We start from the raw sequence: 55,189 nt of genomic DNA on the forward strand, positions 1-55,189 counted from the left end.
TCACGGCGACCACCACTTCCGATATGCAAGCCGAAGCCTGGGAGTCCATCGACGTGATCCACAACACCAAGGGTGAGCCACACGTCCTCCAGCAGAAAGTGACGGTGTACACTGCAGGCGTCACCGAGGAATCGTCAGGCTATACGAAGCCAACGATGGAGCACCGGCTCGTCCCGTTGGCCGACATCACGCAGTAAGCACCGGCTCTCTTCGCGGGAACGAGCCGACGAGCCGTCGGCTACCCGGTTGATAGTGTATTAGGAGAATCGCGAGTCGCGTCGAAAGCCTTACTGGCGGACGACGTTGGTCGCGCGGGGGCCCTTCTCGGCCTGTTCGATGTCGAATTCGACTTCCTGTCCTTCTTCGAGGTCCGGGCCGCCGACGTCTTCCATGTGGAAGAATACGTCTTCGTCCGCATCCTCAGTCTCGATGAAACCGTAACCGCCAGTGTCGTTGAAGAAATCGACCGTACCAGTTGCCATTGCGAATCTACTGAGGGGAGTGGGATGTATAAGGCTTCCGAGAGATGGCGTACCACGGGGACGCGAAACACGCCCCATGAGTGTATCTATCGCCCGGCATACGGACTCTCTTCACGTATCGCTGTCTCGCAACGTTTCGTGGATGCCAATCACTAGCCCTGGCACGACGATCATGAACAGGTGCTCTTCGAGCGGAATGGCGAGCAGGTCGATCCCAGTCCGTAACTCGATGGCGAAGATGCCCACTTCGAGCGTGTACCAGTCCCAGACGTACGCCAGCGGATAGAGGACGACGATACTTCGGGCTGCACTCGCGATGGCCTCGCCTCGCCACAACAGCGCCAGGGCGAGCGCGCCAAAGACCACCTCCGTCGCGAGGTAGGTGTACGGACCGAAGACTCCGATATCGATCGGGAGCGGCCCAGCCATTGGCCGATACCACAGTGCGATCAACAGGAGCGCGAGAAACACGTACGCCCCACGGACCAGCAACATCGTCGCCAGCCGCGGGTCGGCCCGGCGCGCGATCGCCGCGACGCCGCCGAACGCGAACACTGCGAGTATCGTCCCCGTCGGGAACACGCCGGTTGCGGCCAGGCCGGCCACGCCGAGCAATCCGGCGGCCAGACACCCTTCGGCCGTTTGGCGTGCTCGCGACCGCCCGAGGACGACGGCGACCGTTCGCTTCTCGATCGACCGGTCGTAGGCGTAATCCTGGGCGTCGTCGATCACCTTGATCCCCAGTAGCACCGCGAGCAACACGCCCGCCAGGCCCAGGACAGCTGGCGTCAGCGAGCCGTGGCCGGCGACGAACGACCCCAGTAGCGCAAGCGCGATCCCGGCTGGATACCCACCGGTCGCCGTGACGGGATTCGTATCGAGTTGCGGGGCGTGGAAGTATCCCAGCGCCCACGTCGGCGCGGTCAGGGCGGCACCACCCAGCCCAGCCGTCAGGAAAACCCCGGTCAGCGCGGCCAGGAAAACCACCCCGGCCGCGACCAGCCCGACCCGACAGCCAGTGGCCGACAGCGGGTGATCGTCGTCCTCGCCGCGGACGAAGAAGTCGACGTAGCCATCCTTGAGGTGGGCGGTGTAGACGGCTGTGAAGATGGCCGTCGCGTGCAGCGCAGCGATCGTCGGCCCGAACGAGCCTGTCTCCCGGGCGGCAAGTAGCGATCCCGTCAGTGAGACGGCCACCGGGGGCAACATGAACACGGGGTGGATCTGGGACGCCAGCGCTCGGGCCGCCGGTAGCGTGCCGGACTGACGCCGGGCGATCGCCATACGTGCTTCTCGGTATCTATCCGCATAGTCGTGTCGGCACACTCAAATGTTGCTGGCGAACCGGCGAGTCAACCCCGCCGTCCAAGTGACTACAGCCCCCACTTCCTCCTATGTCAGAGACGGCTGTCGTCTGGCTGCGGCGTGACCTGCGAGTGTACGACAATCCGACACTCGCCGACGCGTGTTCGGCCGATCGCGTTCTGCCGGTCTACTGTTTCGACCCACGGCGGTACGGCCCGCGGCAGTTCGGCGGCCCCGCGTCTTTCGAGTACGACGGCATCGGTGCCGGTCGGGCACAGTTCGAGCGCGAGGCAGTTGCGGACCTGCGCGAACAGCTTCGCGATGCAGGCGGGGACTTGCTCGTCCGCCACGGGCGTCCCGACGAGGTGGTGCCCGATATCGTCGAGCACGTCGACGCCGACCGCCTGCACTGCCAGACGCTTGCGCTCCCCGAAGAGCGGACGCGCGAACACCAGCTTCGAGCGGCGGTACCGGACGACCTCGCGGTAACGCGACACTGGACGCACACGCTCCATCACGTCGAGGATCTGCCCACGCCGTACGACGAGATGCCGGATACGTTCACCCCGTGGCGCAAGGCGGTCGAGAACGAGAGCCACGTCCGGGATCCGCTCGACGCGCCTGCTGTTCCACCGCTGCCGGCGGACACGCCCGAGGCCGGATCGATCCCCGACCCCGACACCTTGGAGGTCCTCGGCGACGTGCCCGATGATGACCGAATGGCCCTGGAGTTCGCGGGCGGGGAAACCGCCGCTCAGGATCGTCTCGAGGAGTACGTCTGGGAGAGTGACTCCCTCCGGGAGTACAAACAGACCCGCAACGGGCTGGTCGGCCGGGACTATTCCTCGAAGTTCTCGGCGTGGCTGAACGTCGGGTGTCTGTCGCCCCGCAACGTCTATCAAACCGTCCAGGCCTACGAGCGCGAACGCGTCGCCAACGATTCGACGTACTGGCTCCGCTTCGAGTTGCGCTGGCGGGACTTCTTCCAGTTCCAGTTCGCCAAGTACGGCGGGCAGTTCTTCAGGCCGGGTGGGATCCGTGAGCGGACCGACATCCACTGGCGTCGCGACGAGGCTGCCTTCCAACGCTGGCAGGAAGGACGAACGGGGGTGCCGTTCGTGGACGCCGCTATGCGGGAACTCGCGGCGACAGGCTACGTCAGCAATCGCGCTCGCCAGAACGCCGCCTCCTTCCTGGTCCACGACCTGAATATCGACTGGCGGTGGGGTGGGGCCCACTACGAGCACCACCTGCTCGATTACGACCCGGCCTCGAACTACGGCAACTGGGCGTACATCGCGAAGGTCGGCAACGACAGTCGCGAAGGCGGGTTCGATGTCCTTTCCCAGGCCGAGCGGTACGATCCTGGCGCGGAGTACATCACCCAGTGGTGTCCGGCACTCGACGGGTTGATCGCCGAGTACGCCCGCGAGCCCTGGCGGATGAACGACCGCGAGCAACGCGACCGTGGCGTCGTCCTCGGCGAGGACTATCCCGAGCCGATGGTCGATCCCGACCGACTGTGAGAGTAAACTCCTCGCCTGCTAGCTGACCAAAGCAACTGACGCCCCGTTCGTCGAATACGATCAGAAACAGGCCAGATTGTTCTTCCGTCGCTACGATACCGTCCAGAACATCGCCGTCTGCTCGTCGTGGATTAGCAGCCAGTGCACGAGTTGGCGGGTACACTCGGGACACTGCTCACTATCTCGCTATCTGCTTATTGACAGAAAACCCGCTCGACTTGTGTACTGGACACGTCACGAAATGGCACTCACAGACATATCCACAGTGGACTGCTGTCCGTATCGTAGTCACTTCAGGCCCGTTGGCACCATTCGACCGCTTCCTCAGCCGAATCAAACGATTCTGTTTCGACGTCGGTCTCCGTCTTCATTTTCACAGTCGTCGACATCATTCCCTCAGCGACGTACGCGAGCCGATCTATGTTCACGTCGTCGGCCAATTTTGACCACTCTTCGTTGATGTGGTCGAGTGAATCTTGGATGGCACTTCCCAGCGACTCTGCATTTTCAATGACGATGACTGTGCCATCCATGCTGTCTTTCCCTGCTTCCTCCCGATAGTGGTCTTGTCCGTGCTCTATTTCGCCGGAGTCAAAATACGCGGCGAAGTCAGTAATTCTCCACACCCCGACACTACCGGATCGTTCGTACTCGACGTGACTGAGATCGTCTATTGACACCATGTCACATTGTACGACCGGGCAGGACATTAAAACATAACCTCGAATATTCAGTATTGAGAATTGGTCGATAGAGTGAGACTCGCTCTACGACCCACGCAAGCAGGTTCGGGACAACGATCCGGGCGGCGGGTTTATCACGCAATACGTTCCCGAATTGCGATCGTTCCCGACAGCATACCTCGACCGGCCAAAACGAGCGCCACAATCCGTCCAGCAGGAGTGTGGCGTTATCATCGGCGAGGACTATCCCGCCCCGATCGTCGACTTCGAGGCGCGCCGCGAGGCGGCTCTCGATCGGTGGGCAGCCCTTTCGGATCGTGCCCGGGAAGCGCTGTCCGATCCGGCAGTGGCCCGGCGAGCATCGCTGTCGCGCTCTCGCGATAGGCAGGGAAGCCGGACCGACGACGGTGTCTGCCCTCGGCCGGACGAGCAGGCCGGTCTCGATGACTTCGTGTGCACGGGAGGCGATCGACACCAGCAAAAGCGCTTACTGCCGGGTCTTCGAAGACCGAACCATGACCGCGACTTTCCCAGCGAACCGCAAGCATAACCTGGCGATCGAGTTCTCGCGGTACGCCGCCTTCGGTGTCGGCGACGTGCTCGAAACCGACGAGGGCACAGCGGTAACTGTCGAGGATTTCGCCTTTCGGTTCGAAACCGACACGTTCGTCTACTGGTTCGAGCAACTCGATGGCTCCTATACAGAGCCCGAACTCGCCGACTGGGCGCTGATCGAGGAAGCCGACCGCGAGGAGTACGTCGACCCCGGCTTCGACGGCCAGCAGATTCCAGACCCGGACGCCGCCGGTGAGTGACCGGGCGGACGCTTTTTGCGCGTTGGGCCCCGAACAGCACGTATGACGAGCGAGCCCTGCGACGGCTGCGGTGCGGCAGTTCGGATCGCCGGCGGTATCGGTGACATGTGGAGTGTGGATCAGTCAGCGACCGGCGGGATGACGCTGGAACTGGCCGATGGGACCGAACACTTTCTGTGTCACGACTGCATCGAAACACTCCCGGACGACCGTGAGGTCCGTGCCGAAGACGTGGCCACACTTGGCGAGTGAGCGGTGTGATCGGTCCCCCGCCGTCACTGTCCGCTGTCCAGACGTGGTGACTACTATTTTGCCTCTGTAGTGCTCAATATTGCTCTCTGGTCAACGTGGGGCCGTTTCATCTGCTTTGTCGCCGACGTCAGACACGCCTCCCTGTGGGACATTTCCACACGAACAGAAGGGGTTCTGTGGCGCAACTCCAGTGTCGCCGCTTGCCCGTTTCGGCCGTCACTGGAAACGAGAGCGCTTTCGACGAGCGGTGTCTGCTCACTCGACGACAGCGACGTCCGTGATCTCGAACCGTGCACCGCCGTTTTCCCCCTCTGCCACGGTGATGTCCCAGCCGTGAGCGACGACGAGTTGCCGAACGCTCGCGAGACCGAATCCACTCCCCTCCGTGGCCGTCGAATAGCCGGCCTCGAAGATTCGCTCACGGTCTGGGGCTGGCACGCCCGGGCCATCGTCTTCGATGTACCAGCCGTCTCGAAATCGGCCGACAGTCACCGTCACGTTCGCGCCCGCGTGTTCGAGGGCGTTCTTGAACAGGTTCTCGAACAGGCGCTCCAGTGCGCGCTGGTCTGCCTGGATCGTCACGTCGTCTTCGCACTGGAGAGTTGCACAACCAGGGGCCAGCGACTCCCACACTGGCTGTGCCACTTCGAGCAGACTGGTTGGGTGTACTTCGGAGACGAACTCTCCTTCCCGCATTACTTTCGAGAGGTCCCCCAGGAGAGTCTCCATGCGTTCGAGGGCGCGTTCGGCCGCCTCGAAGTGTCTCTCTTCGCCAGTTTCGGCGGCGAGTTCGAGCCGTCCCCTGGCCGTCTGCAGCGGCGTCCGGAGGTCGTGAGAGACGACGCTCCCGAAGTGCTCGAACTGTTCGAGCTGCCGCTTTAGCTGCCGTTCGCGTCGCTTGCGTTCGCTAATGTCCCGTCCGACGCCGGCGACGTAGACGTTGCCCTCTTGGTCGGCCAGGCGGCGTTTCCGGAATTCGAACGGAATCGTCTGGCCGTCTTTCCGGACGAGTTCAGCCTCGATCGTCGAGGCTCCATCGAGGAACGCCGCTTCGATATCCGCCCGGATTCTAGCCCGGTCCGTGTCAGCGAACAACTCGAGGGCGTCCATCGATAGCAGCTCTGCCCGCTCGTAGCCGGTCTTTTCGACTGCCTGCTCGGTCACACGAACGATTTCGCCGTCTTCGTTTAGGACGTAAACAACGTCTTCGAGGACGTCGAGTGCGTCTTCCAGAAACGTTCGGTCGTGTTCCCGCGAGCGCCCGGCGTCACGCTGGTCGGAGATATCTCGCATCACTTGCAAGAACCCTTCGTGGGTGCCTTCCGCGTCGAAGACCGCGCTCGTCGTCACGTCCGCCCAGAACGTCGACCCGTCCGACCGCACGCGCCAGCCCCCATCCTCGACGGTTCCTTCTGTGCGTGCTTCGTCCAGTCTCTGTTCGGGGACGGCCGCCTCACGTTTATCTTCGGGGTACAACGCCGAGACGTGTTCACCCAGAATGGCCCGGCTATCGTAGCCAAGGAGCCCCTCGGCCCCGTCGTTCCAGCTCGTGACGAACCCTTCCGGGTCGAGGCTGACGATCGCGTATCCCTCGACGGCGTCGACGAACCGCTCGAATCGCTGGCGCTCGCGCCGTAACGTCTGCTCGCGGTGTTTCTGTTCGGTAATATCGTCGACCAGACACAGCAGCGTTCCGGCGTCGGTCATCGCCAACGCGTGGTCGACGATTACCCGGTTGCCGTCCGCACAGACGTGGACGCTCTCGCCCGACCAGGAACCCGCCGCCGGGATCGCCGGCAGGATCTCTTCGTAGACCTGTTCGACGTGCTCGTCGGGATAGAGTTTCTCCCAGTGCTCGCCTTCTAGGTCGGCCGGCTCGTAGCCGAACGTCTCGGCGTACGCGTCGTTGACGTACAAGAAAGTCCCCGCTTGGTCGATAAACGAGATACCTTCCCGGGCCGTTTCGATCGCTTTGAACGTGTGCTCGACTTCCAGTTCCGCGTAGTACTGTCTCGTCGCGTCTTCGATTCGCTTCGCCAAGACCGTGTACTGGTCAGTACCGCTCTTCTTGGGGGTGTAGTCGGTGACACCAGCCGAGATCGCCTCGCTTGCGATCCCTTCGTCGCCCTTGCCGGTGAACAGAATAAAGGGGAGATCGGGCCGCTGCTCCCGGATGGCATCGAGCAACTCCAGACCGGTCGCCCCTCCCATATCGTAGTCGCTGACGACGCAATCGACGTGTTCGTTTTCGATCGTTTCGAGGGCCTGTGAGACGCTCTCGGCACGCAGCACCTCGATCGTGTCGCCCTCACGCTCGAGGTAGACCGCGACCATCTCCGCGTAGGCCTGGTCGTCGTCGACGTGGAGGACGGTGATCCGATCGGAGTCCCGAAGTAACCCGGCCCCAGCCCGCGAATCGGGCGGATCGGAGTCTGTCGTCGCCATGTTCACACTAGGGTCAGGCTCCGGAAATGCGTTTGGCCAGTCACTCACGGCTCCCGGTCGCGATGGGTTCGCGGCACCCTTTTGCTATCGCTCCTCGAAGGCCCGGCTATGCGTGCCGACGAGATGCATCCCCAGGCCCGTGCCATCGTCGATCGACAGCGACGACTCGGCCTGCCACCGATTTCCCGGTACGATCGACGACTGATCCGGGCGCTCGAACGCATCGGGACGTGGATTGGGGGCCGAGGCTCGCCCGCTGTCGGAGCGACGACCGACGGGACTATTTCCGGTCCCGACGACGATATTCCGGTTCGTGTCTACCAACCGGACCAACCGGGACCGTATCCGACACTCGTGTACTTCCACGGTGGGGGCTTCGTCTTTGGCAGTATCGCGACCCACGATACGGTCTGCCGGCGGCTCGCCAGAGAGACTGGCGCGGTCGTCGTCTCCGTCGCGTACCGACTCGCGCCCGAGCACCCGTTCCCAGCGGCCGTCGAAGATGCCTTCGCCGCCACTCGCTGGGCGGCGACCAATCCGGACCGTCTCGACTCGGACGGCCATCTGGCCGTAGCTGGCGACAGCGCGGGTGGGACACTGGCCGCCGTGAGTGCCCTGTTGGCCCGGGACCGTGACGGCCCGGCGATCGACTACCAGATCCTGCTGTACCCCGGAATCGGTATCCGGGACGACCAGCACTCGGTGGCCCAAAACGACGGGATCGCCCTCGCTGCTGAGGATCTCGAGTGGTTCCAGGAGTGCTACTACGAGAGCGAACTCGACAGCCACAACCCCTACGCCGATCCGATCCATGCCCGTGATCTGGCCGGCGTCGCGCCGGCGACGGTCGTCACTGCCGGGTTCGATCCGCTCCGGGACGGCGGCCTCGCGTACGCACAGCGACTCGAGTCCGATGGCGTTGCCGTCACCCACCGCCACGAAGACGACATGATCCATGGCTTCCTGACTGCAGACATCGATCGCGCGGAAACGATCGTCTGCGACGTGGCGACCGATATGCACGCCGCGATCGGGATGCGGTGACCCGATTTGAGTGCCAGGCAGTGGGAAACACGGATCGGTGGTACCGTTATCGTTTCCGCACCCGCGGTGACCGAACAGTTTTCCGAATGCTGGCCCCACTCCACATATGCTTCGGCTGGCGGTCTCGACGCAAGCGGAGACCTACGAGCGACTGTCTGATCCTCTCGCCGACCGCGGGATCGAAGTCGTCCCGATTCGAACCGACGAGCGGACCGTCCCACTCGGAACTGATCCATTCCCTGCTGTCGACGTGGGCTATGTTTTCCCGCCACGACTGATGGAAGGTGACGTTGCGTCACTCGCCCTCGATGTGCCGTGGATCAACGACCGCGCGTGTGTGCTACGCTCGCGCAACAAAGCAGGGGCCCTCCAGCGCCTCGAAGCTGACGGCCTCCCGATTCCAAAGACGACGCTCGTCTCCAATCCCGTCGATCGCGAGACACTCCAGTCCGTCTTCGAACAGTTCGACCCACCTGTGGTGGTCAAACCCAATTCGACGACCCGCGGGAACGGGGTCACACTGGCTCACGATATAGATTCCTTCCTGGGCATTTGTGATTATCTCGACCTCGTCCACGACTACCGGGCAACTGGTGACCGGTCGTTTCTCGTCCAAGAATTCCTCCCGGACGCAACTGACTATCGTGTGATGGTCCTCGATGGTGAGTACGTCGGCGCCGTCGAACGCCGCCTGGCCGAAAACGATGTCGGGGGCCACTGGAAACACAACGTCCACCGCGGCGCAACCGCCCAGCCTGTCGATCTTGCCGAGCATCACCGTCGTCTCGCCGAACGGGCCGCCTCCGCGATGGACGTCCCCATCGTCGGTATCGACTTGCTCGTGACCGCCGACGGCGCCGTCGTTACCGAGACGAACGCACGGCCAACGATCGACGACGCCGAGAAATACATCGCCGGCTTCTGGGATCACGTCGCTGATCTCGTGCGCCGAACCGCGAAATGACCCTCTGGTTGTGAACGCGATTGCCGCTACTGGTATCCTCGTTCTCCTCGTTCAAATTCCTTCGTAGGAAGCATACTACTTCTGTCGTATATCTTCCCCGGCCAGTATCAACCGATAGATTGCAAGTTCCTCCCTGTGCAACTGTTGTCCAGCAGTATAGACAGGTATCGTTTAGTCACAAAAACATTATTATAGACTGTGTAAAATTAGTTGATGCTATGTCAGCGGTAGAATTGCATCAGTGCCCGGAGTGTGGGAGCGACGAGAAACAGAAAGTGGGCCAGGATTCGGTCCCGGGAGGAACCGATTGGCGTCACTACGCGTGTCTGTCCTGTGGCTACGAGTGGCGCGTTTGAAATCCTGCTGTCCCAACTTTGAGGTCCTGGGGAAAGATCGAACAGTGTCAGGAGAGGTCGATTGCCGCCGAGTCCTCGCCCGTCTCGAAGGTCACTTCTAGGATACCGTTGTTGTAACTCGCTTCGGCCGTGTGTTCGTCGACGCGGGTCGGGAGCTGCACCCGCTCGTGGTATTCCCGTTGATCGCCGGCCGCATCGATCGTGAGTCGTTCACCATCGCACTTGAGATCGATCGCGTCCTTCGAGACGCCCGGCAAGTCGGCGACGACACGTAGTCGTTCGTCCTCTTCGTAGACATCCAGATGAACGTTGTTCGTCGTCGCTGACTCGCCCTCGCGGCGTTCGACGTGCATGTCGAATTCACCACTGGTCATGTCGTTCATCATCCGCTCAAGCTCACGAAAGAAGTCGTTGAACGGGTCGTCGCGGTCGTCTCTTCGCATGCTCGCTAGTAGGGTCGAACGCATCAAAAGCCTTCTGAACGGCGAAATTCCCCCAGCCGTTGTCTCCCTCGAATTCGATTGCACGTATGTCTGTCCGTGCGTGAATATAGTGATATATACCGCCTTCACGAGTATCGATCGTGAGATACTCGCCTTTCACTTCGCCATATCGAAAAACATTTACTCAATGTTGCCGCTACCTTCATACGGAGCTATACTACTATGAGTGCAAGCGATCCGGTCCGCATCGGGATCAACGGCTACGGTCGAATCGGCCGCTGTACCCTCCGTGCTGCCCTCGAGAACGACGACGTCCAGATCGTCGGTATCAACGACGTGATGGACTTCGAGAAGATGGAATATCTCACGAAGTACGACAGTGCCCTTGGCAACCTGCCGTACGACGTCGAACGAGACGGTGACACGCTCACTGTCGACGGCAACGACATCGACTTGCTGAACATCCAGAGCCCCGAGGAACTGCCGTGGGACTCCCTGGACGTAGATGTCGCCATCGAGTCGACGGGCATTTTCCGCACCAAAGACGAGGCGAGCGCACACCTCGACGCCGGTGCCGAGAAGGCCCTGATCTCCGCGCCGCCGAAAGGCGACAAGCCCGTCCCGCAGTTCGTCTACGGCGTCAACGACGACGAATACGACGGTGAGGACGTCGTTTCGGCTGCTTCCTGTACCACCAACAGTGTCTCGCCGCCGATGTACGTCCTGCTCGAGGAGTTCGGCGTCGACGCTGCCGAGATGACGACGATCCACGCCTACACTGGCAGTCAGGCAATCGTCGACGGTCCCAAATCGAAGACCCGTCGTGGTCGGGCGGCCGCCGAGAACATCGTCCCGACGACGACCGGCGCCTCGACCGCGACGCCGAACATCCTGCCCGAACTGCAGGGCAAGTTCGAGGCCATGGCGATCCGCGTCCCGGTCCCGACCGGCTCGATCACCGAGATCGTCGTCGACCTGCCCGGCAACCCGGACGTCGAAGAGATCAACGCCGCCTTCGAGAAATACGCCAACGGCGAACTCGAAGGCTCGATGGGCGTCACCGACGACCCGATCGTCTCCCGTGACATCGTCGGCTGGGAGTACGGCTCCTGTGTCGACTTGCAGAAGACCTCGACCGTCCAGGGTGGCAAGCTCGCGAAGATATTCGCCTGGTACGACAACGAGATGGGCTACACCGCCCAGATGATGCGGCTGGCCGAAGACATCGTCTAATCGGTCCGATCCCATTCCGTAGTGTACAGGGACGCAATTTCTTTCAGAACACGAAACCCACCAATCATGGCTGCATTCAACACGCTCGATGACCTCGCAGATGGACAGCGTGTCCTGGTCCGCGTCGACCTCAACTCCCCAGTCGAGGACGGCGTCGTCCAGGACAACCACCGCTTTGACCGCTATGCGGAGACGGTCCGCGAACTCGCCGATCGGGACAACAAAGTCGTCCTGATGGCCCACCAGGGCCGGCCCGGCCGCGACGACTTCGTTTCGCTGGACCAGCACGCCGAAATTCTCGAAGAATACGTCGGTAAGCCGATCACCTTCATCGAGGATACCGTCGGCGACGACGCTATCGACGCCATCGAGGCGCTCGAAGCCGGAGAGATCCTGCTGCTCGAGAACACCCGGATGGTCGACGACGAACTGCCCGAGAAGGCCCCGAGGAACACGCCGACAGCGACTTCGTGAAGACGCTCTCGCCGTACTTCGACGCCTTCGTCAACGATGCGTACTCGGCGGCCCACCGCGCCCACGCCTCGACGGTCGGGTTCGCACTGGCACTGCCGGCCTATGCGGGCCGCGTCATGGAAGCCGAATACGAGTACAACACGGGCGTCGCCGAGCGCGCCCGCGAGACCGAGGGCCAGGTCACGATGGTCCTGGGTGGCAACAAGTCCGAAGACGTCATCAGCGTCGTCAACAATCTGGGCGACGCCATCGACACGTTCCTCATCGGCGGCCTGCCGGGCGAACTGTTCCTCCGCGCGGAGGGCAAGTCTGTCGGCTACGACGTCGGTGGGATGGACCTGCTTGACGACCAGTGGGACGAGACCAAAGACACGCTCGAAGACCTCGTTGCCAACCGTCGTGAGGAGTTCGAACTCCCCGTCGACTTCGCCTACGAGGACGCTGAGGGCGAACGCGCAGAGATCGCGCTGGCGGACATCGAGGAGAAAGAGACCGGCTACCTCGACATCGGCCACGACACCATCGAGGAGTACGTGCCGATCATCGAGGACAGCGAGGCCGTCTTCGTGAAGGGCGCGGTCGGCGTCTTCGAAGACGAGCGTTTCGCCGATGGGACAGTCGAACTCATCGATGCGATCGGTCGGACAGAGTGCTTCTCGGTCGTCGGTGGCGGTGACACCGCCCGGACGCTGTCGATGTACGGACTCGACGAGGACGACTACGATCACATCTCCATCGCCGGCGGCGCGTACCTCAACGCCCTCACCGGCCAGGAACTCGAAGCTGCCGAAGTGCTGATCGAGCAGGCCGACTGACGCTCGCCGATCTTCACGGTCCGGCCACTTCGCGTGGCTTTTTGACACTTTTCGGTAGTCATCCAGTTTTGTCTTAGATCTGACCTTTTGGTCCTGCAGATGTCCAACGACCACCGACAGAGACGTCGCTGCAGGGATATCGCTTCGAGGCTTGGCTCTACACAAATTGCGCGTCGGTCGTCGCGCCTCCGGTTTCAGGGCGTTTCGATCATTTCTCGTTGCGCGTACAGTCACAGCCGCCCTGTTCGAGGAAGGTGTCGACGTCGTACTGTGTTCCACACTCTTGGCACAACACCTGGACGCTGGCGAACACCTCGAAGTCGTCGACGTCGATGCGGTCGGTTTCGCCCAGGTTCTCGATCCGGGTTTCAGTGATCGCTTCTAGTCGTGTTTGTAGACGTTGGATCGACTCCTGGTCTTTTTCGATCTTCTCTTCGGCTGCTGGCTGCTCGTATTCGGCACCACGCCACTCTTTGAGGTACGAGCGGATCGCTTGGTAGGTAACGAAGTCTCGGTCGAGTTGCTCGAGATCGACACCGTTTCGCTGGAGCCGTTCACGGGTATCGGTTCGGACGCCTGCGCTGACGTCCGTGTCAGTGAGGTTCCGATAGATCGCGTCGACATCGTTTTCGAGCGTACTCATGCCCGCCTCAACCAGTGTCTGTGCCAGCAGTCGCTTGTTGAATAGCTCCGCAAGGTCCCGCAGGCTCAACCGTCGGTCTCCATCGGCCGTCCAGCGCGATTCGAGTTCCGCCCCGAGGTCGCCCAGATCGTAGCGGTCGATCAACCGTGCTACCTTGCTCGACGGCTTGTCTGTCTGCTCGTTGGCCATGGATCTATTTTCGTTTATCGAGCGCGAAACGCGACGGCTCGGGCATCATATTGAGGTCAATCGCCGGTAGTCGTCGTCGACAGCCTGGGCGTCTTCGGGCAGTAGCGCCACGACCAGATACTCCGCATACTCCGCGAAGTAGTCGATCAGTCTGGCGATCCGCTCTGCGTCGATCGCCTCCAGTGAGTCCAGCAACATGAAGGGGACGTCTTCGTGGAGGTCGTGGACGAGGTAGCCGGCGAGAGCGAAGACCAGGCCCGTAACCTTCCGCTCACTCTCACTGAGGTGGTCGATCGTATCGTCGTAGGCCACGTCGTTGTCCGTCGTGCGGACGACGTGGAGTTCGAACACCGTCCGATCGACTGTTTCTCTACCTTGCCGGACTGACTCTGTCGTCCGGTCGATCCAGATCCGATCGAGGTTTTCGTACTCCAAGATATCGAGGATCGCGTCCATGTGGTCGTTGAACGCCTCGACGGCTTCTTTCTCGATCTGTTCGATCCGCGTCCGAGCGTCCGTGAGTTGCTCTCCTAGCCGTTCGCGTCGCTCCCGTAACTCTTCGCCTTCCTCGATCATCGACTCGATTTCGGCGATCTCGTCGGTCACGTCTTCGAGCGTCGACTCGAGGCGATCGATATCGAATTCGAGCTGGTTGGCTTCTCGGTGCAGTGTGAGAATCTCCTCGAAATCGGCATCCTCGAACTCGTCGACCGTCGTTTCGAGGCGCTCGATCTCTTCGGTAAGTTCCTCACGACTGTCTTTCAGTGTGGAGATACGCTCTTGCCGCCGTTCGATTTCCGTCTCGATCTCTTCGAGTTCGCGCTCGATCTCGTCGCGTCGCTGTCGGGTACGTTCGATCTCTCGGCGCCGGGTTTCGTACTCGTCGAGCTCGTCGTTGACGTCGTTGAGCGTCTGGACCTTTTGTTCCCGAAGATCTTCGAGGGATGTGACTGTCTCTTCGATCTGGTCGCGCTGAACGCGTGACCCACACGTCCAGCAAACGACTTCTTCGTTGGCATCTTCGAGCAGTTGATCCGTGACGTTCCCGTTCTGTGCTCTTGTATCGTCTTCGACGTCACCCAGCAACTCGTAGTCTCCTTCTTCGAGTCGCTCCTGGTTGTAGCTGATGAGGCTCTGGAGGTCGCTTATCTCGCCGTTTAGGGATTGGCGGCGGTTCCGGAGTGTCTCGATTTTCTCGGCCAACTCAGTGTCATCGCTCTCTGGTGCCGGGAGCTCCGACAGCTCCGTCTCCCGTTCGGACCGCTCGCTCCGCAGCGACGAGATACTCTCCTGTTGGGTTTCGATATCTCGACGAACGGTTTCCAGTTCGGAGCGGACCGACCGTAGTTCTTCCAGTGCATCCTCGAACTCCGCTTTGACTCGTTGACTCTCCTCGATATCGTTTGAACTCTCGTCGATCGTCTCCTCGAGTTCGGCCAGCTCTTCGCGCTTGCTCTCGATCTCCGCCTCGATTGTATCCCGTCGTTCTTCGAGCTCCGGGAGATCGCGTTTGCGGGACTCGATGGTGGCCAGCTTGTCGTTGATCGACCCCTTCTCCTCGCGCAGGCGCTCGATCTCCTCTTTGATCTCTTCGACGTCGATCGGTCGCATAATGAGCTCGTGGAGATCTGCCCCGCGCGAGACGGCCAGTCGTGCCTCGTTTGCTTCGTGCAGAAAGGCGAACAACTCTGCGACCGTCGGGTCATCCAGATACCCATCCCCGTCGTACTGTACCGCCTCGCCAGCCGTCTCGAGGGTCCGCTCGTAGTCTTCTCCCCCCAGCGTCATCTCGACGCGGCCCTGATCAACATCCGCTTTCAGCGAGGCCTGATCGGACCCCATCCCAGCCATGATCGCCTGTAGAAACGACGTCCTGTTGGTAGCGTTTTCCCCCACCAGAACGGTAACTCCCGGTTCAACGTCGACGTTGGTCGACGTGATCCCGCCGATGTTTTCGACGGTGAACGACGCGACCCCGGGCTGTTGATCTCGTAGACTCACAGGCGGGAGTGGTCGCTATGTCCATTTAAACATATTGTTCGTTCACAAATATTCTTCGAACTCAAAATTATATTATTTACTATACTATACAAAAATATCTCTCCCGGGGTAGCTGTCGTCCAGCACCCGCTCAGATCCCTCTTTGCATGTTCAATATGGGCGAAAGATCTTCTCTTTTGTTTTCTGCTCGATTACTAGTGTCTCACTCACCCCGCCCGCGGCAGTCGTTATCGGGCGGACAACGGAATCGGTCGACGGATTCGAACTCCGGCGAGGCCGAAAACACTAATCGTTCGCCCCCGTACCGATTGCCATGAGCGACGACGATTTTCGCCGACCAGCTGAAACGGCAATCCAGCAGTGTCTCGGCCTCGAGGCCGAAGAATCCTGCCTGATCGTTACCGACGACCGACGTCGGCCGATCGCCGAGGCGCTGTACGCGGCTGCCAGCGAGACGACAGACGACGCGATGATCCTCCAGTATCCACCCGGCGAGCAGCATGGAGCCGAGCCCCCAACAACGGTGGCAACCGCGATGGCGAGTGCCGATGTCGTCCTCGCGCCCACGACCAAGAGCCTGAGTCACACGCGCGCTCGAACTGAAGCCAACGATGCCGGTGCCCGGGTGGCAACACTGCCGGGGATCACTGACGACGTGTTCACGACCGGCCTGAACGTCGACTACGCCGAGATTCAGGACCACAGCGAAGCCATGCACGAGCGGGTCGCTGACGCCGATGAGATTCGGGTCACCTCCGAGCAAGGGACCGATATCCGGCTCCAGCCTGGTGATCGCGAGTGGCAACTCGATACGGGCATCGTTCACGACGCCGGGGAGATGTCGAATTTGCCCGCTGGTGAGGTGTTTATCAGTCCGGCGACTGCGACGGGCACGATCGTCGTAACCGGGACGATGGCACCACACGGCCGACTCAGCGACGAGCAGGCGGTTCGCATCGCGGTCGAAGACGGCTCCGTCACCGAGATCGACGACGAGACGATCCGCGGCCAGGTCGAGGAAGCCGCCGCGGAAGTCGGCGACGACGCTTACAACCTCGCGGAGTTCGGGATCGGGACGAACGTCGGCGTCCGCCAGCTCGTCGGGTCGGTACTGCTCGACGAGAAAGCCGGCGGGACGGTCCACTTTGCTATCGGCGACGACGCGGGCTTCGGTGGTGACACTTCGGCACCGATCCACCTCGATGGCATCCTCCAGGATCCGACCGTCGCTGTCGACGGCGAGGAAATCACACTTCCGACGCCCTGAACGACCACGTTGGACGCCTGTCGGTCGCGTCGCTCCGACGGCGCTCTTTTACGTTCGGGTCGAGTACGCTCGGCCATGACCGACTCGACACAGCGGGTAGGGCTGCCTTGTCCGGCCTGTTCGCCCGACTTGGAGACTGTTCACGACGTTCTCAACCACGGCGGGCAGGCGACGGTTCGATGTACCGAGTGTGACCACGTTCACAAGACCTCTCTCCCCGAGGCACGGACTGTCGAACGGGATGTCGTCGTCTCACAGGACGGTGAATCGTTCACGGCGACGGCCGAACCGCCCGCCGATGAAACCTTGGCCGTCGGCGAAGAGTTCGTCTTAGAGACCGCGGACGCGATCATGACGGTCCGGATCACCAGTCTCGAACTCGACGAGGAGGGCCGAGTCGAGGAGGCACCTGTCGAGGACGTCCAGACGATCTGGACGCGCGCGGTGGGCAACGTCAGCGTCAACGCGACGGTCCACCCCAAGTCGGGAGCCCGTGACGAGACGCGAAGTGAGACGCTGCACGTCCCTGGCGACTACGAGTTCGTCGTCGGCGAAACTGACGAACTGGGTGAGTTCACCTATACGATCGAGGGCATTCACCTCCGGGACGACGCCCGCGGCTACGAGTACGAGAAACTCGACCACGACCGGGATAGTGCCCCCGCCAAGGACGTCAATCGACTTTACCTCCGAGACGAGACCAGCGACGCCTGGTCGGCGTGGTAGGGATGGCCCGCTGGTGGGGTTCGGACCGCGATCGTGCTGCGACAGACGGAGGAGACGACAACTGGCGACAGCGACGCACTGCCCTGATCGAGGACCTCAGAGAGCGCGACCGGGTGAGCGATCGAGCCCTGGACGCGCTTGCGGCCGTGCCGCGACACGCATTCGTCCCCCAGTCTAGCCGTCGAGGGGCCTACGCCGACCGTCCGCTGTCGATCGGCGAGGGCCAGACCATCAGCGCCCCGCACATGGTCGCGATCATGGTCGATCGCCTCGACCTCGAACCCGGCCAGGAGGTCGTAGAGATCGGCACGGGGTGTGGCTATCACGCTGCCGTCACCGCCGAAGTCGTCGGGGCCGAGCACGTCTACAGTGTCGAATATCACGCCTCGCTTGCGACACAGGCCCGCGAGCGGTTAGCCGACCTGGGCTACGGCGACGTGTCAGTCCGTGTCGGCGATGGCCACGAGGGCTGGCCGGCACACGCCCCCTACGACCGGGCGTATCTCACCTGTGCAGCGACGGATATCCCGCCTGCCGTCCTCGATCAACTCCGGCCCGATGGCGTCTTTCTCGGGCCGATCGGTACGCGTTCACAGCGACTGGTCCGGGTCAGCAAGCATCCGGACGGCTCGACGGAGCGTGAGGACTTCGGTGGGGTCCGATTCGTCCAGATGCAGGGTAGCGACGAGTCGCCGTGATCGCCAGCCGGAGACCACCCGGGAACGCGATGTTCATTAGGGTGGACTCGTAATCTCGCTCAATGGATCCTGCGGTATTGCGTGAGGACATGATCGACGGGCTCCGCCACGAGAGCCGCGCTGTCCTCGATAGCGAAGCCGTCGCGACGGCGATGAATGCCGTGCCGCGACACGCCTTCTTCGACGACGAGCGGGCGGCCTACGCCGATCGGGAGACCGAACGCCTGGGGACGCGCGTCCTCGCGCCTTCGACGGTCGCCCGGTTGTTCGAGGCGTTAGCTGTCGAGCCAGACGACTCGGTGTTGATCGTCGGCGCGGGCGTCGGCTACACCTCGGCGGTTGCGGCTGCGATCGTCGGTCCCCGGAACGTCCAGGCTGTCGATATCACCCGCCAGGTCGTCTACGAGGCCCGACAGAACCTATCGACGGCGGGCTATGACTCGGTGTTCGTCGACTGCCGGGACGGGGCGGCTGGGCTCCCCGAGTACGCGCCCTACGACCGCATTCTCCTCGAAGCGGCGGCCGTCGAGCCTCCACAGGCACTCCGCGAGCAACTCACCCCCAGTGGGCAACTCGTGATGCCACTCGGCGCCCACGAGCAGACCCTGGCCGTCTTCGAAGGCGACGAGGTCGTCGCCGAGTGCGGACCAGTTGCCTTCCGGCCGATGCTCGTCGAGGGCGAACAGGTCGGTGCCATCGAGCGCAACCGGATGCACCGGGAAGATGACGAACGCGCCCGCCAGGCAGCCCAGTCACGGACCGGCTGGGAGCAAGACTGGATCGACTGGGACGGGTCGTGAGTCCGTCGGCTGCGTCCGGGGCGGCTCTGTCGGGAGCCGCCGCCCGCTCTCGATGGATGTGGCTTTTTGTGGTGGCTGGGCGAACGATGGACCAATGGTACGATCTATCGTCGACTGCCGATGTCACGTGGGCGTCGAGACTGGCCATCGAGCAACCACAGCTGCGATCGTCGGGGGGCGTGACTGATGGACGACGAGCGACCGACGGCTGATCACGACGTCGACCTGGATCAACCCACGTCGCTGGATTTCGAGGCGCTCCTGGCGGATGGCCTCGACGGATTGCTGTCCCGGACTGGCGCCCAACTTGTCGTTCTCATCTCCGCTATCGGCATCGTGAGTACCGTTTTCTGGCAGTCGCTTCAACTGACCGTCAGCGAGGCAATGATCACGTACTTGCAGGAGAACTTCGACGCCACTGATTCACAGGTGCAGACGGCGCTGACCGAACTCGAAGGCACGGTCGACGCGTTGGGACTGACGATCGACATCTCAGTCCCCACGATCGTCGCCGGCATTATCCTGCTTGCGCTGCTGGGCGAAGCAATCAATATCGTTGCTATCCGGGCCTTTGCCGACGGTGCACTCGATGGGATCCCACGCGATCTCGTCACCCGCCGGCTGGGCGTTGCGACGCTTTATGGCTTCCTCGGTGGGATCGTCCTGCTCGTCGCAATCGGGCTGGGGCTCCTGTTGTTGGTCATCCCCGCGATCTTCGTCTACGTCGGGACGCTGTTTTTCCGCCAGGAGATCGCCGTCGCGGATAAAGGGCCGGCTAGGGCCATCTCGGGAACGTGGGCACTCACGAAGGGCAATCGCTGGCTGTTGTTCGGGGTCGCTGTCGTGCTGTTCCTCGTTGGGTTCGTTGTCCCGCTCTTCCCGGGTGCGATTCCCGGCACGTTTGGGACCGTCGCCAGTGTGTTCGTCTCGAGTATCGTGGGGGTCTTCTCGATTGCCACCATTACGGAAGCGTACGTCAGACTTCGCAGACAGCACACCGAGTCGATGTGAGCATTTGTCGATCGGTGTGTCCTTCGTTGCTACGCGCCTGGGTGACTGATCGGTTCCTCACCGCATCGAAACCCACGAGTGTCCCGGCTCGAAATCGCCACTGATGGAACTGAGCCAGCCCCACCCCCTCAAGCGGGTTGAACCGCTGGTGTTGATCGCCATCGGCGGGTTCGCCGGGGCGATCTTGCGGTACGCACTCTCCGCTGGATTGCCCACTCCCGTCGTCGGGACGCTCGTGGCCAACGCGCTCGGAAGCTTCGGACTGGCGATCGTCCTCTACGAGAAGCGACTCGCCGACCTGCTGTCGACCGAGACCCGTCTGTTGGTCGGGACCGGCTTTCTCTCCTCGTTTACCACCTACAGCACGTTTGCCGTCCAGACGGCCGGCCTGTCGCCAACCTGGGCCGTCGGGAATATTCTCGCCAACTATGCGCTCGCGATCGCGGGCGTTCTCGCCGGCCGGGCCGTTTCTAGGGGGTTGGTCGCGTGAACCCTGCCGTGTTGGTCGGCCTCGGTGGGATCGTGGGCGCACTCACACGCCATGCCGTCGGTCAGTGCATCGAGCGCGAGGGTGGAGACACCTTCGCGGTCAACGTCCTCGGAAGCTTCCTGCTCGGGGCGATCGTCGCTGCGCCAGTCGGTGAGCCAGCCGCACTTGCGCTAGGAACGGGTTTCTGTGGCGCGTTCACGACGTTCTCGACGTTCGCCTTCGAGACCGTCCGCCTCTACGAGGACGGGCGTCGCCGCCGCGCGATCGCTACCGCGGCCGGCCACCTGGGCGGGGCGTTGATCGCCGTGGGCGTCGGGACGCTGGCCGTCAGTGTCCTCGTCGGCTAGCGGTCACCGTCGGCGGCTCTCTCCCCTGTCGGCCGCGGGGTTCACGTGCCTCCCGACCGTCCGTTTTCGTATGGATCCAGCGGACCTTCGCGCGACCATGCCCGTCACGAGCGAGGTGGCCTATCTCAACACCGGCGCGAGCAGTCCCGCCCCGCGACCGGTCGTCGAGGCGATGACGGATTGGGTCGAGTATCATAATTTCGAGGCTCCCGCCGAGGCGGGGATCTATCCTCACGCCTGGGACACCTACGAGGCCGTCCGCGAGACGATCGCCGGGTTTCTGGGCACCACTCCTGAATCGATCGGACTCACCGGGAGCACCGCGGAGGGCATCTCGGTGATCGCGTCGTCGATCGATTTCGAGCCTGGTGACGTACTCGTCCGGACCGACCTCGAACACCCGGCCGGCATCCTCCCGTTCGACCGCATGGCCGACCTCCACGGTCTCGAGGTACGGACCCTCGAAACCACCAATGGCCGACTCGATCTCGACGACCTTCGTGATGTCGTGGCAGACGCACGCTTGCTCGCGATGAGTTCGGTCTCCTGGAGTCACGGCACCCGGCTTCCCGTCGAGGAGGTGGTCGAAATCGCCCACGAGGCTGGAGCGCAGGTCCTGATCGATGCCGTCCAGTCGCCCGGCCAACGTCCCGTCGACCTCGAATCCTGGGGCGCGGACTTCGTTGCCGGGTCGGGCCACAAGTGGCTGCTTGGTCCCTGGGGTGCGGGCTTCCTCTATGTCGCCCCCGACACGATCGATTCGCTCACTCCCCGACGGATCGGGTATCGCGGCGTCGAGGATCCAACCGGCTCACCCTACGAGTACAAGGCGGGTACCGCCCGGTTCGAACTCGGGACGACCTCGCCCGCCCCCCACGTTGGCCTGGCGACGGCGATCGACCTGCTGGAGTCGGTCGGCATGCAATCCGTCCAGGCCAGGATCGAGCGACTGACCGACCGCCTGAAGGCGGGGCTCGGTGATCGTCTCATCAGTCCACGCGACTACGAGTCGGGATTGGTCACATTTCAGGCAGAGGCCCCGGAAGCCACCGTCGAGGCACTAGCTGAGGCAGGTGTGGTTGTCCGGCCGTTGCCGTTCCCTCCCGGTGCGGTCCGTGCCTCTGTTCATGCCTTTAACACTGTAGACGATATCGATCGGTTGCTCGAAGCCCTCTAGGGGCCGGTGACCGCTATCACTCGTTGCCGACTGGCCGCCGCCGCAGTTCGTCGATCTGGCTCCGCAGGCGGTCGAGTTCTGATTCCAGTGCCTCCCGGCGATCGATGAGGTTGCTCAACTCTTCGGTGTTGACCGAGAAGTCGTCGCCCATCGCGGCCTCCAGGGCGTCGGTCGTCGAGCGGACGAACTGTGTGCCAACTTCGAGCACTTCCTCCGGTGATTCACACCCTTCATAGAGGGCAACGTCGCCCGACTTGACGGTGTAGCGGATCAGCGGCAGCGCTTCTTCGGCGTGATAGCTCGTCGTCGTCTCCAGGCCGGTGACGGGGTTCCGTCGGTCCCGTGCCTGCTCGTTGCGGACGATGCTGAACGCCTCCGCTAAGGACGGATAGGTCTCGGCCAGGTCCCGTAATCGGTCGGCCGCGGTCACGTCAAGCTGTGCTTCGACGTCGCCGAAGAACTGTGCTGATCCGGTCAGGCTCAGCGCCACCGTGAAGAAGACGCCGCGGTTCTGTTCGGCGAGTCGTCTGATACGTTCTCGGACGGCCTCGTGTTCTCCCTCTAGGGCCTGTCGTTCGAGATCGTCGAGTAGTGTCCGGATCCCCGATTCGCGTTCGAGATATTCCTCGACGAGCATCCCCGGCAACTCCCCTGCATCGTCCGGTTGGTCCATAGCTTCCCTTTGGCCGCCGTCACTAAACCCTTCTCGCCGGCAGCGTCTCGGGCCCATCGTTCGACCGGGACACACCGAGCCCGCAACATGGCTACTCGCTTGCGGTGCCGCGCTGCTCGATCGGTGACCAGCCCCACAGCGGTAGCCCATTGTGCCGAAAGACAGTAGGTCGGATGGGGACAACGTCGCCGTATGCGTGAGTGTCCGTATTGCGGGGCCGACGCCGAGGCGGGGGCGCGGTACTGTGATCGGTGTGGGGAGCGACTCGTGTTCGAGGGCGACGACCGGGACGGCTTTCTCGGCCGGACGTCGGTCCAGTACCTCCAGGGTGTGCGCCACGGGGCGCGACCACTCGATCCGTCGACCGGCTATCACGAGAACCTCCGGGCGGAACTGACCGCCGCGATCGAAGACTTCTCTCATCTGGCTTCCGTGGGCGAGCTCCAGCTGTCTGAGGTGCTCGACGTCGACGACGCACAGTTCCAGGCTCTGGAAGACGATATCTCTCCGGACACTGACCTTCGCCCCGCGACACGCCGTGCACTGGGTGTCGCCGTGCTCGTCGCGCTGCTCGAAGAGACATACGACGGACCGATGCTGGACGAGTTGCAGGTACTCGCCAGCGACGTCGAGTGATCCAGCGAGGTACACGAGACGAACCTTGTTGTCGGTCGAGCCTGTCACTAGCAGCCGATGACTTCGAACCTGACAAATGCCGTCGAGGGAATCGTCTACGAACCAACACAGACCGACAGCCCAGGTCTCGATCTCACGGTGGCGGAGGTCTACGAAGTCGCCGCCCCCGGTCGCGTCGACTTCGGCGGTGGTGAGCTCGAAGCCGCCGACCTGCGCGCGGTCCAGACCACCCTCCACAACAGCGACGACGACTACGAGTGGTATCATCTCGATGCTGGCCAGTATCTGGTGGCGTTCAACGAGTCTCTCACCACGACCGACCAGTCCTACTGGCTCCAGACTCGTGACGCTGTCAGGGACGCCGGGGCGTTCCATCCGTCGCTTCGTGTCACCGACCTAGATCCAGTACCTCTCTCCGTGGGCGGCGACGGGATCCGGCTCAAAGACAACGCCCGTGTCTCGACGTTGCTTCCGTTGTAGGCCACGTCTGAATCGGGAGCCACCCTTTTTGTCCTCGCCCGCGTTGTGTGTCCATGGGATTGTTCGAGAATCTCGGCCGTAAAGTCGAGTCCTTCAAACAGGGCGCGGCTGACAACGCCAGCGAGCCAACCCATCGCTGTGGGGATTGCGAGTCGGAATTTTTCACGGACTACGAGACTTGCCCCGATTGTGGGAGCGATGCTGTCGATTCGACCGAGTGACAGCCAGGGGAACGAAGTGAGTGGCGTGGATTCAACGGGATTGGGCGGCGAGATCGTCGCCGCGAAGGCCGGAAGACGCCAGGCCCCCGAGCGGGATTTGAACCCGTTGGGAGACGTTCCGGGGCTGTGACTCCGTGTGTTCAAATCCTTCTGGGGTATCGACCGAACTCGAGTCGCTCGGCGACGAGACCTATCGCTTAGTGATCGAGTTCGGAAAAGTACGCCCGGAGCGGGATTGTGAACTAGTAGAAGACTCGCTGGCGCTCGTCTTCTAGAGTTCAAATCTCTTTGGAGCGCACACAGCAAATCAGATGTTCGCGACACGCTAACGCAGTCGCTCACGGAGTTGAATGCAGAGAAGCGCCCGGAGCGGGATTTGAACCCGCGTCACGACCGTGACAGGGTCGTATGATGGGCCACTACACCATCCGGGCCTGCTACACTCCTTCGTATCCGGGTGGTAATATTAAGACTTTCCAAACAGACCCGGACTGTCGGTCACTCACGTGGTGGTGATTGACGTAGTGCGTGCCGATCGGTCCCGACGACGACCACCCCGGTCGCTGACTCCACATCGCCCCGCCTGCCAGGGGGTATCCGACCAGAACACATTTACCTGCAGTCGGCCTACGTGGCGGTACTGAACGCCTGTACGCCGACAGCTATTGCCGGCGGTTTTGGTAAGCGTTATATGGCTTCCACCGGTAGCAATCTGTAGTATCTCGTGACAACAACCTTCTCCAGCCCGCCACACTCGACATCACACACATGGTAGACGTAAGTCAACACGAACTCGTTCCAGAACACACCATCCTCGACGACGACGAACTCGAGGACGTGCTCGCGGAGTATGATATCAAACGGACTGACCTGCCGAAGATCAAGCGTGCCGATCCCGCCTTGCCTAACGAGGCGGAAGTCGGCGACGTGATCAAGGTCATCCGGGATTCACGAACAACCGACACCGCCGTGGTGTACCGACTCGTCGTAGAATAACATGGATACGGAAGATCATCGCGCCATATCACGGGAATACTTCTCGAGGGATCGACTCGCCGAACACCACTTTCGGTCGTTCAACGCCTTCCTCGACCGGGGGATGCAGGAGGTCGTCGACGAGAAGGCGACCATCGATACCGACATCGGTGACAAGGAAGGCGAAGAACCCGTCTGGGTCGAACTCGGCGACGTCCGCGTCGTCACGCCCCGCGTCCGGGAGGCCGACGGCAGTGAGGAACTGCTGTACCCCCAGGAAGCGCGCCTCCGGAACATCACCTACTCCGCCCCGGTCTTCATGGAGATGGCCATCGTCAAGGGCGGCGAAGAGGAAGAAGAGCGGGTCGTCGACCAGACCGAAACCAAGGTCGGCCGGATGCCGATCATGGTCGGCTCCGAGAAGTGCAACATTGCCGGCTTCACCGACGAGGAACTGATCGACATCGGTGAGGACCCTGCCGACCCCGGTGGATACTTCATCGTCAACGGCTCCGAGCGGGTCCTGATGACCAGCGAGGACCTCGCGCCGAACAAGATCCTCGCGGAGTACGACACCAAGTACGGCGACGAGATCCAGGTCGCCAAGACCTTCAGTCAGCGTCGGGGCTACCGAGCGCTGGTCCTGACCGAACGCACCCGAGATGGGTTGCTCGAAGTCTCGTTCCCGAGCGTCTCGGGATCGATCAACTTCGTCACGCTCGTTCGCGCACTCGGCTTAGAGAGCGACGAGGAGATCGTCCATCGCGTCAGCGACGATCCCGAGATCGTGAAGTTCATGCTCGAAAACCTGGAGGCTGCAGAGGTCCAGTCCCAGGAAGAAGCCATCGAGACGCTTGGCAAGCGCGTCGCCTCCGGGCAGGGCAAGAACTACCAGCTCAAGCGGGCCAACTACGTCATCGATCGGTACCTCCTCCCACACCTCCACGAGGAAGGTGTCGAGGAAGAAGAGGTCCGGATCAACAAGGCCTACTACCTCTGCCGGATGGCCGAGGCGTGCTTCGAACTCGCCTTAGAACGCCGCGAGTCCGACGACAAAGACCACTACGCCAACAAGCGCTTGAAAGTCTCGGGCGACCTCATGCGGGACCTCTTCCGGACGGCACTGAACAAGCTGGCACGGGACGTCAAATACCAGCTCGAACGCGCCAACATGCGTAACCGTCAACTCTCGGTCTCGACGGTCGTCCGCTCGGACGTCCTGACCGAACGACTCGAACATCCACTGGCGACGGGTAACTGGGTCGGGGGCCGTTCGGGCGTCTCCCAGCTCGTCGACCGTACCGACTACATGGGGGTTCTCTCCCACCTGCGACGCCTGCGTTCGCCACTCAGCCGTTCCCAGCCCCACTTCGAAGCGCGTGACCTCCACGCCACCCAGTGGGGTCGCATTTGTCCCTCCGAGACGCCAGAAGGGCCGAACTGTGGACTGGTGAAGAACTTCGCGCAGGCGATGGAGCTCTCCCAGCACGTCGAGGACGAACGCGATCTGAAACATACACTCGCGGACATGGGGGTACAGGGCATCCCCGCGATCGAAACCAGCGCACAACAGCCCGCAGACGATTAATATGAGTCAGGGACGCGAAGCCAAAGTCTACGTCAACGGAAGTCTCGTCGGGACCCATCCCGAACCGGAACAGCTCGCAAACCAGGTACGCGAAGCTCGCCGCCGTGGCGAGGTCAGCGAGATGGTCAACGTCTCGGTCAAAGACCGTACCGACGAGGTTATCATCAACGCCGACGCCGGCCGGGCCCGCCGCCCACTGTTGGTCATTCGTGACGGTGAGCCACTCGTCTCCGAGGAAGAGATCGAGGCGGTCAAAGACGGCGACCTCTCCTTTGAGGATCTCGTCGACCGGGGCTACGTGGAGTTCATCGACGCCGAGGAGGAAGAGGACATCCTCGTTGCGGTCGATAAAGACGAACTCACGGAAGACCACACCCACCTCGAAGTCGACCCACAACTCATCTTCGGGATCGGTGCCGGGATGATCCCCTATCCCGAACACAACGCGAGCCCGCGGATTACGATGGGGTCGGGGATGATCAAGCAGAGTCTGGGGCTGCCAAGTGCGAACTACCGGGTTCGCCCGGACACGCGCCAGCACTTGCTGCACTACCCGCAGCTGTCGATGGTCAAGACCCAGACGACCGAACAGATCGGCTACGACGACCGGCCGGCGGCCCAGAACTTCACGGTCGCGGTCATGTCCTACGAGGGATTCAACATCGAGGACGCCCTCGTCATGAACCGAGGATCGGTCGAACGCGCCCTCTCGCGGTCGCACTTCTTCCGGACGTACGAGGGGGAGGAACGCCGCTATCCGGGCGGTCAGGAAGACCGCTTCGAGATCCCGGACGACGAAGTGCGGGGCGCTCGCGGCGAAGACGCCTACACGCAACTCGACGAGGACGGCCTCGTCAACCCCGAGACGAAGGTCGGCGAGAACGCTGTCCTGCTCGGCAAGACAAGCCCGCCCCGGTTCCTCGAAGAGCCGGACGATATGGGCGGCCTCAGCCCGCAAAAGCGCCGTGAAACGTCAGTGACGATGCGATCCGGCGAGAGTGGGGTCGTCGACACGGTGACGCTTATGGAGGGTGAGGATGGCTCGAAACTCTCGAAGGTCAAGGTCCGTGACGAGCGGATCCCGGAACTCGGGGACAAGTTCGCCTCGCGACACGGCCAGAAGGGTGTCGTTGGCCACCTTGCCCCCAGGAAGACATGCCATTTACCGAACAGGGTGTCGTCCCCGACCTCATTTTGAACCCCCACGCACTCCCCTCGCGGATGACTGTCGGGCACATTCTGGAGATGATCGGCGGGAAGGTCGGTGCCCTGGAAGGTCGCCGCGTCGATGGGACCGCTTTCACTGGCGAGGACGAAGAAGAACTCCGCGATTCCTTGGAGGATCACGGCTTCAAGTCCTCGGGGAAGGAGGTCATGTACTCGGGCATCACGGGCGAGAAGATCGAGGCCGAGATCTTCGTCGGGACCATCTTCTACCAGAAACTCTACCACATGGTCTCGAACAAGATCCACGCCCGTTCGCGTGGTCCGGTCCAGGTGTTGACTCGCCAGCCGACCGAGGGGCGTGCCCGCGAGGGTGGGCTCCGGATCGGGGAGATGGAACGGGACGTCTTCATCGGGCACGGTGCCGCCTTGACGCTCAAAGAGCGCCTGCTCGATGAGTCAGACCAGGAGTGGATCAACGTCTGTGGACAGTGTGGGATGACCGCCGTCGAGAACGTCGATCAACGCCGCGTCTACTGTCCCAACTGCGATGAGGAGACCGACGTCCACGAGGTCGAGATGAGTTACGCGTTCAAACTCCTCTTAGACGAGATGAAAGCGTTGGGTATCGCGCCGCGGATCGAACTGGAGGATGCAGTATGAGTACCGGACAATCACCCAAGTCGATCGGCAAGATCAGCTTCGGGCTGATGGACCCAGAGGAGTACCGGGACATGAGTGCCACGAAGGTCATTACGGCCGACACTTACGACGACGACGGGTTCCCCATCGACATGGGGCTGATGGACCCGCGACTGGGCGTCATCGACCCTGGCCTGGAGTGTAAGACTTGCGGGAAACACTCCGGGGCCTGTAACGGCCACTTCGGCCACATCGAACTCGCCGCGCCCGTGATCCACGTCGGCTTCTCGAAACTCATCCGGCGACTACTGCGAGGGACCTGCCGGGAGTGTTCGCGCTTGACCGCCGTCGATGCCGCGAAGTTCACCGATGGCGAGGGCGCTGTCGACCTCGCGGCCGCCGAGGCCGCCGCCGAGGAGAAGAAACGCGAATTCCGCCAGGAACTCCGTCGGACGGCAGAGCTGGGCAACGACTTAGATGACGTGTTGAAGTCGGCCATCCGGCAGGCTCGCTCGGCCAGCCGGTGTCCCTACTGTGGGGCCGAGCAGTTCGACGTCAAACACGAGAAACCGACGACCTACTACGAGATCATCGAGGTTCCCCATCCGGAGATCGAAGAACGCCTCAGCATGGCGATGGATCCGCCCGAAGGCGAGCCTGTTACGCCCGACGAACTCGCCGAGGCCATCGACGATGCCTTCAGTGCGGGTCGGATCCGGGAACTGCTCTCTGGCACCTACCGGCCCGACCGCAACGACATCGGTGCCTTACAGCAGATCGGCAAGGCGCTTTCCCGATTCAACGACTTAGAGGAACACCTCGGCGAGCAACTGGACTTCGAGAGTGCGTCGTCGTATCTCCTCGATGAGGATATGGACAAGCTGATGCCCAGCGACATCCGGGACTGGTTCGAGGAGATCCCGGACGAGGATATCGAGGCCATCGGGATCAACCCCGACCGGTCCCGACCCGAGTGGATGATCCTCACCGTGCTGCCGGTCCCGCCGGTGACGGCCCGCCCCTCGATCACGCTGGACAACGGCCAGCGGAGTGAGGACGACCTTACGCACAAGCTGGTCGACATCATTCGGATCAACCAGCGGTTCATGGAGAACCGTGAGGCCGGCGCGCCCCAGCTGATCATCGAGGACCTCTGGGAACTGCTGCAGTATCACGTCACTACGTTCATGGACAACGAGATCAGCGGAACGCCGCCGGCCCGGCACCGCTCGGGCCGCCCGCTGAAGACCCTCTCTCAGCGCCTGAAAGGCAAAGAGGGCCGTTTTCGTGGATCTCTCTCGGGGAAACGCGTCAACTTCTCGGCACGGACTGTCATCTCGCCGGACCCGACACTCTCGCTCAACGAGGTCGGAGTGCCCGACCGGGTCGCCAGCGAGATGACCCAGACGATGAACGTCAACGAGCGGAATCTCGAGGACGCACGTCGGTACGTCGCCAATGGGCCGGAAGCCCATCCTGGTGCAAACTACGTTCGCCGGCCCGACGGTCGCCGACTCAAAGTGACCGAGAAGAACTGCGAGGAACTCGCCGAGAAAGTCGAACCCGGCTGGGAGGTCGCCAGGCATCTGGTCGACGGTGACATCATCATCTTCAACCGCCAGCCGTCGCTGCACCGGATGTCGATTATGGCCCACGAGGTCGTCGTGATGCCCTACAAGACCTTCCGGCTGAACACGACGGTTTGTCCGCCGTACAACGCGGACTTCGACGGTGACGAGATGAACATGCACGCCCTCCAAAACGAGGAGGCCCGTGCGGAGGCTCGCGTCCTCATGCGGGTGCAAGAACAGATGCTCTCCCCGCGCTTTGGTGAGAACATTGTCGGCGCGATCCAGGACCACGTCACCGCGATGTACCTGCTGACCAACCAGAACCCGACGTTCAACGAGACCCAGGCTTTGGACCTGTTGCGGGCGACCAACGTCGATACACTGCCCGAACCTGACGGGGAAGAAGACGGCAACGCCTACTGGACCGGCCGCTCCATCTTCTCGGAACTCTTGCCGGACGATCTGAACCTCGAATTCACGAGCGAGGCCGGCGACGACGTCGTCATCGAGGATGGCCAACTCGTCGAGGGGACGATCGACGACAGCGCGGTCGGTGCCTTCGGCGGAGACGTCGTCGATTCGATCGCGAAGATCTACGATAAGACCCGTGCCCGCATCTTTATCAACGAGGTCTCGACGCTCGCGGTCCGGACGATCATGCACTTCGGGTTCTCGATCAGTATCGACGACGAGTCGATCCCGCCCAATGCGGCCGAACAGGTCGACGAGGCCATCGACAATGCCTACGAGCGCGTTCAGGAACTGATCACGACGTACGAACAGGGCGATCTCGAATCGCTTCCCGGCCGGACGATCGACGAGACACTGGAGATGAAGATCATGCAGACGCTCGGCCAGGCCCGTGACAGTGCGGGTGACATCGCCGAAGACCACTTCGCAGAGGACAATCCGGCCGTGGTGATGGCCGACTCCGGGGCGCGTGGCTCGATGCTCAACCTGACGCAGATGGCCGGCTGTGTTGGCCAACAGGCAGTCCGCGGCGAGCGGATCAACCGCGGATACGAGAATCGGACGCTCAGTCACTTCAAACCGAACGACCTCTCGGCGGACGCCCACGGCTTCGTCGAACACTCCTATCGTGAGGGACTCGATCCCAAGGAGTTCTTCTTCCACGCGATGGGTGGACGGGAAGGGCTGGTCGACACGGCAGTCCGTACCTCCAAGTCCGGGTACCTCCAGCGTCGACTCATCAACGCGCTGTCGGAACTGGAGACTCAATACGACGGGACAGTCCGAGACACCAGTGATACTGTCGTCCAGTTCGAATTCGGCGAAGACGGTACCTCTCCGGTCGACGTCTCCTCCAGTGATGACTTCGACATCGATGTCGAATCGATCGCCGACCGGATCATCGATGCTGAATTCGACGACGACGCGGCAAAGGCGGAGTTCCTCGAACGGGAGGCCTTGCCGACGAACCTCTCTGAACATGCCGACGAGCGCTGGCTCGCGGAGGGTGATGACTGATGAACGGCGAATTCACCGAATACAATCCGTTAGATCGCTTCGAGCACGTCGACACCGACGTCAGCGCGGTCGTCGAAGACACCGACTTGCCGCGCCGACTCAAGACGCGCGTCTACGAGACCATCGAAGACCGCGAGGGTGTTACCATCGAACAAGCCGACGATATCGCGAAAGCTGTCGAGTCGCAGTACCTCGACACGCGAGTCGATCCGCTCGACCCCGTTGGGACGGTCTCGGCCCAGTCGATCGGCGAACCCGGCACCCAGATGACGATGAACACGTTCCACTATGCGGGGGTCGCCGAGATCGACGTCACCCAGGGGCTGCCGCGGCTCATCGAGCTAGTCGACGCTCGCAAGGAGCCAGACACGCCGATGATGACAGTTCACCTCGACGAGGAGTACGCGACCGAACGCGAACGCGCCCACGAGGTCGTCTGGAAGATCGAGGCGACACGGATCCTCGCGCTGGGTGACGTCTCGACGAACGTCGCCGACATGGCCGTCCAGATCGATCTCAACCCCGAGACGCTCAAAGAACGGTGGCCGACTGCCGACAGTGTCGACGAGGTTGCCCAGGAAATCGCCACCACCATCGAGTCCCAACTCGGTGTCGATACGATCCGCAAGGAGACGGTTATCCAGTTCGGTCCGGAAGAACCCTCCTACCGGGATCTCCTTCAGCTCGTCGAGGAACTGCGGGAGATCGTCTTCAAGGGCATCGAAGAAGTCTCCCGCGTCGTCATTCGGAAAGAGGAACTCGAAGACGGCAACGAGGAGTTCGTCCTCTACACCGAGGGGTCGGCCTTTGGCGACGTTATCGGTATCGAGGGCGTCGACGCCTCTCGGACGACTTGTAACAACATCCACGAGATCTTCAGCAACCTCGGTGTCGAGGCCGCTCGCGAGGCAATCATCGAAGAAACGATGAACACGCTCGAAGAGCAGGGCCTGGACGACGTGAACATCCGCCATCTGATGCTCGTGGCAGACATCATGACCAACCGTGGCGTGATCGAGTCGATCGGTCGCCACGGTATCTCCGGTAGTAAAGAGTCTGTCCTGGCCCGTGCCGCCTTCGAGGTTACCGTCTCACACCTGCTCGATGCGGCCATCCACGGTGAGATCGACGACCTCAACGGCGTCACCGAGAACGTCATCGTCGGGAAGCCGATCAAGCTCGGAACCGGTGACGTCGACCTCCGGATGGGCAGTCACACCGGCGGCGGCGCAGCCGACTGACGCATGACGATCTCCCTGTCGGACGAACAGCGTCGTGCGATCGCCATCGCCGAAGACGTTGCGGACGTGACCGTCCGGGACTGTGTCTTCGACGACGAACACGACCACGTGGGTTTCGTCATCAAAACCGGCGAAATCGGCAAGGCGATCGGCCGTGACGGCGAGACCGTCGATCGTCTCGAGCAGCGACTCGGCCAGGACGTCACGCTCGTCGAAGATGCCGACAGGCCAGCAGCGTTTCTCGCAAATGCGTTTGCGCCGGCAGCCATCGAGGCTGTCACGATCGAAGACGACGAGGATGGGCGCCTCGCCAGCGTCGACGTCGATGACCGTGATATCGGTATCGCGATCGGAGCGGACGGCCGGAAGATCGAACTCGTCCGGGAACTCGCTGCCCGTCACTTCGACTTCGACGAGATCGAATTGACCGAAGCGTAATCGGACGCGGCAGACGGACTGGCAACTCGGTTCTTGGGCGAACGCCATCGAGGCCCCACAGTCGAAACCGATGCACGCTTTGTTCGTGGCATCAATCGGCACGTACGAGCGATGACAGCGGAGTTCACAGATAGATCCCTGGCCGAGCACCAGCGCGTCTTCGAGAAGATTTGGTCTCAAAACCCCGGGCGACAGAACTGGAGTTCCTCCTCGTGGTGGTTCTTCTTGCTGTTCCCCGAAGGCGAGGCGGGGTACGGCCCCCGACAGCTGATGTTCTCGGTTGCTGCCTGTGTGGGTGACCAGTGTCGCGTCAACGACCTCCCGGCCCCAGGGATGGACGCTGACCGCCCCGTCTCCGACGGCGTCGACAGATTCAACGCTTCCACTGTCGGGTGGGCTGGCGACGACGAACAGGTCCACGATCACGTTGTCACGCAGCCAGCCGAAGCCGTACTCTCAGCAGACGACCAGCGTCTCGAAGCTTGGCGGGAACGTGCAGACGGGGCCAGACGTGGGAGTGAGGTGGCTGCACTCTCAGAGCATCCGATCGGCCTGGAAGCGACGGTTGTCGGCGACGACGTCGAAGCGGAGTTCGAGGCTCGGGCCGCCCTCGACTCGAAGATGACGGCTCCCCACCAGTCCGTGAACATCGACACGTCGCTGGGTGGCATCGAAGTTGTCGCGTTGCGCCAGCTCGACTTCGAGGGAACCTTCGATCTCCCCGACGGCAAAGAGACGCTGTCCGGGTCGTGTTACTTCCAGCGCGTCTGTTTCGATCTGCCCCTGTTCCCCTGGAAGTGGGTCTGGGCGATCTTCCCGGATGGGACCTCCTTCTCGGTGATGGTTCCGTTCGTCGGCCCACAGCTGTTCCGACGGGGGTACACATTCTTCTCTTCGAACAGTCTCGAACGACTGACGATCCCGCTCAGACAGTCGGGGTTCTGGCACTGGGGCGATGGCAGTGGTCACGTCGAGTTCGACCGCGCCACTGTCGAGCCACTCCTTGACACCGGCGAGCATCCGGACTTCGATGTCCGTGTCGAGAACGACGACGGCGATTACGTTCGCTTCGTCGCCCGGACCTACGGCCACGCACGCAACTGGCTCGAACGTGAGCGACTGGGTGGCCGGACGTCCTCTCACTGGAGTTACAACGAGTACATGTTCCGCATGGCCGGCCTCGCCGGCAACGTCGAGGGCACGAATCTCGCCGACGCCTCACTCGGAACTGGCTTTGGCACCCTGGAGTACAGTACCGGCCTGGGGCTGTGACCCTTTCAGGTCACTCCCTCCTCACTCCTGGCTGCCACCGTCGGCTGCGGTGTCCTGTGTCTCGGATGTCTCGGGTCCGGACTCGGGACCAGACGCCTCGAGGGTGAACTGTTCGACCGCATCGCGCAGGCCACTCGAACGGTCGGCCAGGGCCTGGATCTGTTCGCTGACTTCCGTGATCGAAGCGGTCTGCTCTTCGGCGGCCGCCGAGACCGACTCGGCCTCTTGGGCAGTCTGTTCGCTGATCGAACCTACGTCGTCCATCATTGCGACGACCTGCTCCGTGGAATCGGCCTGGTCGTCGGTGGCATCGTTGATCGACTGGACGCCCGTATCGGCGTCCTCGACCTGTTCGACGAGCTGTTCGAGAAGCTGGACGGCATCTTCGACGGCGTCGATCCCGTCGGTGACGCTCTCGCCCATCTCGTGCATGTCACCGACGACGTGGTCGGTCGTCTCTTGGACTTCTTGGATCCGTTGCTCGATGTCCTGGGTCGCCTCGGCTGTCTCCTGGGCCAGCCCCTTGATCTCGTCGGCGACGACGGCAAAGCCCTCGCCAGCCTCGCCGGCCCGGGCGGCCTCGATCGAGGCGTTCAGCGCCAGCATGTTCGTCTGGTCGGCGATGTCGTCGATCAAGCCGGCGATCTCGCCGATCTCTTCCATGGCGCTTTCGAGGCGTTCGACCTCTGTGATCGTCGTCTCGGCCTGGGACTCGACGGCGTCCATCTCTCCGAGGGCGTCCGACCCGAGTTCGCTTGCCGTTTCACCGAGGTCGGCTGCCTGTCGGGACTTCTGTGCGACTCCCTCTGCCGAGGAGGCGACCTCCTCGATCGCGGCGCTGAGATCGGTCAGCTCGTCGGTGGCGTCTTGGACGGTTTCGTCCTGGCGATCTGCCCCCTCGGCGATGTCTTGGACCGATTCGCTGACGTCCTCGCTGACCCGGCGTACTTCGCTGGCGCTCGCAGCGACGTCTTCCGCTGACGCGTCGACGTCCTCCGCGAAGGCACGCACCTCCTGTAGCGTCTGTTCGAGTTCCATCAGCATCTCGTTGGCTGCGACGGCGATCGCACGCATCGCGTCGTCGTCGACGTCCTCGTCGAGCCGCTGGGTAAGATCGCCGTCGGCTGCCTCGGCCATGACCGTGCTGAACTCGTCGGCCTGTTGTTGTAGCGATTCGGCCATGGCTTGGGCCTCTTGTTTCGAGGCCTGGGCTTGCTCTCTGGCGGATTCGATCTCTTCGATTGACGCTTGGAGGTCCTCTTGCATCGTTTCGAGCGATGCCCCGAGTTCTCCCGGGACTCGCTCGTCGAGCGCCGGATCGTCGAAATCCTGGCGTGCCAGAGCGTCAGCCTGCGATGCGACCGTCCGTAGATAGTTCGTCGTCTCCCGAAATGCGTCTCTGACTTGTCCGATTTCGTCGATCCGTCCTTCGTCTTGGACGGCAATGTCCAGGTCTCCCTCGGCGATCGCGGACGCCTGCTCGCCGACGGTCGCAATACGCGGAATGACGTCTCGGCCGACGTAGACGGCGAGGACGACTAAGCCGAGGAGTGCCGCTCCAATGAGGCCAATGAGGTGTGTCTGGACCGTATTTTTCAGCGCGTACGCGTTCGCGGTTGGGACGCTCTTGACCACGACCCAATCGGTGCCGTTGACCGGCGCGTAGGCGACCAATTCATCGCCCCGATTCAAGATACCACTCGTATTAGCGCCCCGCTGTAACGCCGTCGCGTTGGCACCGCCCGGATACTGGTCGAAGACCTGACTCTCGTTTGAGGGGATCATCACCGATCCCGACGTCGAGACAACTTCTGTGGTTCCGCCTTCGATGACGTTCTGGAACTGTTGGCTCCGGGCGTCGAGATCGTAGGCCATAACCACTCCGTGCGTGAAGCTTTGTGTCGGGCTGGAAAACGCGAGCAGCGAGCGATTGTCGACCGTGTACACCTCTTTGGTGCCTGCGGTATCACGATCGAGCCCCAATAGCCCATCCCCGCTCGATGTCGTCCCCCACCGCAGGTTTTGGGATTCAAGCGACGTATTTTCGAGTCCGTCGACGCTGCTGTCGCGGATCAGTCGCTTTGGAACATTGACGTAGTGCACTGCGACGAGACTCTCCCCGCCGTTCAGTTTTGCGCGTTGGAGGGCGATGTTTACCATCCCCGAATCCGAGTCTCCGGACGCGATCGCCGGGTCTTTCGACAGTGAGTCCGCTGCTTCCTGTTTCTGTTCGAGCCACTGTTGGACGTTGTCGGCTGTCCGCTCGGTGGCCGCCTGCAACTGATCGTTCCGGTTTTCGGTAAGCTCTGCCGAGACCGTTTGTTGGGTAAAGATCCCGATCCCTAGGACGACCAGGCCAACGACTACCACCACGAGCAAGAACTTTCGAAGGTACCGTCGTCTGATCGTATCCGGTAACAACTGTTCAAACCGTGCCAGCAGTCCCGAGGCGTCACTCATATGAGGAATCTGCAATTCTGTTCGGGAACTGCTTGCCTAAACATTACGCCAGCAGTATCAATCGAGATAATTACGCCCTACGGGCAGGCCATCCAGTCGTCGACGTGGCCGGCTGGTAACTCCAGGTTCGAAAGAAGACGCTTAAGTAGCTTCACGGGGTACTTGCGGTCACTATGGCAAACGGCAAGTACGCCGCACGCAAACTCAAGAAGGACCGCCAGCAACACCGGTGGTCCGACTCCGACTACGCTCGCCGCGAACGCGGGCTCGGAGCCAAGTCCGATCCGCTCGAAGGAGCACCGCAGGGTCGCGGGATCGTCCTAGAGAAAGTCGGTATCGAGGCCAAACAGCCCAACTCTGCGATCCGAAAGTGTGTTCGGGTCCAGCTCATCAAGAACGGCAAACAGGTCACGGCCTTCTGTCCTGGTGACGGCGCTATCTCGTTCATCGACGAACACGACGAGGTCACCATCGCCGGCATCGGCGGTGCAAAGGGTCGTGCGATGGGCGACCTCTCCGGAGTCAACTACAAGGTCGAGAAAGTCAACGGCGTCTCGATGATCGAACTGGTTCGCGGTAACGCCGAGAAACCGGTGCGATAACCATGAGTGCCGAGACTGATTCCGATTCCGAGGACGCCGAAAGCACGACTGGTGCGAAGCTGTTCGGTCGTTGGGCCACCGACGAGATCGAGTTCCAGGATCCGTCGACCGAACGGTACATCACGATTACGCCGATCGCCCACACGATGGGCCGTCACGCCACCAAGCAGTTCCAGAAGTCCGAGATCTCGATCGTCGAACGGTTGATCAACCGTCTCATGCAGACCGACGAGAACACGGGCAAGAAACAGCAGACGACTCGGATGGTCCGTGAGGCCTTCGAGATCGTTCACGAGCGAACTGACGAGAACCCGATCCAGATCCTCGTCGGTGCGATCGAGCACAGTGCGCCACGCGAAGAGACGGTCCGCCTGAAATACGGTGGCATCTCGGTGCCCAAAGCTGTCGACATCTCCCCGCAGCGTCGGGTCGACCAGGCACTGAAGTTCCTCGCTGAAGGCGTCTACAACGACTCCTTCAAGACGCCGACCGATGCCGAAGAAGCCCTCGCCCAGCAACTCGTGGGCGCTGCCGACAACGATGTCGGGACCTACGCCGTCAACCAGAAAGAAGAGAAAGAGCGCGTCGCGGCAGCAGCTCGGTAATCTCTCTCGTTTTCTCGATCGTTGCTTTGGTCGCTTCGATTTCGCTCCTGTCCAGTCTCAACTCCCAGAATAGCCTCTGGACGTATGTCGAACCGAAAGAGAATCGTCGCGTCGCTACTTCGCGCGACCGCTGTCGCCGCGATTGCTGGGACGTGTGTGTTCGGCGCCTTTTCCGCGAACGTTCAGGCCCCGGTTGCGCTGTCCGGCGCTCGTGAGGCCGCGCAGCGCACGGTCGGCCTGTGAGTCGTCACAGATCCAGTTGAGATCGTCGTCGTTTTCGATCGCCGGATGATCGGGATCGACGAGAATCGCTTCGAACCACTTCTGGCTGCCGTCCTCGCCGACCCAGTAGGAATTGAGGACGCGCAGGTTGCGATACTTCTTGGTCGCGCGTTCTTCGGCCACGCGCTGGAGGTTCTTCCGGCGGGTGATCCGCGTGACGCCTTGTCGCTTCGAGCGCCGACCCGCTTTGTGTCGCTGTTTGCGCGCACTGCCTTTCCGGACACTGATCCGTGCCACGACGATCCCCTGTTTTGCTTTGTACCCGAGCGAGCGTGCCCGGTCGAGTCGCGTCGGTCGCTCGACGCGTTCGATGGCGCCTTGCTCGCGCCACTCTTGCATGCGTTGCCACTGGAGTTCGGCCAGCTTGCCGTCGTCCGGATCTTTCCAGGCGTCTCGGATGTGTGAATAGAAGCTTCGTGCCATGTTTTCACCGCGGGCGTTGGATGGTTCAGCCGGCCGTCCGGCCACATTCCGACCTGTCGAACAGGTGCCCGCTGGCTGCCCGCAGACCAGCGAGTTGCCGATTGTACCCTCGTTGGGCGCTTAAGCGCTTCGAACTCTTCTCGAAGCCCATACCCGCAGGCTCAAGTCTGGGGTGACCTGAACGTGCCCATGGACGACTCGGTCACTGTCGTCGTTCCGACTCGCGACGAAGCCGATCGCATCGGGGGAATCGTCGCAACGCTCGTCGCGACGTACGACGTACTCGTTGTCGACGACGGCTCCGACGACGCGACGGCTGCTGCCGCCGAGGCGGCCGGCGCGAGTGTCGTCTCTCACGACGTTCCACAGGGTCGTGCTGAAGCACTCCGGACGGGGTTCGACCAGGCCACAGGTGATATCATTGCACTGTTTGAACCGAGCGGCGCGTACGATCCCGGAGAGGTCGACGACGTTGTTGCCCCGATTGTTGCTGGCGAGGCGGATATCGTCTTCGGGACCCGGCCGGCACTCGATCGTCTTTCGGAGTGGACGTTGAACAAGCTAGTCACTCGAACGACTGGTGTCCCGGATCCGTCGACCGACGTGTGGGCGATCAGGGCTTTGGCACTTCCTCATATCTCCGTCGGCCCTGCCTGTGACTGTGGTGTTGTCGCTCTCGCGGCGACGGCTGCCGACCTCCGAATCGAGGCCGTGGGTATCTCCTCCCAAGAGCTGACCGGACCACGCGATCTCGCGTGGTATCACTTTCGCCAGCTTGGGGCTGTTTTTCGCCATCTCATCGTCGGTCGGTAATGTCGCCGTCCCCGTCGATACGTTCTGTTGCTGTTCGTCATTTCCTATAGCGATAACTGGTTTATGAGGGTCGTTCGCAATCCGGCTATGCCGGGTTTTCACTGGGCAGAGCGGCGCCTTAGGCCGTTACCGACTCGAACGTCCCACTTTCGATCGCATGCGCGCACGCTGACGGATCGATATCATCGGTCTGGCTGGGGTATTTCCGCTCGAAGTACCCGATAATGTTTTCGACGTCACGTTGCAGTAACTCCGCGGCGTTCTCGTGGTCGGTTTCGACCGCTTGTGGCCAATCGAAGATCGTCACGCCGTCCTCGCCGACGAAGACGTTGTATTCACTCATGTCGGCGTGGACGTAGCCGCCTTCGTAGGCACTGGCCATTTCCTGAAGAATGAGGTCCAAGACGGGCCGAACTTGCCCGGGTTCGAGTTTGGTCCGGGAGAGTTCGACGCCGTCCATCCGCTCCATGACGATCGCGTGACGGTTGTGATCGACCGGTCTCGGGACGTTGACCCCTGGGTACAGCTCCTCCAATGCGCCATACTCGCGTTCGGCTGCCTTTCGAGCGGTGTACAGCCAGGAGACGTGCTCACGGTCGGCGGTGTACTCCCGTTCACGCATCACTTCCCGGAAATTCGTGTATCCCTCCCGGTGGTACTTCAACGCCAGCGGCTTGTACGACTGGACTTCGTAAACGTCACTTTCCTTGCCGACGCCCAGGCTCGAACCGACACCCTCGATCGTTTCGCGCTCGGCGAAGGTGTGCAACGCCAGTGCGTCGTACCCTTCGAAAGTGAGTCGGAACCCCGTATACTGGATCGTCTTCCGTTCGATCAGGTCGCGATCTTCACACCGGTCCAGCCGGTAGTCGGCGTCCTCTGTGGTTAGCCGCGAAAACTCCGGCAGCTTTTCGCGGGCGACCCACTCCGAGAAGCGCATTCCCTGCTCGATCCCAGAGAGGAGATGGAAATCCTCGGGTTCTAGCTCCGCGAGGTGAGGCGCGACGTTCGAGACCATCATCCCTTGGTAGGAGTTTGTCGGGCAAAAGCCCGACGTGTCGGGGTGGGAACCAGCGACGTAAACCAAATAAAGCTATATACAATCTCGACCACCGAGGGCTGTGTCGGTCCGGTTGTCACCTTCGAAGCGACTTTGAGCGCGCCGGTTAGATTCTCTGCTATGCGAATCGGTGCACACACCTCGATCGCCGGCGGCGTCTCGAACGCCCTCGAGGAACAACTGGAGTACGACGGCAACTGTGGACAGATTTTCTCACACTCCCCGCAGGTCTGGCAGGACCCATCTTTCGAGGACGCGGAAGCAACGACGTTCCGTGAGCATTCCGCGGACGCGGATGTCGGACCCTGGGTCATCCACTCGTCGTATCTCGTCAACCTCTGTACGCCAAAGGACGACCTCCGGGCGAAGTCGATCGACAGTCTCCAACAGGAAGTCGAGGCCGCCGCGAAACTCGATATCCAGTACGTGAACGTCCACCTCGGGGCCCACACCGGTGCTGGTGTCGGTACCGGGCTGGACAACGCCGCGAGCGCGCTCGATGAACTCGACGTGCCCGCGGACGTGACGGTATTAATCGAATCCGACGCCGGCAGCGGGACCAAACTCGGGGGCGAGTTCGAACACCTGGCGACGGTCCTCGATCGAAGTGACCAGGAGCTTGGCATCTGCCTGGATACGGCTCATATGTTCGCCGCGGGCTATGACCTATCGACCACCGAGGCGGTCGAGGAGACAGTCAGCGAATTCGATGAGGTCGTCGGCTTGGATGCTCTGGAGTGTATCCATCTCAACGACTCGAAACACGCCTGTGGGACGAACAAAGACGAACACGCCCACCTAGGTGAAGGCGAGATCGGCGAGGAGGGTATTCGATCGATCGTCTCTCATCCCGACCTCCGGGACCTGCCGTTCGTTCTCGAGACCCCAACTGAGGACGGACGCGGCTTCGCCTGGAACGTAAAGCGCGCCCGGGAACTGCGCCAGGACGCCTAACCGTTCGCATAGACAGTCGCTGATCGACTCGCTTTTCACCGGAGATAGTCAGGGTGACGTATGCGCCGGTTCGACGCCGAGTATCTCGAACACACGCGTCGCGGGATGTGGGCGGAGTCCCGCGAAGCACTCTCCGCGCTTGACCTTCCGGCCCGCGATCGCGTCCTCGACGTCGGCTGTGGGACCGGCGAACTGACGCGTGTGCTGCGAGAGGAAACCGATGGCGACGTCATCGGCTGTGACGCTGACCCCGAATTGTTGGCTCACCTCGTGTCGCCGGTCGTTGCTGGTGATGCGTATCGCCTTCCATTCCCGGACGATGCGTTCGACCTCGTGGTCTGTCAGGCACTCTTGATCAATCTTGCCGAACCCAAGCGAGCCCTCGCGGAGTTCGTCCGCGTTTCGCGGGATGGCGTCGCGGTAATCGAGCCGGACAACGGTGCCGTTACCGTCGAGTCGACCGTCTCGACCGAGCCGCCGCTCGCACGAACCGCACGGCGTCACTATCTATCGGGCGTCGGGACGAACGTCGCGCTGGGGGCGGAATTGCGGCCACTGCTGGAGAATGAGGGGCTTTCGTCGATCGACGTCGCTCGCTACGATCACGAACGGACTATCGAGCCACCCTATTCACAGCAGAACCTCGAAGCTGCAAAGCGCAAGGTCAGCGGCCAGGGACTCGACGACGACCGGGCGACGATGCTCTCGGGCGACCTTTCCGTTTCGGAGTACGACGCGCTCCGTGAACGTTGGCGCGAGATGGGGCGGACTGTCGTCGAGCAGATGCGCGATCGTAGCTACGAGCGCACAGAAACGGTCCCGTTCTACGTCGCAACCGGCCAGGTCCCGGAGTGATTTGCTCGCTGGCGCCTCCCGTCAGTGTACGTCTCCGCGAACAGTGACGCCACGCTCGCGTTCGCGTTGCTCGCCCAGCGTCTGTGCGGCCGTCGCGGCCTGTTGCTCGTCGGCCCCCAGCTGCTTGAGGGCCTCGGCGAGGGTGGGAAAGACGTACTCCCCTGTCCGGAGTTTTTCGAGTGCCTCTGACGATCGCGTCCCTTCGTGCCAGAGACAGACGCCGCGTGGATCGAGGATCTCCTCGTAGCTCCCGCGGGCGAGTGCGCCTTCGAGTCGTCGAGTGACGTTATCCTCGAAGGAAGCGTTGCAGACTTCCAGATGGACCGGCTCGCCTGCTTCAGTCAGGTGGGCGGCGAGACATTGCTCGGGTGCGACGTGGCCGCTGGCGGCGGCTGCAATTTCGTCCGGGTGGTCACGAGCCCACTCCGTCCGGACGGTTTCGCCGATGCCCTCGACGCCCAACTTCTCGTTCAACGCCGTCGCTTCCGCGTTGGCCTGCCCGAACAGCAGGTCCTTCGTGAGGTAGACGTCGAGTCGCTCGACGGGATCGAGGCCCAGCGCCAGATCGCCGTAGACCCAGACTTCACGAACGGGAACCGGCATCGTCTCCTGTTCGACTGCCTCGAGGATGCCTTCGAGGCGGTCGACAGCTACGTCGCGATCGAAATCGCTCATCGACCACCTTCGGGCCGGGATGGACAAAACGGTTTCCGGTCGTTGCGGGGGTTTGATTTTTCCGCCGCGGGTGACAACGCCCGCCATGGAGTTCGACCGCTTTGGCGACGAACGCCACCCGGATCTGTTGTTCGTCCTGGGCTGGGGGAACCGGCCGACCCACGAGCCCGTGCGCTGGTTGCTCGACCGACTCGCCGAGGACTGGCGAGTCCACACAGCGACGCTGCCGGTCCACGCCACCGACGTCCAACGTGAGTGGGTCGATCCCGTCTCGGCGTATGCCGCCGCCCTCACGAACCCCGCCGTGCTGGCTCACAGCGCCGGTGGGCTTACCGTCGCCCACGCGGACATCGAGTCTTCGACGACGACGTATCTCAGTCCGTGGTGGGGGTTCTCCTCGGCGAATGGGGGACGCCTGGTGGACTTATTTGCTCGGTTCCCACTCGACGTGAAGTTGCTGCCCAGCGGGATCGACGATCCGTCGTTGCTCGGTGCTCACGCTACCGCGCGACAGGTTACCGAGGGGGCCGATCGCGTCTCGCCAGCTTTTCTCCGGACAGTCCAACAGGCTCACCGGACCCTTCCGCCCGCCAAAGACGAGGCCGTCGTCTTCTGCTCGCTGACCGATCAGGTCGTCTCGACGCGAGCGATCGGCGAGCGCGTCCCGGCCGAGCGGATCCGCCTCTACGACGGCGGCCACGAACTGTTCTCCTCACGATCGCGTGAGCGACAGCTCGCCACACTGCGTGCAGTGCTGTCCGAGGGGCCGGCCGGGCTGGAAGCGTAATCCTCTCGGGTGCGTATCTCCGAGAGCCAGTGAATGGACTGTGATCGGTGTGGCGAGGCGGCGGTCATGCATGCGGCCTACTCCGGGGCCCATCTCTGTGAGGACCACTTCCGGCGCTCCGTCGAGAAGCGTGTTCGCCGTCGGATTCGTGAGGACGGCATCGTTCCCGAACGGGCCACGCCGGAGGAACCCGTCACCTGGCTGATCGGCCTCTCGGGTGGGAAAGATAGCGTCGTCCTCACGCAGATCCTCGCCGAGACTTTCGCCGAGGATCCCCGGATCGAACTCGTCGCGCTGTCGATCCACGAGGGGATCGAGGGCTACCGCGACGAGAGTCTCGACGCCGCTGAGTCACTCACTGCTGATCTTGGGCTCCGTCACGAGACGATATCCTACGCCGATGAGTTCGGCGTTCGTATGGACGAGGTCGTCGAAGACGATCCCGAAGACATGGCTGCTTGTGCGTACTGTGGCGTCTTCCGACGCGATCTGCTCTCGACGTACGCCGAGGAGTACAACGCCGATCTCCTGTTGACCGGCCACAACCTCGACGACGAAGCCGAGACAGCGCTGATGAACTTCCTCGAAGGCGACATCGCCCAGATGGCAAAACACTTCGACGCAAGCCTCGGCCCGCTCGACGAGCGAACGTTGACCGATCGGCACGTCCCACGGGCGAAACCACTCCGAGATGTCCCCGAAAAGGAGGTCGCGCTGTATGCCCGCCTCCGGGATCTCCCGGCACACATCACCGAGTGTCCACACGCCTCAGAGTCGTTTCGCGGTGAGATACAGTCACTGTTGTACGAACTCGAAGACGCCCATCCGGGGACGCGCCACTCGATCATGGCCGGATACGAACAGCTGGCCAGGCAGGCGGCCCGGACTGTCGACGAAGACCGAGACTACGCGTCGTGTGACACGTGCGGACGACCGACGACCGGAGAGCGGTGCCGACGCTGCCAGCTGCTGGATGCGTTGGGTGCCTGAAAACGGCGCTTTTTCGAACAGTGATGCGTCCGATCGAGGGGTCGGTCAGTCTGTCCGGATGACGTCTAGGCCGTGGTTCTGCTCGACGGCATCTCGGCCGCCGTCAGTTTCCCCGAAGCTTCGGTCGGTCTGACTGCTGGCGTCGGTGCCGACGTTGCTACTGGCATCGAAAGACGTGTCCTCGACGTCGACGTCCTCGATTGCTTGCCGGGACTTGTTGGCCTGCTTTTGGGTCGTCGGACCCAAGACCTGGGCCGACTGGACACCGGTCATGATCGCCATGACGCGGACTTTGCCCTTGTACTCTTCTTCGATCCGGGCTCCCCAGATGACGTTAGCGTTGGCCTCCAGACGATCGGTGATGTTGCTTGCGATGCCTTCGGCCTCGTCGAGCGTCAGGTCGGGTCCACCCGTGATGTGGACCAGGCCGCCGCTGGCCCCACGGTAGTCGACATCGAGCAGTGGGTGGTTCATGGCGTCGCTGACCACTTCCTGGGTCTTGTTCTTGTCCTGGGTCTCGCCGACGAGCATCACCGCGACGCCGCCCTGGTTCATGATCGCGGACATGTCCGCGTAGTCCAGGTTGATCAGCGACGGTTGGGTGATCGTCTCGGAGATCCCCTTGACCGTCTCGGCGATGATCTGATCCATCACCGAGAAGGCCTTGCCGATCGGGAGGTTCGGGACGTAATCCAGCAGTCGATTGTTGTCGAGGACGATGATCGAGTCGGCCTCATTGCGGAGGTTCTCCAGACCCTCCTCGGCTTTGACCGTCCGCGCACGCTCGACGTTGAACGGCGTCGAGACCATGCCGACGACGATCGCACCCTGCTCCTTGGCGATCTTCGAGACGACGGGCGCGGCGCCCGTGCCGGTCCCGCCGCCCATGCCGGCCGTGACGAACACGAGGTCGGCGTCGCCCAGCACTTCCTTGATCGTGCCCTGGGCCATCTCGGTGGCGCGTTCGCCCATCGAGGGGTCGCCGCCCGCCCCGAGCCCGTTGGTCAGGGACTTGCCGACGAGGATCTTCGTGTCGGCTTCGATCATCTTGAGGTGCTGTTTGTCGGTGTTCAGCGCGATCGTATCGGCGCCCTCGACGCCGATGTTGTACAGCCGGTTGACGGTGTTGTTACCGGCACCGCCACAGCCGATGATCACGATGCGCGGGTCGCCGAACTCGTCACCGTCGGCATCGACGTCCCGGCTCTCCTGTTCTTCGTGTTCGAGGGCCGAGTTGACAATATCCTGCATCGTCTACACCTTCGCCCATGTGCGCCGCTTGCGTTTTTCGGATGGGCGCTCTTTGCCAGTCTCTTGCTCGGCCAGCATATCTCGAACGGCCGCCCGGATCGCCTCGCTCCGGTTCGGGTATTCCCCCGTTTCGACCATTCGTTCGACCTCCTCGATCTGCTGTTTCGGAATCCGTAGTGTCACACGCTCCATATTTATTGTTCCCCTTTGGGTAAGACGGACGCAGCGGGCCGCCCGCTCGTCTTACACACGATAACCGCCAGACAGCGGTCGGTGGCATCCGGTACGCCACTGTGTAAGACAAGTCCGTCTTACGCATTACCGTACCACAGAGTGGGGGAACATAAAGGTTTTGGCGGATGTAAGACGCCAAGGCGTAAACACCTAAAAAAGCGGCCCAGAGGTGTGTTTACGTGGCGTTTATTGGTCTAGTACGTCAGCAGCTGGCGTTCGCCGCCCACAGCTCGGACAGAATGCCCAGTCAGAGCGGAGCTCGTCGCCACAGTCACAGAAGATGCGACGTGAAGCCTTCTCCCCGCAGTTCGGGCAGTAGACGTGATCGCCCGAGACTGTCTCGCCACATTGGGAACAGGTCCGATTACCGGGCTGCTCGTCCGGCTCGACTACGGACGGTTCCTCGGTTGCGCGTTCGGGGGCCGTACTTGGAGATGGCGAGGACGCGACGGCCTCCTCCAGTGAGATGTTCACGTTGACGTCTTGTGGCTCGGGCTGTGGCCGCAACCGGCGGTCACGCCGCTCTTCGAGGACGGCATCGACGCGTTCCGCGATGAGTTCGTCGAGACTCTCCTCGGCGGTGGCCGAATCCGTCTGCGTAGGCTCGGTCGTCTCGCCGTCGAGGTAGGCTCGCAACGCCTCGCGCATGACCTCGCTCTTGGAGGCGTCGAACTCCTCCAGTCGGTCGACGAGGTCGTCGTCGGCGCGGAACGTGATTTTACTCATACAGCCTGTCTTACGGCTTGACAGCCAGCCTACTTCAATCTTCGTGACTGTCTGACGCACGTCAGCGGTTGTGTTGAGGACCGGCCGACGCCGGTCGGTTTTTCGCTCCGAATGATAACCGTTAAGTCTCCCACCGGGCCTACGTGTGAGTGTAACCGCCCTTAGCTCAGACTGGTAGAGCAGTCGACTGTAGATCGACTTGCCCCCCGTTCAAATCGGGGAGGGCGGACTTGGTTTCCTGCCGAAGTACGACAGACAGCTAATCGGCTGTTTGTTCGGGTTTCAGGCGCTAACTCGGCACTTCCGAGTTTGGCGAAATCGGCCCGATTTGGTGAGTTGAACGGGTCTCAAGTTGGGGGTCCGTGCCGTCTCCCGGATTTCGTAGCTGAAACCGGGGGTGGTGGGCGTGAGTAAGTCCGATCCGGAGACGGCCGACGCGGACGCCGAGATGGCGGTGCGGAATCGGTCGCAGTACGCGGACACGCTCCACCGCCCGGACCCGGATTCCGACGAGCCAGAACCAGCGTGTCCGGTCTGCTACGACGACAGGGCCGACTATACGCTGGTTCCGGTCAATGCCTACCGCCCGCACTACGACCTGTGCGGCTACCCGCAGTGCTTCGGGGGTGAGGACCGTTGACGGGCGCACAGACGACGCTGTTCCACTATGAAGAGGACTTGTCGGCCCTCACGCCGGCCGAGCGAGACGCCTACGAAGCCGTCGAGATCGAGGACTACGGCGTTCGTGAGTTCGCCCGCAAGACCGGGCGGAAACCCGGAACGGTCGGGAACCTACTGAGTCGAGCGCGCCAGAAGGTCGGAGGTGAGGAACATGCAGGTTCCTGAGTTCGTCCCCGCCTCGGACCTGTACGATGTTGAACGGGGCGAGCGAGTCCCTCACACCTGGCCTAAAGGCGAAGGGGGTGAGCCGTCGTGAAGACGGTCACGCTCGCGTATCACGAGTTTGACGCGAATCTTCTTTATTCTGACGACGGACTCGCGGCGTTCTTCGCGGCGGATTCCGCGGTCAAAGAGGGTCAAGGGTCACAATCCGCGAAATTCAGCGCCGAAGGTGAACAGTGGCGCGCCCGCCTGTCCTACCAGGATAGTAACATCGTTCACCCCGGCGAGACGACGCCTCTCGGCACTGAGTGGCGACTTGAGACCATGCGGGAGTACCGGATCAAAGTGTACCGTGATCCGCAAGAGGACCCGATCGGGCAACAGGAGTTCGTCGGCCATATCGCACCTCGGTGGCCGGGGATGCAAGGCGAGAAGTCGGACGGGAGCCGCGTCGAGATCCCCGTTCCTGAGGGATTCGGCGAGGGCATCAACGTCCGGGTGCAGGGCTCGAATATCGCCTTCGATCGCTACCCCGATCTCCTCGCCCGTGCGGGAGCCGCGCTCGGCATCGCCGGGCGATACTTCCGCGAGCCACACCCGATGACGAACATTCAGGACGCCGAGCGGTACGCTCGAATCCATCGGGACGCGAGCGGGCCCGTCCACGCGAGGGACGGCCCGATCGCCTCGATGGGCCACCTCCTCGAAGACGACCGGGCGGGCTACCGCAAAGTGGTACAGAACGATGACGACGAACACGGGCGAAACCTACCAGGGTACTATCACACGGTGACGCTCGGCGAGCGCCGTGTCCGTGAAGCGTTCCCCGATCACCGACTGCCCAAAGAGGTGAAGCACTATTACGCCCGGGAAGCCGAAGCGCTCGACGAGGACAACCCACTCGCCCATCCGAAGGTGGGTGCATCGCTCCAGGTGTCGCGCCTGGATGACGACGAGACGGTCCGCTGGCGTGACCTTGACCGCCTTGAGCGAGAGTTAGATCAAACTGTCCTGTCGGTGCTGGCAGATGCCGGGATCGACGTTGCGCCGAGCGGTGGCGGCCCGTTCTTCGAGGATGCGTATTTCACTCCGGAGGTAGACGAGAGCGGCCCGGACCCGGTGGGCCTGGATTTGACTCGCGTCCGACAGTCCCAGGAGAGTGTCGTTGTGCGACACCTCGCCGATGGACTCCGGCCGACACAGTGGGACGCCCTGGAGACGCTGGTAACAGACGGTGGCGAGGTCGCTCCGGCGGATATCGCCCATGACCATGACCGCCACGTTGAGAGCGTGCGCGCCGCTCTGCGGGACATGGAAGATTTGGTTCACAGGGAGTACGCGAATGTGTCCCTTCGGAGTGAGTACGTCGCCGAGCTTGTCCACGACGCGGTGGCCGAGGCACGCGAGTCGGTGAAGCGTGCGGCGGAGACGACGGCGAAGGCGATGGAAGCGGCGGAGCGGGGGATGGGCGAGACCATGAGCACGTTCATCGCCTGGGCCGCCCGGCACGGCGTCGACGTATCTGACGCCCGTGACGCCCGCCTGACGCTCCGTTTTGACGATCACACCGATGCGGGGCAGGCGATCCGTGAGGGGTTCCGCGTGTGGAAAGACGCCGGACTCCCCGAAGAGCGCTACCGCCAGGCGAAAGTACGCTTCGCCGACGGAAGCCGCGGTGACGCCTGGCGTTGGCTCACGCCTGGGTAGTAGGTAGCCGTCCGCGGGCCGGGAACGTCCCGGTTCGCGGGTAGTGGCAACGCTCGCTCACGTTGGTGATTTTGGCGACTTATACAAACCGGATTGTGCTCAACCAGCTGTGTATTACAACTCTACTTGTCTTTCTGGAACGCACCGAGTGGCGCGCCGGGACGATCGGCCCGAGAGAACCCAACCCCAGGGGTTCGGTTCTCGCTTAGGGGTGTGGCTAAGGCCACTTCTCCAAAACACACCGCCTGCGGTTGCGGAGATCAAGCCGAAACGGGCCCCTTGCGGGTCGCGCGAAATGATCTTGCATTCATTTCACCATTAAAGACTTGTATCGGTAACATCTCTATGTTGCTATGACAGAATTCTTCGGTCGCCAGTTCTCCAATATAGACAAAGCGCACCTTCGTGATCTACATAATCTTGAGATGGAAGGATGCGTATATACACAACTTTGGCGTGATGAAGTGGAAAAGTTTGGATTTTGTCGGATACGATTTGAACCAGATGAAATTGTGAAATATGTCGATTCTCTACATGGATACGATGAATTCCTAGGCTACGTTCATGATGGCTATGAGAAAGAAGAAGCTTTAGAGAAAATATCAGATGAACGTGTAAAATCCACAGCCAGGGAGTATGCAGAATGGGCTAAAGGAGAAGAGGAAGCCGCAAATCCATACTGTCCTGCTGCATTCTTTCTAGAACACTTAGAGGATCTTCTTTGTGGAGGAATGCCTGATAGATACGAGTTTATGCAAGAATCATATACTGGTGATCGGCGGTTCTTATTATCTGAGATATTTGAGGGATTCTCAAACTCTTTATCAATTCTTCAAGATAGAGACGGTGATCGCCCCGACTTTGAGCTTACTTGTGAAACAGATTTTCAGGATCTGCTCTACGCAATCATGAAGCCAATTTTTCCAGATGCAAGGCCTGAAGAATACACTCCTAAGCATGGGACAAATTCAAAGAGAATTGACTTTGTAATCCCTGAAATATCAACAGTAATTGAAGCGAAATATGTTCGAGATAGTAGTCACGCAAATAAGATACCTGAGGAATTAAAGGTCGATATCGAGAGCTATCATGCACATACAGATTGTCAGCGTATGTATGGGTTAGTATGGGATGCCGATTCCTATATTACAGATGTGGAAAACTTTGAGAAAGATCTAACAGGTCCTAGAACTATAGATGGAAATGAATTCCAAGTTGAAGTGAAGGTATTGCCCTGATTCACTACCCGCGCGTCATATATATCGTCTCCTCTCGCTGGTCATGCGGCCTACGTCCATCTCTTCGTACACCTGGAGGTCATGGTCATGGACAGCCGGCAATCGCCTCGCGGTCACTCAGTTAGTCCTTACACTTTGTCCACGGTGTCCCGGTGATCGCTGTCTTTCCATTCTCCCCACCAATCGCTAACCCAGGACTTGCCATCTCGGGCGAATTGGGCCGTCTTACCTGATATCCGTCTATTCTGTTTGCACCGGATGACTGTCCACGGCGCGACGCTGCAGGCGACCGATTCCAGCCCGAGCTTATCATCTCTGTCCGACCCCTGGGGTTCACACGTAGAGAAATACGCTCCTCTCGATATGCACACGAGTTGCTCGTGAGCGTGTGCATATTTGGCGGCTGCCGGGCCGGTCGGGGTGGGTGTCCGGTGTGATCTGGCCGTCATTTCGCAGAGGTATAAAAACGAGACTCCATTATGGAACCGTAGATATCCCAGATCTACGCCGTCGTGTGTACGAGGTCGACCCACGCGGATCTGGTCCGACAGCGAGCAGTCTTGATCTGAGAGAACGATCGACAGGAAGAAATCGGGGAGTAGTCTATTCGTCGTCTTCGAGCGCCTCGTCAAGAGCGTCCCGTACCTTCTCGAAGTGCTCGCCGATGCGGTCGGGCATCTCCTCAAGCTCGTCGTCGCTCACAGGTTGCTCCCGTTTTTGATGTCGTGCCATTGCTCGAACCTCTTGATGTATTGTTGGACGTTCTCACGTAAGTCGTCTTCGGCGTAATCGAACCCCTCGGTAGCCGGAATCGGGCCCGTGACGTCTTTCACGTCGACTTTCTCACCGTCTCGATAGATGTCCATGTGAAGCCCTTCGGCGGCGATATCGTGGCCGCCTTCTGCGTCTCGGTCATGGTCATACCGGACGACGGGTTTCCAGTCGCCACTGTGCCAGTATTCGAGTTGTACCATGAACCGGACGACTTCGCCCTGTTCGGTCGTGAAAGCGGTCCGGATCTGTACTTTCTCCGCGATACGATCCGGCGGCGGGGTGACTTCGTAGTCTTGCACAGTTGCTCACTTCTGTTCCAGTTGCAGTTCGTCGGTGTCAAGATCGCCTACGAGATACTGCTTCCCCTTCTCTGTGATCCGATAGATCCCTTCTTTCTCTTTTTCGACAAGACCCCCCTCTATGAGAACCGCGAGCCGTTCACTCACGTAGTGACGTGAATAGTTGGTATTGACAGCTAAAACCCGAGGAGAAAGTATCAAACCAGAATCTTCGAGGGTTTCAAGTAGACGGTCATCTGCCTGAGTCATCCACGAAACCCTCGGTCTGCGCATATCCAGAACTTGGGAGACGATTCCATATTTCCACCGGATGATTGTTGTTTATCGAACATTCGTTACTCTGCAGAATAACGTACGTTAGGATTTAAGTGAGAGGGTTACATCACGGACGAACTAAGAGCGACACACCCGGTCCTGCGAGAGTAGGGACGCAAGAGAAGGGTTGCCTGCCGGAATGCCAGTCGGCCGGGGTGTCGCTCTCAGGAGCGAGCCCGTATGAAACGATCATCCCCGCGACGAAAAGATACCCCGGTAGAATCGCCAGGTGGAACCGTTCTGACAACCACTTTCACTTTCACTCCGCGTGTGGATTCCCCCTTTTCCCTCGGGCGGATTCAGACCCGACCGCCAATGTCCGATGATGAGATGATGGCAACGGTCCGGATCGAAGACCGGACCGATCGATGGCGTTTCACCTGCCCGAATGGTCACCGCAGTTGGGAGCCCACCAATCACCACTTCTGGTGCGCGAAGTGTGCGCGCCAGGACGGCGTTGACGGCGCGTTTCACAACCTCCGCGATCGCCGCGACGGGGAACTCTTGCCCCGCAAGGAAGTGCGCCTGTTGACGCCGGTCGGTCCGTATGACTGTGACCTTGACCGGAGGGGTTCGGCGTGATCTGTCCCGAGTGCGAGAGCAACCGGGTGCGGCCCTCCGGAGGATGCCCGTACTGTCCTGAATGTGGCTGGTCCAAATGCGGGGGGAGTCGCGCGTGAGCGCCGACTTAGAGCCGCTGTCTCCCTCCAAGGCACTGGACCTGTATCTCGAGTCCCGCGACGACGCGGCGGAGCAAACCCTTGACGGGCAGAAGTACCGTCTGCGGGCGTTCGTCGCGTGGTGTGACGAGGAGGGGATCGCAAACCTGAACGAGCTGTCCGGCCGGGACCTGTACGCCTATCGCGTGTGGCGTCGTGAGGGCGGCTATTCGGGTGACGAGTTGAAGACGGTGACACTCCGGGGCGACATGGCGACGCTCCGGGCGTTCCTCCGGTTCTGCGGAGAGGTTGACGCCGTTCGTGAGGAGTTGTTTGATCAGGTTCCACTCCCCCGGATGGACGGGTCCCAGGACGTGAGCGATAGCACGCTCGACCCGGACCGTGCCGTCGAGATCGTGGATTACCTGGAACGGTACGAGTACGCGAGTCGTCGCCACGTCATCGTACTGCTACTGTGGCACACTGGGTGCCGGGTCGGAGCGCTCCGGTCGCTCGACCTCGGCGACGTGGACTTAGAGGGCCAGCGCCCCAGAGCCGACGGACCGGCGGTTCACTTCGTCCACCGCCCGGAGAAGGGGACCCCGCTCAAGAACGGAGAGAAAAGCGAGCGGTGGAACGCGATTAGCGGCCACGTTGCTCAGGTTCTTGACGATTACATTCAGGGTCCGCGGGAGGGTGTCACCGACGAGTATGGGCGCGCCCCGCTCGTGACGACCCGGAACGGCCGGGTCTCAGTGTCCGCTTGTCGAGATACCTTGTACCGGGTTTCACGCCCGTGTTGGCGTGGTGAGGGTTGCCCCCATGACCGTGACCCGACGGAGTGCGAGGCCGCCCACTACTCGCAAATGAGTACGTGCCCGTCGGCCCGCTCTCCCCACGACGTCCGGAGCGGTCGAGTGACGGCGCACAGACTCGCTGACGAGGATCGTTCTCTCGTATCCGATCGGATGGACGCGAGTGAGGACATCCTGGATAAGCACTACGACCGGCGGAGCAAGCGACAGAAAGCGGAGCAACGACGGAGGTTCTTCGAGCTATGAGTTCAACGAAATTCAAGTCACACGGAGAGGAGTACCGCGCGGAAGATACCTCAGTACGGGGAGGGCGGACTTTTGCTGGGACCACGTGAGCAGTCGAAAGTCCATCTTGAGCCGATTTGAACACGCCAGTCGCAGCCTCCCACAGCGACCGGAGAGGGCAAGCAGGAACGTCTGCCGTCTGTTCAACTCGGACACAACACGACGCGATTCGGACGAACTCAGCGACAATAGGCGTCCAGCGGATTCTCGTGGACGATCGTGTCGATGGCCGCGTCCGGGACGTTTGCGGCCCGGAGCTTCGGTAGGAACTTCTCGACGATGTAGGTGTACGGGTCGACTTCGCCGCCGTCGGGTTGGCTGGGGTCGTAGTAGCCTCGGTCCTGGCTCAGTAAGATATTGTCAGTGTATCCGCGCTCAGTCATGTATTCGACGAGATCGATGTACGTTTGATCGTCTTGATCGTGGCCACCGATCCAGTCGTATTCGACGAACGCGCCGCGCTTGGCCGCCCGCTCGTGATAGTCCAGATTTTCCTCGGCGCGGGCGTGGATCCAGATGAACCGCGAGGGGTCGTAGCCTTCCTCCGCGATGATGTCGAGTTGCTGGTGGGCGACGTTACCGTGCAGTGTGTGGCTGCCGATGACAGCGCCCGTTTCGGCACCGGCTCGCGCCGCGGCACGGAGAATCTTCTCTTCGTCGTCTGAGAGGCCCTCGGGATCGTCGTCGTCGGTACTCACCTTGATCCAGGCCGCCCGCACGCCCGTGTCCTCGATCTCGTTGGTCAACTCATCGAGCATCCACTCGGTGAGTTCCGCGACGCCCATCTCTCGGGCCCACTGGGGAATGCTCGTCTCCTGGTAGATCCCCGTCGGCACGACCACGGGGAAGTCTGTCGCCTCTGAGACAGCGAGATCGATGTCGACCCGACGGCCGACGCCTTCGGGCGTACACTCGACGAGGGCGTCGATCCCCGCCTCCTTGGCGCGCTCGATCTCCGGGCC

The 55,189-nt window shown here is 61.7% G+C and carries 57 protein-coding genes, 2 tRNA genes and 2 pseudogenes (1 of these 61 cut by a window edge); 42 read left to right on the plus strand and 19 right to left on the minus strand.

Annotated features, from left to right (window positions below; translation table 11 throughout):
• Positions 1-23: 23 nt before the first annotated feature.
• Positions 24-197: a hypothetical protein gene (locus Hrd1104_RS12995; RefSeq protein WP_195837609.1), complete on the plus strand. Its 174-nt coding sequence runs from the start codon at positions 24-26 to the stop codon at positions 195-197.
• A gap of 90 nt (positions 198-287) precedes the next feature.
• Here Hrd1104_RS12995 and Hrd1104_RS01525 read toward each other — a convergent pair whose 3' ends face one another.
• Positions 288-482, minus strand: coding sequence for a cold-shock protein (locus tag Hrd1104_RS01525; protein ID WP_008526685.1), 195 nt, complete (start codon positions 480-482; stop codon positions 288-290).
• A 111-nt stretch (positions 483-593) separates the two neighbouring features.
• Positions 594-1,766 carry a lycopene cyclase domain-containing protein gene (locus Hrd1104_RS01530; protein ID WP_154551094.1) on the minus strand — a complete coding sequence of 391 codons (1,173 nt, stop codon included), beginning with the start codon at positions 1,764-1,766 and terminating at the stop codon, positions 594-596.
• Positions 1,767-1,876: 110 nt separating this feature from the next.
• On the opposite strand from Hrd1104_RS01530, the gene Hrd1104_RS01535 reads away from it, so the two are divergent.
• A complete protein-coding gene (locus Hrd1104_RS01535; RefSeq protein ID WP_154551095.1) occupies positions 1,877-3,313 on the plus strand; it encodes a DASH family cryptochrome in 1,437 nt (478 codons plus the stop codon).
• Positions 3,314-3,606: 293 nt separating this feature from the next.
• On the opposite strand, the gene Hrd1104_RS01540 is transcribed toward Hrd1104_RS01535, so the two are convergent.
• Complete coding sequence (locus tag Hrd1104_RS01540) at positions 3,607-3,996, minus strand: hypothetical protein (RefSeq protein WP_154551096.1); 390 nt, start codon at positions 3,994-3,996, stop codon at positions 3,607-3,609.
• A 133-nt stretch (positions 3,997-4,129) separates the two neighbouring features.
• Between Hrd1104_RS01540 and Hrd1104_RS01545 the strand changes: the two genes are divergently transcribed.
• From Hrd1104_RS01545 to Hrd1104_RS01555, 3 genes are read left to right on the plus strand one after another with little or no spacing between them, the layout of a single operon-like run.
• Positions 4,130-4,546, plus strand: a complete 417-nt coding sequence (locus tag Hrd1104_RS01545) for an FAD-binding domain-containing protein (RefSeq protein WP_229770582.1) — start codon at positions 4,130-4,132, stop codon at positions 4,544-4,546.
• Complete coding sequence (locus tag Hrd1104_RS01550; protein WP_154551097.1) at positions 4,512-4,811, plus strand: hypothetical protein; 300 nt, start codon at positions 4,512-4,514, stop codon at positions 4,809-4,811. Before Hrd1104_RS01545 ends, Hrd1104_RS01550 begins: the two co-directional genes overlap by 35 nt.
• Positions 4,812-4,853: 42 nt before the next feature.
• Positions 4,854-5,063, plus strand: coding sequence for a hypothetical protein (locus Hrd1104_RS01555; RefSeq protein WP_154551098.1), 210 nt, complete (start codon positions 4,854-4,856; stop codon positions 5,061-5,063).
• 255 nt (positions 5,064-5,318) lie between these two features.
• Here Hrd1104_RS01555 and Hrd1104_RS01560 read toward each other — a convergent pair whose 3' ends face one another.
• On the minus strand, positions 5,319-7,508 hold the full coding sequence (locus tag Hrd1104_RS01560) for a PAS domain S-box protein (RefSeq protein WP_154551099.1): 2,190 nt from the start codon (positions 7,506-7,508) through the stop codon (positions 5,319-5,321).
• Positions 7,509-7,616: 108 nt separating this feature from the next.
• Between Hrd1104_RS01560 and Hrd1104_RS01565 the strand changes: the two genes are divergently transcribed.
• The 3 genes from Hrd1104_RS01565 to Hrd1104_RS13000 all read left to right on the plus strand — a co-directional run bounded on the left by Hrd1104_RS01565 (position 7,617) and on the right by Hrd1104_RS13000 (position 9,872).
• A complete protein-coding gene (locus tag Hrd1104_RS01565) occupies positions 7,617-8,552 on the plus strand; it encodes an alpha/beta hydrolase (protein ID WP_154551100.1) in 936 nt (311 codons plus the stop codon).
• Between the two features lie 106 nt (positions 8,553-8,658).
• Positions 8,659-9,516 carry a RimK family alpha-L-glutamate ligase gene (locus tag Hrd1104_RS01570; protein WP_154551101.1) on the plus strand — a complete coding sequence of 286 codons (858 nt, stop codon included), beginning with the start codon at positions 8,659-8,661 and terminating at the stop codon, positions 9,514-9,516.
• A 218-nt stretch (positions 9,517-9,734) separates the two neighbouring features.
• Positions 9,735-9,872 carry a hypothetical protein gene (locus tag Hrd1104_RS13000; protein WP_195837610.1) on the plus strand — a complete coding sequence of 46 codons (138 nt, stop codon included), beginning with the start codon at positions 9,735-9,737 and terminating at the stop codon, positions 9,870-9,872.
• Between the two features lie 47 nt (positions 9,873-9,919).
• Here Hrd1104_RS13000 and Hrd1104_RS01575 read toward each other — a convergent pair whose 3' ends face one another.
• The gene (locus tag Hrd1104_RS01575) at positions 9,920-10,315 is read right to left on the minus strand and encodes an Hsp20/alpha crystallin family protein (RefSeq protein ID WP_154551102.1); all 396 of its coding nucleotides are present in this window, start codon (positions 10,313-10,315) and stop codon (positions 9,920-9,922) included.
• A 222-nt stretch (positions 10,316-10,537) separates the two neighbouring features.
• Here Hrd1104_RS01575 and gap point away from each other — a divergent pair, with 222 nt between their 5' ends.
• Complete coding sequence (gene gap, locus Hrd1104_RS01580; protein ID WP_154551103.1) at positions 10,538-11,548, plus strand: type I glyceraldehyde-3-phosphate dehydrogenase; 1,011 nt, start codon at positions 10,538-10,540, stop codon at positions 11,546-11,548.
• 66 nt (positions 11,549-11,614) lie between these two features.
• Positions 11,615-12,837: pseudogene (locus Hrd1104_RS01585) on the plus strand (phosphoglycerate kinase).
• A gap of 208 nt (positions 12,838-13,045) precedes the next feature.
• Here Hrd1104_RS01585 and rdfA read toward each other — a convergent pair.
• Both rdfA and Hrd1104_RS01595 read right to left on the minus strand, forming a co-directional pair.
• The gene (gene rdfA / locus Hrd1104_RS01590; protein WP_154551104.1) at positions 13,046-13,669 is read right to left on the minus strand and encodes a rod-determining factor RdfA; all 624 of its coding nucleotides are present in this window, start codon (positions 13,667-13,669) and stop codon (positions 13,046-13,048) included.
• A gap of 45 nt (positions 13,670-13,714) precedes the next feature.
• Positions 13,715-15,670 carry an archaea-specific SMC-related protein gene (locus tag Hrd1104_RS01595; protein WP_154551105.1) on the minus strand — a complete coding sequence of 652 codons (1,956 nt, stop codon included), beginning with the start codon at positions 15,668-15,670 and terminating at the stop codon, positions 13,715-13,717.
• A 313-nt stretch (positions 15,671-15,983) separates the two neighbouring features.
• On the opposite strand from Hrd1104_RS01595, the gene Hrd1104_RS01600 reads away from it, so the two are divergent.
• The 8 genes from Hrd1104_RS01600 to Hrd1104_RS01635 all read left to right on the plus strand — a co-directional run bounded on the left by Hrd1104_RS01600 (position 15,984) and on the right by Hrd1104_RS01635 (position 22,186).
• On the plus strand, positions 15,984-16,937 hold the full coding sequence (locus tag Hrd1104_RS01600; RefSeq protein ID WP_154551106.1) for an aminopeptidase: 954 nt from the start codon (positions 15,984-15,986) through the stop codon (positions 16,935-16,937).
• A 75-nt stretch (positions 16,938-17,012) separates the two neighbouring features.
• Positions 17,013-17,663, plus strand: a complete 651-nt coding sequence (locus Hrd1104_RS01605; RefSeq protein ID WP_154551107.1) for an HVO_0476 family zinc finger protein — start codon at positions 17,013-17,015, stop codon at positions 17,661-17,663.
• Between the two features lie 2 nt (positions 17,664-17,665).
• On the plus strand, positions 17,666-18,361 hold the full coding sequence (locus Hrd1104_RS01610) for a protein-L-isoaspartate(D-aspartate) O-methyltransferase (protein ID WP_154551108.1): 696 nt from the start codon (positions 17,666-17,668) through the stop codon (positions 18,359-18,361).
• Positions 18,362-18,423: 62 nt separating this feature from the next.
• Positions 18,424-19,161, plus strand: coding sequence for a protein-L-isoaspartate O-methyltransferase (locus tag Hrd1104_RS01615; protein WP_154551109.1), 738 nt, complete (start codon positions 18,424-18,426; stop codon positions 19,159-19,161).
• 186 nt (positions 19,162-19,347) lie between these two features.
• A complete protein-coding gene (locus Hrd1104_RS01620; protein ID WP_154551110.1) occupies positions 19,348-20,172 on the plus strand; it encodes a hypothetical protein in 825 nt (274 codons plus the stop codon).
• A 109-nt stretch (positions 20,173-20,281) separates the two neighbouring features.
• Entirely contained in the window at positions 20,282-20,662 is a 381-nt protein-coding gene (gene crcB / locus Hrd1104_RS01625; RefSeq protein WP_154553167.1) for a fluoride efflux transporter CrcB, read from the plus strand.
• Positions 20,659-21,009 carry a CrcB family protein gene (locus Hrd1104_RS01630; protein WP_154551111.1) on the plus strand — a complete coding sequence of 117 codons (351 nt, stop codon included), beginning with the start codon at positions 20,659-20,661 and terminating at the stop codon, positions 21,007-21,009. The genes crcB and Hrd1104_RS01630 overlap by 4 nt, the downstream gene beginning before the upstream one ends.
• A gap of 70 nt (positions 21,010-21,079) precedes the next feature.
• A complete protein-coding gene (locus Hrd1104_RS01635; RefSeq protein WP_154551112.1) occupies positions 21,080-22,186 on the plus strand; it encodes an aminotransferase class V-fold PLP-dependent enzyme in 1,107 nt (368 codons plus the stop codon).
• Between the two features lie 16 nt (positions 22,187-22,202).
• On the opposite strand, the gene Hrd1104_RS01640 is transcribed toward Hrd1104_RS01635, so the two are convergent.
• Entirely contained in the window at positions 22,203-22,859 is a 657-nt protein-coding gene (locus Hrd1104_RS01640) for a hypothetical protein (RefSeq protein WP_154551113.1), read from the minus strand.
• Between the two features lie 192 nt (positions 22,860-23,051).
• Between Hrd1104_RS01640 and Hrd1104_RS01645 the strand changes: the two genes are divergently transcribed.
• Genes Hrd1104_RS01645 through Hrd1104_RS13005 form a run of 3 tightly spaced genes read left to right on the plus strand, consistent with a single transcriptional unit; the run spans position 23,052 to position 24,196 of the window.
• Complete coding sequence (locus Hrd1104_RS01645; protein WP_154551114.1) at positions 23,052-23,495, plus strand: zinc ribbon domain-containing protein; 444 nt, start codon at positions 23,052-23,054, stop codon at positions 23,493-23,495.
• Between the two features lie 57 nt (positions 23,496-23,552).
• Positions 23,553-23,975, plus strand: coding sequence for a dCTP deaminase (locus Hrd1104_RS01650; RefSeq protein ID WP_154551115.1), 423 nt, complete (start codon positions 23,553-23,555; stop codon positions 23,973-23,975).
• Between the two features lie 53 nt (positions 23,976-24,028).
• Positions 24,029-24,196, plus strand: a complete 168-nt coding sequence (locus Hrd1104_RS13005; RefSeq protein ID WP_195837611.1) for a hypothetical protein — start codon at positions 24,029-24,031, stop codon at positions 24,194-24,196.
• A gap of 361 nt (positions 24,197-24,557) precedes the next feature.
• Here the strand turns inward: Hrd1104_RS13005 and Hrd1104_RS01655 are convergent.
• A tRNA-Asp gene (locus Hrd1104_RS01655) sits at positions 24,558-24,630 on the minus strand.
• 334 nt (positions 24,631-24,964) lie between these two features.
• On the opposite strand from Hrd1104_RS01655, the gene Hrd1104_RS01660 reads away from it, so the two are divergent.
• The 7 genes and pseudogenes from Hrd1104_RS01660 to Hrd1104_RS01690 all read left to right on the plus strand — a co-directional run bounded on the left by Hrd1104_RS01660 (position 24,965) and on the right by Hrd1104_RS01690 (position 34,575).
• On the plus strand, positions 24,965-25,192 hold the full coding sequence (locus Hrd1104_RS01660; RefSeq protein WP_154551116.1) for a DNA-directed RNA polymerase subunit H: 228 nt from the start codon (positions 24,965-24,967) through the stop codon (positions 25,190-25,192).
• 1 nt (position 25,193) lies between these two features.
• On the plus strand, positions 25,194-26,759 hold the full coding sequence (locus tag Hrd1104_RS01665) for a DNA-directed RNA polymerase subunit B'' (RefSeq protein WP_154551117.1): 1,566 nt from the start codon (positions 25,194-25,196) through the stop codon (positions 26,757-26,759).
• A gap of 1 nt (position 26,760) precedes the next feature.
• A pseudogene (rpoB, locus tag Hrd1104_RS01670) lies at positions 26,761-28,586 on the plus strand (DNA-directed RNA polymerase subunit B).
• Positions 28,583-31,624, plus strand: a complete 3,042-nt coding sequence (locus tag Hrd1104_RS01675) for a DNA-directed RNA polymerase subunit A' (protein WP_154551118.1) — start codon at positions 28,583-28,585, stop codon at positions 31,622-31,624. Before rpoB ends, Hrd1104_RS01675 begins: the two are co-directional and overlap by 4 nt.
• Positions 31,624-32,865, plus strand: coding sequence for a DNA-directed RNA polymerase subunit A'' (rpoA2, locus tag Hrd1104_RS01680; RefSeq protein WP_154551119.1), 1,242 nt, complete (start codon positions 31,624-31,626; stop codon positions 32,863-32,865). The genes Hrd1104_RS01675 and rpoA2 overlap by 1 nt, the downstream gene beginning before the upstream one ends.
• Before the next feature lie 3 nt (positions 32,866-32,868).
• Positions 32,869-33,303, plus strand: coding sequence for a NusA-like transcription termination signal-binding factor (locus tag Hrd1104_RS01685; RefSeq protein ID WP_154551120.1), 435 nt, complete (start codon positions 32,869-32,871; stop codon positions 33,301-33,303).
• A gap of 111 nt (positions 33,304-33,414) precedes the next feature.
• The gene (locus Hrd1104_RS01690) at positions 33,415-34,575 is read left to right on the plus strand and encodes a hypothetical protein (RefSeq protein ID WP_154551121.1); all 1,161 of its coding nucleotides are present in this window, start codon (positions 33,415-33,417) and stop codon (positions 34,573-34,575) included.
• 21 nt (positions 34,576-34,596) lie between these two features.
• Here the strand turns inward: Hrd1104_RS01690 and Hrd1104_RS01695 are convergent, their stop codons facing one another.
• On the minus strand, positions 34,597-37,035 hold the full coding sequence (locus Hrd1104_RS01695) for a methyl-accepting chemotaxis protein (RefSeq protein ID WP_154551122.1): 2,439 nt from the start codon (positions 37,033-37,035) through the stop codon (positions 34,597-34,599).
• Positions 37,036-37,208: 173 nt separating this feature from the next.
• Between Hrd1104_RS01695 and Hrd1104_RS01700 the strand changes: the two genes are divergently transcribed.
• Positions 37,209-37,637 (plus strand): 30S ribosomal protein S12, encoded by a 429-nt coding sequence (locus Hrd1104_RS01700; protein WP_154551123.1) that lies wholly within the window; start codon positions 37,209-37,211, stop codon positions 37,635-37,637.
• Positions 37,638-37,639: 2 nt separating this feature from the next.
• Positions 37,640-38,242 (plus strand): 30S ribosomal protein S7, encoded by a 603-nt coding sequence (locus tag Hrd1104_RS01705; protein WP_154551124.1) that lies wholly within the window; start codon positions 37,640-37,642, stop codon positions 38,240-38,242.
• A gap of 114 nt (positions 38,243-38,356) precedes the next feature.
• Here the strand turns inward: Hrd1104_RS01705 and Hrd1104_RS01710 are convergent, their stop codons facing one another.
• Entirely contained in the window at positions 38,357-38,947 is a 591-nt protein-coding gene (locus tag Hrd1104_RS01710; protein WP_154551125.1) for a 50S ribosomal protein L15e, read from the minus strand.
• 189 nt (positions 38,948-39,136) lie between these two features.
• On the opposite strand from Hrd1104_RS01710, the gene Hrd1104_RS01715 reads away from it, so the two are divergent.
• On the plus strand, positions 39,137-39,760 hold the full coding sequence (locus tag Hrd1104_RS01715) for a glycosyltransferase (protein WP_154551126.1): 624 nt from the start codon (positions 39,137-39,139) through the stop codon (positions 39,758-39,760).
• Positions 39,761-39,878: 118 nt separating this feature from the next.
• Here Hrd1104_RS01715 and Hrd1104_RS01720 read toward each other — a convergent pair whose 3' ends face one another.
• Positions 39,879-40,778, minus strand: a complete 900-nt coding sequence (locus tag Hrd1104_RS01720; RefSeq protein ID WP_154551127.1) for a serine/threonine-protein kinase RIO2 — start codon at positions 40,776-40,778, stop codon at positions 39,879-39,881.
• A 162-nt stretch (positions 40,779-40,940) separates the two neighbouring features.
• Between Hrd1104_RS01720 and Hrd1104_RS01725 the strand changes: the two genes are divergently transcribed.
• Together Hrd1104_RS01725 and Hrd1104_RS01730 are read left to right on the plus strand one after the other, a co-directional pair.
• The gene (locus Hrd1104_RS01725) at positions 40,941-41,774 is read left to right on the plus strand and encodes a deoxyribonuclease IV (RefSeq protein WP_154551128.1); all 834 of its coding nucleotides are present in this window, start codon (positions 40,941-40,943) and stop codon (positions 41,772-41,774) included.
• Between the two features lie 60 nt (positions 41,775-41,834).
• Positions 41,835-42,629 (plus strand): class I SAM-dependent methyltransferase, encoded by a 795-nt coding sequence (locus tag Hrd1104_RS01730; protein WP_154551129.1) that lies wholly within the window; start codon positions 41,835-41,837, stop codon positions 42,627-42,629.
• Positions 42,630-42,650: 21 nt separating this feature from the next.
• Here the strand turns inward: Hrd1104_RS01730 and Hrd1104_RS01735 are convergent, their stop codons facing one another.
• Entirely contained in the window at positions 42,651-43,304 is a 654-nt protein-coding gene (locus Hrd1104_RS01735) for a hypothetical protein (RefSeq protein ID WP_154551130.1), read from the minus strand.
• 85 nt (positions 43,305-43,389) lie between these two features.
• Between Hrd1104_RS01735 and Hrd1104_RS01740 the strand changes: the two genes are divergently transcribed.
• Entirely contained in the window at positions 43,390-44,091 is a 702-nt protein-coding gene (locus tag Hrd1104_RS01740; protein WP_154551131.1) for an alpha/beta hydrolase, read from the plus strand.
• Positions 44,092-44,124: 33 nt separating this feature from the next.
• On the plus strand, positions 44,125-45,081 hold the full coding sequence (locus Hrd1104_RS01745; protein WP_154551132.1) for a TIGR00269 family protein: 957 nt from the start codon (positions 44,125-44,127) through the stop codon (positions 45,079-45,081).
• A gap of 45 nt (positions 45,082-45,126) precedes the next feature.
• Here the strand turns inward: Hrd1104_RS01745 and ftsZ are convergent, their stop codons facing one another.
• The 3 genes from ftsZ to Hrd1104_RS01760 form a co-directional block, all read right to left on the minus strand.
• Positions 45,127-46,332 (minus strand): cell division protein FtsZ, encoded by a 1,206-nt coding sequence (gene ftsZ / locus Hrd1104_RS01750; RefSeq protein WP_154551133.1) that lies wholly within the window; start codon positions 46,330-46,332, stop codon positions 45,127-45,129.
• A 3-nt stretch (positions 46,333-46,335) separates the two neighbouring features.
• Positions 46,336-46,524 carry a ribbon-helix-helix domain-containing protein gene (locus Hrd1104_RS01755; RefSeq protein WP_154551134.1) on the minus strand — a complete coding sequence of 63 codons (189 nt, stop codon included), beginning with the start codon at positions 46,522-46,524 and terminating at the stop codon, positions 46,336-46,338.
• A 228-nt stretch (positions 46,525-46,752) separates the two neighbouring features.
• A complete protein-coding gene (locus tag Hrd1104_RS01760; protein ID WP_154551135.1) occupies positions 46,753-47,292 on the minus strand; it encodes a zinc ribbon domain-containing protein in 540 nt (179 codons plus the stop codon).
• 155 nt (positions 47,293-47,447) lie between these two features.
• On the opposite strand from Hrd1104_RS01760, the gene Hrd1104_RS01765 reads away from it, so the two are divergent.
• From Hrd1104_RS01765 to Hrd1104_RS01785, 5 genes are all read left to right on the plus strand, one after another.
• Positions 47,448-47,521, plus strand: a tRNA-Tyr gene (locus Hrd1104_RS01765).
• A 177-nt stretch (positions 47,522-47,698) separates the two neighbouring features.
• On the plus strand, positions 47,699-47,932 hold the full coding sequence (locus Hrd1104_RS01770; RefSeq protein ID WP_229770509.1) for a hypothetical protein: 234 nt from the start codon (positions 47,699-47,701) through the stop codon (positions 47,930-47,932).
• Positions 47,929-48,138 (plus strand): RNA polymerase sigma factor, encoded by a 210-nt coding sequence (locus tag Hrd1104_RS01775; RefSeq protein WP_154551136.1) that lies wholly within the window; start codon positions 47,929-47,931, stop codon positions 48,136-48,138. The genes Hrd1104_RS01770 and Hrd1104_RS01775 overlap by 4 nt, the downstream gene beginning before the upstream one ends.
• 87 nt (positions 48,139-48,225) lie before the next feature.
• Entirely contained in the window at positions 48,226-49,842 is a 1,617-nt protein-coding gene (locus Hrd1104_RS01780) for a MarR family transcriptional regulator (RefSeq protein WP_154551137.1), read from the plus strand.
• A gap of 353 nt (positions 49,843-50,195) precedes the next feature.
• Positions 50,196-51,080 carry a hypothetical protein gene (locus Hrd1104_RS01785; RefSeq protein ID WP_154551138.1) on the plus strand — a complete coding sequence of 295 codons (885 nt, stop codon included), beginning with the start codon at positions 50,196-50,198 and terminating at the stop codon, positions 51,078-51,080.
• 698 nt (positions 51,081-51,778) lie between these two features.
• Here the strand turns inward: Hrd1104_RS01785 and Hrd1104_RS01790 are convergent.
• Both Hrd1104_RS01790 and Hrd1104_RS01795 read right to left on the minus strand, forming a co-directional pair.
• Entirely contained in the window at positions 51,779-52,153 is a 375-nt protein-coding gene (locus Hrd1104_RS01790; protein WP_154551139.1) for a hypothetical protein, read from the minus strand.
• A gap of 6 nt (positions 52,154-52,159) precedes the next feature.
• Positions 52,160-52,402, minus strand: coding sequence for a MarR family transcriptional regulator (locus tag Hrd1104_RS01795; RefSeq protein ID WP_154551140.1), 243 nt, complete (start codon positions 52,400-52,402; stop codon positions 52,160-52,162).
• A gap of 381 nt (positions 52,403-52,783) precedes the next feature.
• Here Hrd1104_RS01795 and Hrd1104_RS01800 point away from each other — a divergent pair, with 381 nt between their 5' ends.
• Complete coding sequence (locus Hrd1104_RS01800; protein ID WP_154551141.1) at positions 52,784-53,050, plus strand: hypothetical protein; 267 nt, start codon at positions 52,784-52,786, stop codon at positions 53,048-53,050.
• A 94-nt stretch (positions 53,051-53,144) separates the two neighbouring features.
• Complete coding sequence (locus Hrd1104_RS01805) at positions 53,145-54,188, plus strand: site-specific integrase (RefSeq protein WP_154551142.1); 1,044 nt, start codon at positions 53,145-53,147, stop codon at positions 54,186-54,188.
• 218 nt (positions 54,189-54,406) lie between these two features.
• Here the strand turns inward: Hrd1104_RS01805 and Hrd1104_RS01810 are convergent, their stop codons facing one another.
• Positions 54,407-55,189 carry the 3' portion of a phosphotriesterase gene (locus Hrd1104_RS01810; protein ID WP_229770510.1) on the minus strand. It continues 147 nt past the right edge of the window, so 783 of the gene's 930 nt are visible here — the last part of the coding sequence; its start codon lies off the right edge, out of view; its stop codon occupies positions 54,407-54,409.

The organism is Halorhabdus sp. CBA1104 (assembly GCF_009690625.1).
GTDB lineage: Archaea > Halobacteriota > Halobacteria > Halobacteriales > Haloarculaceae > Halorhabdus.

Coding starts and splice junctions, on each gene's coding strand:
- Hrd1104_RS12995 (WP_195837609.1), top strand. CDS start 24: ATGCAAGCCGAAGCCTGGGAGTCCATCGACGTGATCCACAACACCAAG.
- Hrd1104_RS01525 (WP_008526685.1), bottom strand. CDS start 482: ATGGCAACTGGTACGGTCGATTTCTTCAACGACACTGGCGGTTACGGT.
- Hrd1104_RS01530 (WP_154551094.1), bottom strand. CDS start 1,766: ATGGCGATCGCCCGGCGTCAGTCCGGCACGCTACCGGCGGCCCGAGCG.
- Hrd1104_RS01535 (WP_154551095.1), top strand. CDS start 1,877: ATGTCAGAGACGGCTGTCGTCTGGCTGCGGCGTGACCTGCGAGTGTAC.
- Hrd1104_RS01540 (WP_154551096.1), bottom strand. CDS start 3,996: ATGGTGTCAATAGACGATCTCAGTCACGTCGAGTACGAACGATCCGGT.
- Hrd1104_RS01550 (WP_154551097.1), top strand. CDS start 4,512: ATGACCGCGACTTTCCCAGCGAACCGCAAGCATAACCTGGCGATCGAG.
- Hrd1104_RS01555 (WP_154551098.1), top strand. CDS start 4,854: ATGACGAGCGAGCCCTGCGACGGCTGCGGTGCGGCAGTTCGGATCGCC.
- Hrd1104_RS01560 (WP_154551099.1), bottom strand. CDS start 7,508: ATGGCGACGACAGACTCCGATCCGCCCGATTCGCGGGCTGGGGCCGGG.
- Hrd1104_RS01565 (WP_154551100.1), top strand. CDS start 7,617: ATGCGTGCCGACGAGATGCATCCCCAGGCCCGTGCCATCGTCGATCGA.
- Hrd1104_RS01570 (WP_154551101.1), top strand. CDS start 8,659: ATGCTTCGGCTGGCGGTCTCGACGCAAGCGGAGACCTACGAGCGACTG.
- Hrd1104_RS13000 (WP_195837610.1), top strand. CDS start 9,735: ATGTCAGCGGTAGAATTGCATCAGTGCCCGGAGTGTGGGAGCGACGAG.
- Hrd1104_RS01575 (WP_154551102.1), bottom strand. CDS start 10,315: ATGCGAAGAGACGACCGCGACGACCCGTTCAACGACTTCTTTCGTGAG.
- gap (WP_154551103.1), top strand. CDS start 10,538: ATGAGTGCAAGCGATCCGGTCCGCATCGGGATCAACGGCTACGGTCGA.
- rdfA (WP_154551104.1), bottom strand. CDS start 13,669: ATGGCCAACGAGCAGACAGACAAGCCGTCGAGCAAGGTAGCACGGTTG.
- Hrd1104_RS01600 (WP_154551106.1), top strand. CDS start 15,984: ATGAGCGACGACGATTTTCGCCGACCAGCTGAAACGGCAATCCAGCAG.
- Hrd1104_RS01605 (WP_154551107.1), top strand. CDS start 17,013: ATGACCGACTCGACACAGCGGGTAGGGCTGCCTTGTCCGGCCTGTTCG.
- Hrd1104_RS01610 (WP_154551108.1), top strand. CDS start 17,666: ATGGCCCGCTGGTGGGGTTCGGACCGCGATCGTGCTGCGACAGACGGA.
- Hrd1104_RS01615 (WP_154551109.1), top strand. CDS start 18,424: ATGGATCCTGCGGTATTGCGTGAGGACATGATCGACGGGCTCCGCCAC.
- Hrd1104_RS01620 (WP_154551110.1), top strand. CDS start 19,348: ATGGACGACGAGCGACCGACGGCTGATCACGACGTCGACCTGGATCAA.
- Hrd1104_RS01635 (WP_154551112.1), top strand. CDS start 21,080: ATGGATCCAGCGGACCTTCGCGCGACCATGCCCGTCACGAGCGAGGTG.
- Hrd1104_RS01640 (WP_154551113.1), bottom strand. CDS start 22,859: ATGGACCAACCGGACGATGCAGGGGAGTTGCCGGGGATGCTCGTCGAG.
- Hrd1104_RS01645 (WP_154551114.1), top strand. CDS start 23,052: ATGCGTGAGTGTCCGTATTGCGGGGCCGACGCCGAGGCGGGGGCGCGG.
- Hrd1104_RS01650 (WP_154551115.1), top strand. CDS start 23,553: ATGACTTCGAACCTGACAAATGCCGTCGAGGGAATCGTCTACGAACCA.
- Hrd1104_RS13005 (WP_195837611.1), top strand. CDS start 24,029: ATGGGATTGTTCGAGAATCTCGGCCGTAAAGTCGAGTCCTTCAAACAG.
- Hrd1104_RS01660 (WP_154551116.1), top strand. CDS start 24,965: ATGGTAGACGTAAGTCAACACGAACTCGTTCCAGAACACACCATCCTC.
- Hrd1104_RS01665 (WP_154551117.1), top strand. CDS start 25,194: ATGGATACGGAAGATCATCGCGCCATATCACGGGAATACTTCTCGAGG.
- Hrd1104_RS01675 (WP_154551118.1), top strand. CDS start 28,583: ATGAGTACCGGACAATCACCCAAGTCGATCGGCAAGATCAGCTTCGGG.
- rpoA2 (WP_154551119.1), top strand. CDS start 31,624: ATGAACGGCGAATTCACCGAATACAATCCGTTAGATCGCTTCGAGCAC.
- Hrd1104_RS01685 (WP_154551120.1), top strand. CDS start 32,869: ATGACGATCTCCCTGTCGGACGAACAGCGTCGTGCGATCGCCATCGCC.
- Hrd1104_RS01690 (WP_154551121.1), top strand. CDS start 33,415: ATGACAGCGGAGTTCACAGATAGATCCCTGGCCGAGCACCAGCGCGTC.
- Hrd1104_RS01695 (WP_154551122.1), bottom strand. CDS start 37,035: ATGAGTGACGCCTCGGGACTGCTGGCACGGTTTGAACAGTTGTTACCG.
- Hrd1104_RS01700 (WP_154551123.1), top strand. CDS start 37,209: ATGGCAAACGGCAAGTACGCCGCACGCAAACTCAAGAAGGACCGCCAG.
- Hrd1104_RS01705 (WP_154551124.1), top strand. CDS start 37,640: ATGAGTGCCGAGACTGATTCCGATTCCGAGGACGCCGAAAGCACGACT.
- Hrd1104_RS01710 (WP_154551125.1), bottom strand. CDS start 38,947: ATGGCACGAAGCTTCTATTCACACATCCGAGACGCCTGGAAAGATCCG.
- Hrd1104_RS01715 (WP_154551126.1), top strand. CDS start 39,137: ATGGACGACTCGGTCACTGTCGTCGTTCCGACTCGCGACGAAGCCGAT.
- Hrd1104_RS01720 (WP_154551127.1), bottom strand. CDS start 40,778: ATGGTCTCGAACGTCGCGCCTCACCTCGCGGAGCTAGAACCCGAGGAT.
- Hrd1104_RS01725 (WP_154551128.1), top strand. CDS start 40,941: ATGCGAATCGGTGCACACACCTCGATCGCCGGCGGCGTCTCGAACGCC.
- Hrd1104_RS01730 (WP_154551129.1), top strand. CDS start 41,835: ATGCGCCGGTTCGACGCCGAGTATCTCGAACACACGCGTCGCGGGATG.
- Hrd1104_RS01735 (WP_154551130.1), bottom strand. CDS start 43,304: ATGAGCGATTTCGATCGCGACGTAGCTGTCGACCGCCTCGAAGGCATC.
- Hrd1104_RS01740 (WP_154551131.1), top strand. CDS start 43,390: ATGGAGTTCGACCGCTTTGGCGACGAACGCCACCCGGATCTGTTGTTC.
- Hrd1104_RS01745 (WP_154551132.1), top strand. CDS start 44,125: ATGGACTGTGATCGGTGTGGCGAGGCGGCGGTCATGCATGCGGCCTAC.
- ftsZ (WP_154551133.1), bottom strand. CDS start 46,332: ATGCAGGATATTGTCAACTCGGCCCTCGAACACGAAGAACAGGAGAGC.
- Hrd1104_RS01755 (WP_154551134.1), bottom strand. CDS start 46,524: ATGGAGCGTGTGACACTACGGATTCCGAAACAGCAGATCGAGGAGGTC.
- Hrd1104_RS01760 (WP_154551135.1), bottom strand. CDS start 47,292: ATGAGTAAAATCACGTTCCGCGCCGACGACGACCTCGTCGACCGACTG.
- Hrd1104_RS01785 (WP_154551138.1), top strand. CDS start 50,196: ATGACAGAATTCTTCGGTCGCCAGTTCTCCAATATAGACAAAGCGCAC.
- Hrd1104_RS01795 (WP_154551140.1), bottom strand. CDS start 52,402: ATGACTCAGGCAGATGACCGTCTACTTGAAACCCTCGAAGATTCTGGT.
- Hrd1104_RS01800 (WP_154551141.1), top strand. CDS start 52,784: ATGTCCGATGATGAGATGATGGCAACGGTCCGGATCGAAGACCGGACC.